45 protein-coding genes (1 of these 45 cut by a window edge) are annotated in these 57,671 nt (G+C 72.2%); 18 read left to right on the forward strand and 27 right to left on the reverse strand.

The annotated features are described in order from the left end of the window. Window positions 1–68: 68 nt before the first annotated feature. The 5 genes from IG02_RS0112300 to IG02_RS0112320 all read right to left on the reverse strand — a co-directional run bounded on the left by IG02_RS0112300 (window position 69) and on the right by IG02_RS0112320 (window position 5,271). Window positions 69–779, reverse strand: a complete 711-nt coding sequence (locus IG02_RS0112300; RefSeq protein WP_030745347.1) for a ribonuclease HII — start codon at window positions 777–779, stop codon at window positions 69–71. Window positions 780–959: 180 nt separating this feature from the next. After that, window positions 960–2,693 (reverse strand): DUF4153 domain-containing protein, encoded by a 1,734-nt coding sequence (locus IG02_RS0112305; RefSeq protein WP_078854410.1) that lies wholly within the window; start codon window positions 2,691–2,693, stop codon window positions 960–962. Window positions 2,694–2,934: 241 nt separating this feature from the next. Then, the gene (locus tag IG02_RS0112310) at window positions 2,935–3,927 is read right to left on the reverse strand and encodes an ADP-ribosylglycohydrolase family protein (RefSeq protein ID WP_078854411.1); all 993 of its coding nucleotides are present in this window, start codon (window positions 3,925–3,927) and stop codon (window positions 2,935–2,937) included. A 12-nt stretch (window positions 3,928–3,939) separates the two neighbouring features. Next, complete coding sequence (locus tag IG02_RS0112315; RefSeq protein WP_030745350.1) at window positions 3,940–4,599, reverse strand: histidine phosphatase family protein; 660 nt, start codon at window positions 4,597–4,599, stop codon at window positions 3,940–3,942. Window positions 4,600–4,665: 66 nt separating this feature from the next. Further along, a complete protein-coding gene (locus IG02_RS0112320) occupies window positions 4,666–5,271 on the reverse strand; it encodes a YdbC family protein (protein WP_030745352.1) in 606 nt (201 codons plus the stop codon). Window positions 5,272–5,506: 235 nt separating this feature from the next. Between IG02_RS0112320 and IG02_RS0112325 the strand changes: the two genes are divergently transcribed. Next, a complete protein-coding gene (locus IG02_RS0112325; RefSeq protein ID WP_030745354.1) occupies window positions 5,507–6,034 on the forward strand; it encodes a TerD family protein in 528 nt (175 codons plus the stop codon). A gap of 140 nt (window positions 6,035–6,174) precedes the next feature. Here IG02_RS0112325 and IG02_RS0112330 read toward each other — a convergent pair whose 3' ends face one another. Next, a complete protein-coding gene (locus tag IG02_RS0112330) occupies window positions 6,175–9,057 on the reverse strand; it encodes a vitamin B12-dependent ribonucleotide reductase (protein WP_030745357.1) in 2,883 nt (960 codons plus the stop codon). A 143-nt stretch (window positions 9,058–9,200) separates the two neighbouring features. After that, window positions 9,201–9,710 carry a transcriptional regulator NrdR gene (nrdR, locus tag IG02_RS0112335; protein WP_030745360.1) on the reverse strand — a complete coding sequence of 170 codons (510 nt, stop codon included), beginning with the start codon at window positions 9,708–9,710 and terminating at the stop codon, window positions 9,201–9,203. 522 nt (window positions 9,711–10,232) lie between these two features. Here nrdR and lexA point away from each other — a divergent pair. Next, a complete protein-coding gene (gene lexA / locus IG02_RS0112340; protein WP_030745363.1) occupies window positions 10,233–11,018 on the forward strand; it encodes a transcriptional repressor LexA in 786 nt (261 codons plus the stop codon). A gap of 273 nt (window positions 11,019–11,291) precedes the next feature. Here lexA and IG02_RS0112345 read toward each other — a convergent pair whose 3' ends face one another. From IG02_RS0112345 to IG02_RS0112365, 5 genes are all read right to left on the reverse strand, one after another. Next, entirely contained in the window at window positions 11,292–13,262 is a 1,971-nt protein-coding gene (locus IG02_RS0112345; protein ID WP_030745366.1) for an ATP-dependent DNA helicase, read from the reverse strand. Between the two features lie 38 nt (window positions 13,263–13,300). After that, a complete protein-coding gene (locus tag IG02_RS0112350) occupies window positions 13,301–15,181 on the reverse strand; it encodes an IucA/IucC family protein (RefSeq protein WP_051764910.1) in 1,881 nt (626 codons plus the stop codon). 335 nt (window positions 15,182–15,516) lie between these two features. Beyond that, entirely contained in the window at window positions 15,517–16,335 is an 819-nt protein-coding gene (locus tag IG02_RS0112355; RefSeq protein ID WP_234314713.1) for a GNAT family N-acetyltransferase, read from the reverse strand. A 115-nt stretch (window positions 16,336–16,450) separates the two neighbouring features. Beyond that, window positions 16,451–18,529, reverse strand: a complete 2,079-nt coding sequence (locus IG02_RS0112360) for an IucA/IucC family protein (RefSeq protein ID WP_030745375.1) — start codon at window positions 18,527–18,529, stop codon at window positions 16,451–16,453. 49 nt (window positions 18,530–18,578) lie between these two features. Next, window positions 18,579–19,970, reverse strand: coding sequence for a diaminobutyrate--2-oxoglutarate transaminase family protein (locus tag IG02_RS0112365; protein WP_051764884.1), 1,392 nt, complete (start codon window positions 19,968–19,970; stop codon window positions 18,579–18,581). A 389-nt stretch (window positions 19,971–20,359) separates the two neighbouring features. Here IG02_RS0112365 and IG02_RS0112370 point away from each other — a divergent pair, with 389 nt between their 5' ends. Further along, window positions 20,360–21,604, forward strand: a complete 1,245-nt coding sequence (locus tag IG02_RS0112370; protein ID WP_030745381.1) for a trypsin-like serine peptidase — start codon at window positions 20,360–20,362, stop codon at window positions 21,602–21,604. Between the two features lie 142 nt (window positions 21,605–21,746). Here the strand turns inward: IG02_RS0112370 and hflX are convergent, their stop codons facing one another. The 6 genes from hflX to miaA all read right to left on the reverse strand — a co-directional run bounded on the left by hflX (window position 21,747) and on the right by miaA (window position 30,201). Continuing rightward, window positions 21,747–23,249 carry a GTPase HflX gene (gene hflX / locus IG02_RS0112375; protein ID WP_030745384.1) on the reverse strand — a complete coding sequence of 501 codons (1,503 nt, stop codon included), beginning with the start codon at window positions 23,247–23,249 and terminating at the stop codon, window positions 21,747–21,749. A 167-nt stretch (window positions 23,250–23,416) separates the two neighbouring features. Continuing rightward, window positions 23,417–25,039 (reverse strand): M1 family aminopeptidase, encoded by a 1,623-nt coding sequence (locus IG02_RS0112380; RefSeq protein ID WP_078854412.1) that lies wholly within the window; start codon window positions 25,037–25,039, stop codon window positions 23,417–23,419. Window positions 25,040–25,241: 202 nt separating this feature from the next. Further along, window positions 25,242–27,353: a RelA/SpoT family protein gene (locus tag IG02_RS0112385; protein WP_030745390.1), complete on the reverse strand. Its 2,112-nt coding sequence runs from the start codon at window positions 27,351–27,353 to the stop codon at window positions 25,242–25,244. Window positions 27,354–27,654: 301 nt separating this feature from the next. Continuing rightward, entirely contained in the window at window positions 27,655–28,590 is a 936-nt protein-coding gene (gene dapF / locus IG02_RS0112390) for a diaminopimelate epimerase (protein ID WP_051764885.1), read from the reverse strand. Between the two features lie 81 nt (window positions 28,591–28,671). Next, window positions 28,672–29,136: a hypothetical protein gene (locus IG02_RS41530; RefSeq protein ID WP_030745396.1), complete on the reverse strand. Its 465-nt coding sequence runs from the start codon at window positions 29,134–29,136 to the stop codon at window positions 28,672–28,674. Between the two features lie 126 nt (window positions 29,137–29,262). Next, complete coding sequence (gene miaA / locus IG02_RS0112400; RefSeq protein WP_030745398.1) at window positions 29,263–30,201, reverse strand: tRNA (adenosine(37)-N6)-dimethylallyltransferase MiaA; 939 nt, start codon at window positions 30,199–30,201, stop codon at window positions 29,263–29,265. Between the two features lie 189 nt (window positions 30,202–30,390). On the opposite strand from miaA, the gene IG02_RS0112405 reads away from it, so the two are divergent. Beyond that, the gene (locus tag IG02_RS0112405; RefSeq protein ID WP_234314714.1) at window positions 30,391–30,735 is read left to right on the forward strand and encodes an antitoxin; all 345 of its coding nucleotides are present in this window, start codon (window positions 30,391–30,393) and stop codon (window positions 30,733–30,735) included. A 53-nt stretch (window positions 30,736–30,788) separates the two neighbouring features. On the opposite strand, the gene IG02_RS0112410 is transcribed toward IG02_RS0112405, so the two are convergent. From IG02_RS0112410 to IG02_RS0112425, 4 genes are all read right to left on the reverse strand, one after another. Beyond that, on the reverse strand, window positions 30,789–31,541 hold the full coding sequence (locus IG02_RS0112410) for a class III extradiol dioxygenase subunit B-like domain-containing protein (protein WP_030745404.1): 753 nt from the start codon (window positions 31,539–31,541) through the stop codon (window positions 30,789–30,791). A gap of 106 nt (window positions 31,542–31,647) precedes the next feature. Next, window positions 31,648–33,177 carry a tRNA (N6-isopentenyl adenosine(37)-C2)-methylthiotransferase MiaB gene (gene miaB / locus IG02_RS0112415; protein WP_030745406.1) on the reverse strand — a complete coding sequence of 510 codons (1,530 nt, stop codon included), beginning with the start codon at window positions 33,175–33,177 and terminating at the stop codon, window positions 31,648–31,650. Window positions 33,178–33,323: 146 nt separating this feature from the next. After that, window positions 33,324–34,079: a carbonic anhydrase gene (locus tag IG02_RS0112420; protein WP_030745409.1), complete on the reverse strand. Its 756-nt coding sequence runs from the start codon at window positions 34,077–34,079 to the stop codon at window positions 33,324–33,326. Between the two features lie 176 nt (window positions 34,080–34,255). Then, window positions 34,256–37,120, reverse strand: coding sequence for a glycosyl hydrolase family 95 catalytic domain-containing protein (locus tag IG02_RS0112425; protein WP_030745412.1), 2,865 nt, complete (start codon window positions 37,118–37,120; stop codon window positions 34,256–34,258). 187 nt (window positions 37,121–37,307) lie between these two features. Between IG02_RS0112425 and IG02_RS0112430 the strand changes: the two genes are divergently transcribed. Further along, window positions 37,308–39,308, forward strand: coding sequence for a glycoside hydrolase family 97 protein (locus tag IG02_RS0112430; protein WP_030745415.1), 2,001 nt, complete (start codon window positions 37,308–37,310; stop codon window positions 39,306–39,308). A 282-nt stretch (window positions 39,309–39,590) separates the two neighbouring features. Further along, the gene (locus tag IG02_RS0112435) at window positions 39,591–40,592 is read left to right on the forward strand and encodes a TAXI family TRAP transporter solute-binding subunit (protein ID WP_030745419.1); all 1,002 of its coding nucleotides are present in this window, start codon (window positions 39,591–39,593) and stop codon (window positions 40,590–40,592) included. 58 nt (window positions 40,593–40,650) lie between these two features. Here IG02_RS0112435 and IG02_RS0112440 read toward each other — a convergent pair whose 3' ends face one another. After that, entirely contained in the window at window positions 40,651–42,042 is a 1,392-nt protein-coding gene (locus tag IG02_RS0112440; protein WP_030745423.1) for a sensor histidine kinase, read from the reverse strand. 6 nt (window positions 42,043–42,048) lie between these two features. Next, the gene (locus tag IG02_RS0112445; protein WP_030745426.1) at window positions 42,049–42,759 is read right to left on the reverse strand and encodes a response regulator transcription factor; all 711 of its coding nucleotides are present in this window, start codon (window positions 42,757–42,759) and stop codon (window positions 42,049–42,051) included. A gap of 376 nt (window positions 42,760–43,135) precedes the next feature. On the opposite strand from IG02_RS0112445, the gene IG02_RS0112450 reads away from it, so the two are divergent. From IG02_RS0112450 to IG02_RS0112480, 8 genes are all read left to right on the forward strand, one after another. Then, window positions 43,136–43,921 (forward strand): amino acid ABC transporter ATP-binding protein, encoded by a 786-nt coding sequence (locus tag IG02_RS0112450; RefSeq protein WP_030745429.1) that lies wholly within the window; start codon window positions 43,136–43,138, stop codon window positions 43,919–43,921. A 297-nt stretch (window positions 43,922–44,218) separates the two neighbouring features. Further along, window positions 44,219–45,046, forward strand: coding sequence for a glutamate ABC transporter substrate-binding protein (locus IG02_RS0112455; protein WP_030745433.1), 828 nt, complete (start codon window positions 44,219–44,221; stop codon window positions 45,044–45,046). Between the two features lie 90 nt (window positions 45,047–45,136). After that, on the forward strand, window positions 45,137–45,811 hold the full coding sequence (locus tag IG02_RS0112460) for an amino acid ABC transporter permease (protein ID WP_030745436.1): 675 nt from the start codon (window positions 45,137–45,139) through the stop codon (window positions 45,809–45,811). Next, on the forward strand, window positions 45,808–46,698 hold the full coding sequence (locus tag IG02_RS0112465) for an amino acid ABC transporter permease (RefSeq protein ID WP_030745439.1): 891 nt from the start codon (window positions 45,808–45,810) through the stop codon (window positions 46,696–46,698). The genes IG02_RS0112460 and IG02_RS0112465 overlap by 4 nt, the downstream gene beginning before the upstream one ends. 205 nt (window positions 46,699–46,903) lie before the next feature. After that, window positions 46,904–48,511 (forward strand): FAD-dependent monooxygenase, encoded by a 1,608-nt coding sequence (locus tag IG02_RS0112470; RefSeq protein ID WP_030745442.1) that lies wholly within the window; start codon window positions 46,904–46,906, stop codon window positions 48,509–48,511. A gap of 47 nt (window positions 48,512–48,558) precedes the next feature. After that, on the forward strand, window positions 48,559–48,630 hold the full coding sequence (locus IG02_RS43610) for a putative leader peptide (RefSeq protein ID WP_310851512.1): 72 nt from the start codon (window positions 48,559–48,561) through the stop codon (window positions 48,628–48,630). A 77-nt stretch (window positions 48,631–48,707) separates the two neighbouring features. Further along, complete coding sequence (locus IG02_RS0112475) at window positions 48,708–49,328, forward strand: cysteine dioxygenase (RefSeq protein ID WP_063756768.1); 621 nt, start codon at window positions 48,708–48,710, stop codon at window positions 49,326–49,328. Beyond that, a complete protein-coding gene (locus IG02_RS0112480) occupies window positions 49,325–49,735 on the forward strand; it encodes a rhodanese-like domain-containing protein (protein WP_030745448.1) in 411 nt (136 codons plus the stop codon). Before IG02_RS0112475 ends, IG02_RS0112480 begins: the two co-directional genes overlap by 4 nt. Before the next feature lie 75 nt (window positions 49,736–49,810). Here IG02_RS0112480 and recX read toward each other — a convergent pair whose 3' ends face one another. Together recX and recA are read right to left on the reverse strand one after the other, a co-directional pair. Continuing rightward, window positions 49,811–50,407, reverse strand: coding sequence for a recombination regulator RecX (gene recX, locus IG02_RS0112485; RefSeq protein WP_030745451.1), 597 nt, complete (start codon window positions 50,405–50,407; stop codon window positions 49,811–49,813). Between the two features lie 8 nt (window positions 50,408–50,415). Further along, the gene (recA, locus tag IG02_RS0112490; RefSeq protein ID WP_030745454.1) at window positions 50,416–51,540 is read right to left on the reverse strand and encodes a recombinase RecA; all 1,125 of its coding nucleotides are present in this window, start codon (window positions 51,538–51,540) and stop codon (window positions 50,416–50,418) included. Window positions 51,541–52,006: 466 nt separating this feature from the next. Here recA and IG02_RS43445 point away from each other — a divergent pair, with 466 nt between their 5' ends. Next, window positions 52,007–53,806 (forward strand): FG-GAP-like repeat-containing protein, encoded by a 1,800-nt coding sequence (locus IG02_RS43445; RefSeq protein WP_051764886.1) that lies wholly within the window; start codon window positions 52,007–52,009, stop codon window positions 53,804–53,806. A gap of 144 nt (window positions 53,807–53,950) precedes the next feature. Here the strand turns inward: IG02_RS43445 and IG02_RS0112500 are convergent, their stop codons facing one another. Continuing rightward, window positions 53,951–54,703 (reverse strand): SDR family NAD(P)-dependent oxidoreductase, encoded by a 753-nt coding sequence (locus tag IG02_RS0112500; protein ID WP_030745460.1) that lies wholly within the window; start codon window positions 54,701–54,703, stop codon window positions 53,951–53,953. A gap of 306 nt (window positions 54,704–55,009) precedes the next feature. On the opposite strand from IG02_RS0112500, the gene IG02_RS0112505 reads away from it, so the two are divergent. The 3 genes from IG02_RS0112505 to IG02_RS0112515 all read left to right on the forward strand — a co-directional run. Continuing rightward, complete coding sequence (locus tag IG02_RS0112505) at window positions 55,010–56,179, forward strand: sensor histidine kinase (RefSeq protein ID WP_199814005.1); 1,170 nt, start codon at window positions 55,010–55,012, stop codon at window positions 56,177–56,179. A gap of 35 nt (window positions 56,180–56,214) precedes the next feature. After that, complete coding sequence (locus IG02_RS0112510) at window positions 56,215–56,880, forward strand: response regulator (RefSeq protein ID WP_030745465.1); 666 nt, start codon at window positions 56,215–56,217, stop codon at window positions 56,878–56,880. 187 nt (window positions 56,881–57,067) lie between these two features. Then, window positions 57,068–57,671 carry the 5' end (the start) of a cytochrome ubiquinol oxidase subunit I gene (locus tag IG02_RS0112515; protein WP_234314715.1) on the forward strand. It continues 755 nt past the right edge of the window, so the window shows 604 of its 1,359 coding nt (coding positions 1–604); its start codon is at window positions 57,068–57,070; its stop codon lies off the right edge, out of view.

Genomic DNA, 57,671 nt, shown 5'->3' on the forward strand with positions numbered 1-57,671 from the left:
ACCGGAAAGGCACGCAGGCCGTACGTTTCACCGGCGCCCCCCGTATGGAGGCCGCCGCGCTCGAAGGGTCAGAAATCGAAGCCGAGTTGGCCCCCGCTTTCCAGCTCGGCGGCCTCGTCGGAGATCCGGACCTTCTTCAGGTGCCGCCACTGGGGCAGCGCGTCCATGTAAGCCCACGACAGCCGGTGGTGCGCCGTAGGGCCCCACTCCCTCAAGGCCGCCTTGTGCACCGGCGAGGGATAGCCGGCATTGGCCTCGAAGGCGAAGGGGACGTAGGCGGCGGCTCCCGCGCCCAGTTCGGCCATCATCGCGTCCCTGCGCACCTTGGCGAGCACCGAGGCGGCCGCCACCGAGACACAGGACTGGTCGCCCTTGATGACCGTACGCACCCGCCAGGGCCCTCCGAGATAGTCGTACTTGCCGTCCAGGATCACCGCGTCGGGCCGTACCGGCAGCGCCTCGAGGGCACGTACGGCGGCCAGCCTGAGCGCCGCGGTCATCCCGAAGTCGTCGATCTCCTCCGGGGAGGCGTGCCCGAAGGCGTGGGAGGTGACCCATCCCGCCAGCTCACCGGCCAGCTCCGTGCGGCGCTTTACGGTGAGCAGTTTGGAGTCGGTGAGACCGACCGGAGGTCTGCGCAGTCCGGTGACGGCCGCGCACACCGTGACCGGCCCCGCCCACGCTCCCCGTCCGACTTCGTCGACGCCGGCGATGATTCTGGCATCCGTCGTGGCGCGGAGCGAGCGCTCAACAGTGTGCGTGGGTGGTTCGTACGGCATGGCACCAGCAAGATTACGCCGCCCGAACCCGGCGCGACAGACCGGGTACCGCACGCGGCTCGGGAACGTGGTTCGGTGACGGGATATCGGCGTCTTACGCGCGCGAAGCCCGGTTCCGGACCGCCCTCGGTCCGGGCGCGCACCCCGTCGGCCGGCCGAGGCCCGCCGACGGGGTGCCGGTCAGCCGGTCGGGCCGGGTTCGCCCTCGTACGGCATGCTCCTGCCCCGTTCGGCGCAGGACGCCGTGACATCGGGTTCGCGCAGCGCGAGTATCTCCCGTGCCCGGTGCTCGGCCCAGCTCGTCGCGTACCACGGCTCGTCCTCGCCGCCCAGGTTCCGCTCGATGCCGAGCAGGGCGCACGAGCGCAGCGGCTCGGGCAGCCGGTCCAGCGCGGGCACCGCGTCGGCGGACAGCTGCTGGAAGTAACCGACGTCGATCTTCCGCTGCTGTTCGTAGAGCCGGACGTTGCGCTCCGCGACGAGCGCGTCGGGCGAGAGCAGCCCGTACACGAGAACGGAGGCGGCGGCGCTCGCCGCGACGGCACGCGGCAGCCACCGTCCGCCGACGGCCCCGGCGACCATCACCAGGACGATCACCACGCCGAGCCAGAGCTCCACCGCCGCCACCGAGATCCGCAGCCGGGTCAGCCCGTAGGCGTCGACGTACAGATCCATGCGGCGCAGTGCGGAGGCGACCACGACGAGCGCCAGCGCGCACAGGACGCCCAGCACGGTACGGACCAGGGTGCGGTCGCGCCGACCGCCGCGCGGCGCCCAGCGCCCGGCGAGAGCGATGACGACGAGAACGAGGAACGTGACCCACAGCAACTGCCAGAAACCCTGGCGCGCGTACTCGGCGCGGCTGAGACCGGTCCGGGCCAGGACCTCGTCGTACCCGCCCAGGAGCACGGCGAGCTGCACGGCGATGAAGGCGGCGAAGAGAAGGTTGAGGACGATCAGCGGCAGCGCCCACTCCACTCTCCCGCGCGCCCGTCCCGGCGCCAGGGCGAGACGGTCCCAGCGCAGGGGGGCCGCCGCCGTGCGCGCGGCGGCGAGTGCGCCGCCGAGCCCGACCGCGAACATCAGGAAGCGCCAGGGCCCCTCCACGACCGGGACAACGGGGGTCAGGGCGCCGAGCAGATCGGCGAACGCGGCGTCGGCCGCCGAGAAGAGCGCGCCGAAGACGATCAGCAGGACCGCGGCGACGGCGACCGTACGCAGAACGGGCATCCAGCGGCCCCGCGATCCCTCCATGCGGGCGCGCAGACCGTGCCAGCCCCAGGCGACGCCCGGGCCGACCGCCCCGATCAGGCCCAACGGGGCGAACACGAGCCCCGCCCAGGTGCGGCTGCCGTGCAGGGCCAGCGCTCCGAGCGCGAGGGCGGAGACGACCGCGAGGAAGGTGGGCAGTCCGCCGTCCCGCAGGGCGGGCACCGCGAGGAGGGCCGGTCCGCCCACGGCCCACACCAGGGTCCAGGGGCGCGGTCGGCGGCCGGCCGCGCGGGCCGCGAAGCAGGCGGCGAGGGCGGCCGGGGCCGCCACGATCAGCAGGTTCAGCCCCGCGCCGTCGGTCAGGAGCAGGGCACCGAGCAGGGCGGTCGCCAGGACCGACCAGAGCGTGGCGGGGCGGATCCGGGCCGGGGCGGCGGCGCCGACCGTGACGGCCCAGGCGGGGGGTCCGGGCGACGCGGGCTGCCACTGCCGCCAGTCGGGCGCCGCGGTGGGCCCCCGGCGGGCCGGAGGCGCCCCGCCGGGGGACGGCCCGGGTGAGGGCTCCGGCCCCGGTTCCGGCCTCGCCTGCGAACCCGGTCCGGGTTCCGGCCTCGGCTCCGGCTCCGGGCCCGGGTCCGGTTTCCTCTCCTGCGCCGGTTCCGGCTCCGGTCCCGGCGCGGGCTCGGTCGGTCTGCCTGTCATGGGTCCCCTCCCCGGCCCGGTCCCGTACGGCGGCGACGCGGCACGCCGGGACCGGACATCTCGGTGACACATGCCCGTCAAGATCATCAGGGCGTGGGCCGAAAGGCTAACCGGGGGGATCCGGACATCAGTTCGCCCGCCAGGGAGTGTGGCAGGACCGTGACATCCCGCCGCGCCGTCTCGCGGCGCGGCGGGCCGGCAGAAATCCCGCGACACGCCGGTAGGCGTGCCAGCAGCCGTGTCAGGGGGACGGCACGGTGGGCACCCAGTCCGGCGGCTCTTCCGTTCGTTCCCGCCAGAGCGCCGGAGGCGCCCCGGCGTCCGCCGCCGCGAGCACTCCCCCGACGATCGCGCAGGTGGTGTCCACGTCACCGCCCACCTGGGCCGTCGTCCAGAAAGCACGCTCGAAGTCGCCTAGCGCACGCGCCGCGGACCAGAGCGCGAAGGGAACGGTGTCGTGCGCCGTGGTGCGCCGCCCGCAGCCGAGGACGGCCGCCACGGTGGCCGCGTCGTCGTAGTCCAGCATGTCCCGCGCCCGGCGCAGTCCCGCGCCGACGGCGGTGCGCGGCAGCAGTGCCACCACCGCGTCCAGCAGTGCCTCGGCCCCGCCGACCGGGTCCGTCGGCCCCGGCGTGTCCGGTCCGGCCGCCACCAGCGCCGCGGCCGCCGCCACGGCCATGGCGCCCGCCACGGCCTCGGGGTGCTGGTGCGTGGTGTACGCGGAGATCTCGGCCTGGTGCGCGGCCTGCTCCGGTTCGCCCGCGTACCAGGCGCCGAGCGGGGCGATCCGCATCGCGGCCCCGTTGCCCCAGGAGCCCTGCCCGTTGAAGAGTCCGGCGGCCAGTTCCCGCCAGTCACCGCCTTCCCGGACCAGTCGGAGCATCCGGTTCACGGCGGGCCCGTAACCACGGTCGAAGTCGTGGCGCTCGGCGAAGGACCGCGCCAGCGCGTCCTGGTCGATCCGGCCGTGCGTGGCCAGGACCGCCACGACCGAGGCGGCCATCTCGGTGTCGTCGGTCCACTGCCAGGGCCCGGGCGGGAGCTCCCGCCGCTTGAGGTACGGAAGGTTCGACGGGACGAAGAACTGGGAGCCCAGGGCGTCTCCGACGGAGAGCCCCCGCAGACTGGCCAGGGCCCGGCCCAGGCGCCGGCCGGGCACGCCCGCCGTATCGGTGGGGGCGGAGGCGGGGAGGTCTTCCCGCGGGTTCCGGTCAGGTGTGTGGTCAACGGTCATCGCGATGTCACCCTATCCAGTGGGACCGTACGGTTCGGGAACGCGCCAGCGCTCGAACGGCCTGTCCAAGGTGTACCTGTCGTCCGGGCCGAGCTCCAGGACCCGGGTCTCCCCGTTGCCGGGGTTGGACAGCGACTCGAACTCCGCCACCGTCCAGTGGAACCACCGCATACAGAACAGCCGCATGGTCAGGCCGTGCGTCACCAGGAGGACGTTCTCGGGTGCGCCGGGCTCCCCGAAGCTCCGGTGGAGGGACTCCAGGAAGGCGCTGACCCGGTCGTACACGTCGGCGCCCGACTCCCCTTGGGCGAAGCGGTAGAAGAAGTGCCCGTAGGCGTCGCGGTACGCCTTCTGGAGCCGTACGTCCTCCCGGTCCTGCCAGTTCCCCCAGTCCTGTTCCCGGAGCCGCGGCTCCTCCCGCACCCGTACGAGTTCCGGATCGAGGGCGAACGCCCGCAGCGTCTCGTGGGCGCGGCGGTAGGGGGACACGTACACGCTCACGCGCTCCCGTCCGAACAGCTCCCGCAGCCGCGTACCGGTCCGCTCCGCCTGCCGGCGGCCCGTCTCGGTCAGTCTCAGGGCATGGTCGGGCTCGCGTTCGTACACCGAGTCGTCTGCGTTGCCCTCCGACTCGCCGTGCCGGACGAGAACGATGCGTCGCGGTCGTGCCATGCCTCAGACCCTAGGCCAACCCCGGGCCCTGTCCCTCCCGGCACCGGGACAGCCGGGTGACACGCGTCAGACCGTCCAGGACGACTCAAGATCGACGATGTCACCCGCCAGGGCCGCCACGTCCGCGGCCGTCTGCGCGCGCAGCGTCAGCCGTTCCACCCGTTCGACCCGGTACTTCCCGTGCTCGGCCGCCGACTGCCACATGGACAGCACGATGAACTCGTGGCCGGGCGCCTCTCCGAACAGTCCGCGCACCATCCCCGGCGAGCCGGCCATCGCGGGGTTCCAGACCTTCTCCTGCATCAGGGCGAAGTGCTCCACCCGGTCCTCGTGCACCTTGCAGTGCGCGACCCGGACCACGTCCGCGTCGGTGAACCGCGGCTCGAAGCCGGTCTTCACGTCGAAGCGGTGGTCGAACAGCCTGGCCTGCGTGTCCTTGTGCGTGCCGGACTGCGCCGCGGCGAGGCGGTCGTGCGAGCGCGCCATGAAGGAGTCGTAGAACGCGCGGCTCTCCCAGAAGGAGAAGACGTGCGCGACATCCGGCCGGGTCCTGCTCCAGCCCCCGCTCTGCCCCCGGAACCCCGGCTCACCGAGCAACCCCGCCCATTTCCGCTGCCCGCGCTCGAACCCTCGTCGGTCGATCACGGTGCAGCGAATCCACTTGACCAGCACCGCGCCATCGTACGGGGCGCGAGGTGGCGTCCGTCACGCTCGTGCGCCGGCGTGCGTCACGCGCGTACGGCCGGCGTCCGTCACACTCGTACGTCCGGATCGCCGCCCCCGACCGGACGGGTGTCCGGCCGTCCCCGGCCAACCGCCCCGGCCGGCAAGCGCGTTGTCGGTGGAGCCGTCTAGCCTTGCGTACGAGGCTCGGGGATCCGGCCCCGGTTCCGAGGAGGGAAAAGTCGTGAGCAACCTCAACAGAGGAGTGGCCAAGGTCGAGGTCACGCTCAAGTGGGATCCCAGTCCGCTGGGCGCGGCCCCGCACGACCTGGATCTGGTCGCCGCGACCTACACGTCGGAGGGCGCGGGCGCCGCTCCGGACTACCTGGTGCACTTCGACAGTCGTTCGCCGGACGGGACGATCACCCTCGACCGGCAGAGCCGGACGGGGCAGGGCTTCGGCTCCGACGAGGAGATGACGCTGGAGCTGGAGCGGCTCGCGCCCAGGTACACCCGCGTGGTGGTGGGCGTGGTCATCCAGCAGCGCGACGGGCGGCGGACGTTCGCCGACATAACCGGTCCGGCGGTCCGCGTGCTGGAGGGCTACACGGAGCTGGCGGAGCACGACTTCTCCGCCGTCGCCGGTGCCACGGCCGCGACCTTCGCCGAGTTCACCCGCGACGCCTCGGGCGCCTGGCGGTTCCGCACGGTCATGCGCGGCTTCGACACCGACCCGCAGTCCTTCGGTTCCGTGATGGGCGACCTCGCCTGACCGGGGCCGCCCGGCCCCCGTACCACCCGGCCCTTCGGGCGGTACGCCCCGAGGGGCGGCGAGCCCACCGGCTCACCGCCCCTCGGACAGCGTCCCTCACCACCGGGCCCCACCGGGCGCACCGGCGGCGGGCGGGACGGTCAGCTGCAGCCGCTCGTGGACCCGCAGCCCTCGCAGATGTAGCAGGAGCCGGCGCGCTGCATCTTCGTACCGCAGGAGAAGCAGAGCGGGGCGTCGGCGCTGATACCGAGCTGCATCTCGACCAGTTCGGCCGAGGTGTGGGCCTCCTTGGGTGCCGGGACCGTGGCCGCGGCCGCCGGGGCGGACGCCTCGGGGCGCAGGTTGACGGGCCGGGCCGGCGCCTCGTCGGCCGGGTCCTCCAGGTCCTCCTCGACCGGTTCGTACGAGCCGGTGTCCAGGTGGCGCTGGCGCTCCTCCGCGGAGTGGATACCCAGGGCGGAGCGGGTCTCGAAGGGCAGGAAGTCCAGCGCGAGACGGCGGAAGATGTAGTCGACGATGGACTGGGCCATCCGCACGTCCGGGTCGTCCGTCATGCCGGCCGGCTCGAAGCGCATGTTGGTGAACTTGGAGACGTAGGTCTCCAGCGGCACGCCGTACTGGAGGCCGACGGAGACGGCGATGGAGAAGGCGTCCATCATGCCCGCCAGGGTGGAGCCCTGCTTGGACATCTTGAGGAACACCTCGCCGAGGCCGTCGTCCGGGTAGGAGTTGGCGGTCATGTAGCCCTCGGCGCCACCCACCGTGAAGGAGGTGGTCAGCCCGGGACGGCCCTTGGGGAGGCGCTTGCGGACGGGCCGGTACTCGATGACCTTCTCGACGGCCTCGCGCAGTACTTCCTCGGCCTTCTCGGCGACCTTCTCCTCCTCCTTCTTCTTGGCGGAGAGGGGCTGGCCGACCTTGCAGTTGTCGCGGTAGATGGCGAGCGCCTTGACGCCCATCTTCCACGCCTCGAAGTAGACCTCCTCGACGTCCTCGACGGTGGCGCTCTCGGGGAGGTTCACCGTCTTGGACAGCGCACCGCTGATCCAGGGCTGGATGGCCGCCATCATGCGGACGTGACCCATGGCGGAGATGGACCGCTCGCCCATCGCGCAGTCGAAGACCTCGTAGTGCTCGGCCTTCAGGCCGGGGGCGTCGATCACGTTGCCGTGCTCGGCGATGTGGGCGACGATCGCCTCGACCTGCTCGGACTGGTAGCCGAGGCGGCGCAGCGCCTGCGGGACCGTGCCGTTGACGATCTGCATCGAGCCGCCGCCGACCAGCTTCTTGAACTTGACCAGGGCGAGGTCGGGCTCCAGGCCGGTGGTGTCGCAGGACATCGCGAGGCCGATCGTGCCGGTGGGCGCGATGACCGACGCCTGCGCGTTGCGGAATCCGTTCTTCTCGCCGAGGCGGAGCACGTCCTGCCAGGCTTCCGTGGCGGCGGCCCAGACAGGGGTGTCCAGGTCGTCCACGCGGACGGCGGCGGCGTTGGCGTCGGCGTGCTGCTTCATGACGCGCTTGTGCGGCGTGGCGTTGCGGGCGTAGCCGTCGTACGCGCCGACGACCGCGGCCAGCTCGGCGGAGCGGCGGTAGGAGGTGCCCGTCATCAGGGAGGTGATGGCGCCGGCGAGGCTGCGGCCGCCGTCGGAGTCGTACGCGTGACCCGTGGCCATCAGCAGGGCGCCGAGGTTGGCGTAGCCGATGCCGAGCTGGCGGTAGGCGCGGGTGTTCTCCCCGATCTTCCGCGTGGGGAAGTCCGCGAAGCAGATGGAGATGTCCATCGCCGTGATGACCAGCTCCACCACCTTGGCGAAGCGCTCGGCCTCGAAGGCCTGGTTGCCCTGCCCGTCGTCCTTCAGGAACTTCATCAGGTTCAACGAGGCCAGGTTGCACGAGGTGTTGTCCAGGTGCATGTACTCGCTGCACGGGTTCGAGCCGTTGATCCGGCCCGACTCGGGGCAGGTGTGCCAGTGGTTGATCGTGTCGTCGTACTGGATGCCGGGGTCGGCGCAGGCCCACGCGGCCTCGGCCATCTTGCGGAAGAGCGCCTTGGCCTCGACCTCTTCGATGACCTCGCCGGTCATCCGGGCGCGCAGGCCGAACGTGCCGCCGTTCTCGACGGCCCGCATGAACTCGTCGTTCACCCGGACCGAGTTGTTGGCGTTCTGGTACTGGACGGACGTGATGTCGTCGCCGCCCAGGTCCATGTCGAAGCCCGCGTCGCGCAGGGCGCGGATCTTCTCCTCCTCCTTGACCTTGGTCTCGATGAAGTCCTCGATGTCGGGGTGGTCGACGTCCAGGATGACCATCTTGGCCGCCCGGCGGGTGGCGCCGCCGGACTTGATCGTTCCCGCGGACGCGTCCGCGCCGCGCATGAAGGAGACCGGGCCCGAGGCGTTGCCGCCGGAGGAGAGGAGTTCCTTGGAGGAACGGATGCGGGAGAGGTTCAGGCCGGCGCCGGAGCCGCCCTTGAAGATCATCCCCTCTTCCTTGTACCAGTCGAGGATCGAGTCCATGGAGTCCTCGACGGACAGGATGAAGCAGGCCGAGACCTGCTGCGGCTGCGGCGTGCCGACGTTGAACCACACCGGCGAGTTGAAGCTGAAGATCTGGTGCAGCAGGGCGTAGGCCAGCTCGTGCTCGAAGATCTCGGCCTCGGCGGGGGAGGCGAAGTAGTGGTAGTCCTCGCCGGCCTTCCGGTACGTCTTCACGATCCGGTCGATGAGCTGCTTGAGGCCGGTCTCGCGCTGCGGGGTGCCGACGGCCCCGCGGAAGTACTTGCTGGTGACGATGTTGACCGCGTTCATCGACCAGAAGTCGGGGAACTCGACGCCACGCTGCTCGAAGTTGACCGAGCCGTCGCGCCAGTTGGTCATGACGACGTCACGGCTCTCCCACGACACCTCGTCGTACGGGTGCACGCCGGGTGTGGTGTGGATCCGCTCGACACGCAGCCCCTTGGCAGCCTTCGCCCCCTTGGCTCGGGAACTCCGTGCCGGACCACTCGCCGTCTCTGTCATGCCGCCTCCCATATACGTACAAAAACGCCCTGCCGTGCCGTCTTCTTCCCATGGCACGGGGGATGTGTGTGATGCCCGGGGCGCGTGAGCACACCCGTGACAGGTCTTGATCGCCGCGAAGCGGCCGGGCCCGGCCCGGCCGGTCAGTCCGCGGCGGTGACGGACGCGGGGACCTCCCGGTCGCCGGCGGCGCCGCCTTCTTCCGACGGAGGCCGCTCGCGGAGTTCCGCGATGGCGGCCTCGAAATCTTCGAGCGAGTCGAACGCCCGGTACACGGACGCGAAACGCAGGTACGCGACGAGGTCGAGTTCCCGCAGCGGACCGAGTATGGCCAGCCCCACGTCGTGGGTGGTCAGCTCGGCACTCCCGGTGGCGCGCACCGCCTCCTCGACCCGCTGGCCGAGCTGGGCGAGGGCGTCCTCGGTGACGGGCCGCCCCTGGCACGCCTTGCGGACGCCGGAGATGACCTTGGTGCGGCTGAAGGGCTCGGTCACGCCGCTGCGCTTGATCACCATCAGTGACGCCGTCTCGACCGTCGTGAAGCGACGGGAGCAGTCGGGGCACTGGCGACGGCGGCGGATCGACGTCCCGTCGTCGGTGGTGCGACTGTCGACCACACGGCTGTCGGGGTGCCTGCAGAAGGGACAGTGCATGGCTCCCAATCCCTCCTTCACAGCGCGACGAAACAGCCCCGTCGAGACCCGCGAAGAGCCCCTCGAAGCGATCCCCAGCATAGGCGATCGCCTCCGCGTTCAACGACGGGGGACCACAACTTCTGGGCGGCGGCGAAAATCCAACCACTAGATCTGGGGGTTTGCCGCACCGTGCCCGTATGCGTGTCGGACGGGCGGGCGGCGTCTCCCCGGGCGTTTCCCGGGCGCGCGGACCGGCGTCGAGCGTACGGGAGGGGCACGCCTGGCGGACGTCCGGGGGGCCACCGACGGCAGACCGCGCGGCCACCGGGAGCCGGCCGGGAGCGGCCCACGCGCGGCGCCGTACGGCTTCGCACCGCCCCGCCACGAGGCCCTCACCTCGAGGCCCGATACGGCCTATACACCCGGGAGGTCCCTTACGGCGGTTACTCTGCGATTTTTCACTCGAACGTGTGTTTGGCGCAACCTTTCGAAAGCTACTACCGTTGTCGAGCTAGGGAGAACACATCGAGAGGGGCCGACGTGACCACCACCGCAGACAGTGCCACCATCACCGCGCAGGACCGCTCCCCGAGCCGACTCGAGCCGGTACACACTATGAATGACGCCGCCACGACCCCGGAGGGGCCCAAGCCCGGCCGTTCGCTGCCCGGCCGGCCCCCAGGCATCAGGGCCGACAGCTCCGGGCTCACGGACCGGCAGCGGAGGGTCATCGAGGTCATCCGCGACTCCGTCCAGCGCCGCGGCTACCCGCCGTCGATGCGGGAGATCGGCCAGGCCGTGGGGCTGTCCAGCACCTCGTCGGTCGCCCATCAGCTGATGGCCCTGGAGCGCAAGGGCTTCCTCCGCCGTGACCCGCACCGGCCGCGGGCATACGAGGTCCGGGGCTCCGACCAGCCGAGCACACAGGCGACGGACACGACCGGCAAGCCCGCCGCCTCGTACGTCCCGCTGGTCGGCCGGATCGCCGCCGGCGGTCCGATCCTCGCGGAGGAGTCCGTCGAGGACGTCTTCCCGCTCCCCCGCCAGCTGGTGGGCGACGGCGAGCTGTTCGTCCTGAAGGTCGTCGGCGACTCGATGATCGAGGCCGCGATCTGCGACGGTGACTGGGTGACGGTCCGCCGCCAGCCCGTCGCGGAGAACGGGGACATCGTGGCCGCGATGCTGGACGGCGAGGCGACCGTCAAGCGCTTCCGGCGCGAGGACGGGCACGTATGGCTCCTCCCCCACAATGCGGCCTACCAGCCGATCCCCGGTGACGAGGCGACGATCCTCGGCAAGGTGGTGGCGGTCCTCCGCCGCGTCTGACCGCGCTGAGAGCACGCGGACGCGGACGGTCTCCGGCCGTGGGCCGGTTTCCCTGGCGAAGTCGAACTGTTGCGGTACTCACCGGATGACGGTGGGTACCGCAATGTCGTGTTCGCGGCCCTGCCGTGTCGGCCGCATCCCGTTACACGCCGTGTCCCGGCGTATGCGGACACATTCGGACCGTGCTCGGCGCCCCCGGCCCGACACGGCACGCGGCCGGACCGGGCACGGACACAGGCATAGGCGCAGGCACAAGCATAGGCGCGGGTCGGACTACGTACCGGCCGCGCGGGCGGCCTCGTCGATCGCGGCCAGGGACCGGCGGACCTGGTTGCGGTCCGTCGTGTACCAGAACTCGGGCAGCGACGCCCGCAGGAAGCTGCCGTAGCGCGCGGTGGCGAGCCTCGGGTCCAGGACGGCCACGACCCCCCGGTCGTCGCTCGCCCGCACCAGGCGGCCCGCCCCCTGGGCCATCAGCAGCGCCGCGTGCGTCGCGGCCACCGACATGAAGCCATTGCCGCCGGCCTCCTCCACCGCCTTCTGCCGCGCGCTCATCAAGGGATCGTCCGGGCGGGGGAACGGGATGCGGTCCATCACCACCAGCTGGGAGCTGGACCCCGGCACATCGACGCCCTGCCACAGCGAGAGCGTGCCGAACAGACAGGTCTTCGGGTCGGCGGCGAAGGTTTTGATCAGCTCGCCGAGTGTGTCCTCGCCCTGGAGGAGGACCGGCAGATCCAGCCGGCCGCGCAGCTCCTCCGCCGCGGCCTGGGCGGCCCGCATCGAGGAGAAGAGGCCGAGCGTGCGGCCACCGGCCGCCTCCACCAGCTCCGCCAGCTCGTCCATCATGTCGCCGCGCGAGCCCTCCCGGCCCGGGGTGTTCAGATGGCGGGCCACGTACAGGATGCCCTGCTTGCGGTAGTCGAAGGGGGAACCGACGTCGATGCCCTTCCACTGGGGCAGGTCGTCGCCCTCCGTGCCCTCCGGCGCCAGCCCGAGCGAGGCGCCCACTCCGTTGAAGTCGCCGCCCAGCTTGAGGGTGGCGGAGGTGAGCACGACCGAGCGGTCCGCGAAGAGCTTCTCCCGCAGCAACCCCGAGACGGACAGCGGGGCGACCCGCAGGGACGCGCCGAAGCGGTCGTGCCGCTCGAACCAGACCACGTCGTACTCGGAACCGGACACGATCCGCTCCGCGACGCCGTGGACGGACTCGACGGAGCCGAGGGCCTGCTTCCGTACGACGTCCTCGTCCTGCATGGACGCGTCGCGCGTCGAGCCCAGCGCCGAGATGACCGTACGGGAGGCGTCCCGCAGCGCCGTCAAGGCGTATCCCAGGTCCTCGGGGACCTCCTCCAGCCGCCCGGGCAGAGCCAGCTCCATGACGCGCTCGAAGCCCTCGGCCGCCGTCTGGAGCGCGTCCGCCACCTTCTCGTCGACCAGCTTCGCCGCCCGCCGGACGGCTCGCTGGACCTGGCCGGGCGTGAGCTCGCCCGTGGCCACGCCGGTGACCCGGGAGACCAGCTCGTGCGCCTCGTCCACGATCAGCACCTCGTGCTGCGGGAGGACCGGGGCCCCCTCGATCGCGTCGATCGCCAGCAGCGCGTGATTGGTGACGACGACATCGGCGAGCTTGGCGCGCTCCCGGGCCATCTCCGCGAAGCACTCGGCTCCGTAGGCGCACTTCGACGCGCCGAGGCACTCCCGGGAGGTGACGGAGACCTGGGACCAGGCGCGGTCGGACACGCCGGGCGTGAGGTCGTCGCGGTCACCGGTCTCCGTGTCGTCCGCCCAGTCCCGCATCCGCAGCAGGTCCTGGCCCAGTTTGCTGCTGGGCGCGGCCGCCTCGAACTGGTCGAAAAGCCCTTCGTCCTCGTCCTGCGGCATGCCTTCGTGCAGGCGGTGCAGACAGAGGTAGTTCGACCGGCCCTTGAGCATGGCGAACTCCGGGCGCCGGCGCAGCAGCGGGTGCAGCGCGTCGACCGTGCGCGGCAGGTCCCGCTCCACGAGCTGGCGCTGCAGCGCCAGGGTCGCGGTGGCCACCACGACCCGCTCTCCGTGCGCCAGGGCCGGCACCAGGTAGCCCAGGGACTTTCCGGTGCCGGTCCCGGCCTGGACGAGCAGGTGGGACGGGGCGTCGATGGCCTCGGCGACGGCCTCGGCCATGGCGACCTGGCCTGGCCTTTCCATGCCGCCGACCGAGGTGACGGCGGCATGGAGGAGCTCGGGGAGTGATGGCTTCGTCATAGCCCGACCAGACTACGGGGCGCCACCGACAACGGGCGTCACTCGTTCGAGGGCAACCGCGCGGCCGGGGCACCGTGCGCCACGGCGGCCAGCGGATTGGGGACCGTGCCGTGCACGGCGGCGTGCGGCCGCTCCGACCGGTCCCGGTAACCGTCCAGGTGGAGCCGGTTCCGGTTCAGACAGAGCCGCTCGATCCGGGGCGTGAGCAGGTCGAACAGCTCGAAGCGCTCCTTCAGCTCCGGGAAACCGGCCTGGTAGCGCAGTATCTCGGCCCGCACGAGTGCCCAGAACTCCGCCTCGGGAACGCCCAGTTGCTCCTCGCACAGCGGGGCCAGATAGCGGAACACCCCCACGAAGAGCCCGGAATGGATGAACTGGGTGAGGAAGCCGGGCTCCTCCGTGAGGAGGACGTCCTTCACGTCCGCGGGCATCGACTCGTGCTCCGGCAGCGGCCGGGCGCTGACGTTGACGTCGTCGACGAAGTCCTTGACCGCCAGCCGCACGGGCACGTCCCGCTCGTCGAAGACGACGATGGCGTTCTCGCCGTGCGGGGAGAAGACCGTCCCGTAGCGGTAGAGGAAGTGCAGCAGGGGCGGCAGCATCGCCGCGAAGAGCCGCTGGAGCCAGTCGGCGGCGGCCAGCCCGGAGCGCTCGACCAGTTCCGCGGTGAACGCGCGCCCCCGCGGATCCGTATGGATGAGCGACGCGAGCGTCCGGGCGCGCTCGCCGGGAGCCAGCCGGGTCTGGAGGGGCTCGCGCCAGATGGCTCCGAGCAGTTCCTTGTACTGGTACGGGACTTCGGGGAGGTGGTCGTACAGCGGGTGCTCGACGGTGACGGAGGCGACCTCGCCCAGCAGGATGACCCGGCAGCGCTCGCGCAGGAACGGATCGGCGTCCCGCAGGGAGTGGACCCACGCGGTGACGGCGGGCGCCGCCAGCGTGCGCTCGGTGGGCAGTCCGCGCCAGACCAGGGTGTTGAGGATCGACAGGGGCAGCTTGACCGTGTGCCGCTCGGGCCGGCTCACGTTCAGGAAGGTACGGATGGACTGCTGCGGCAGGCGGAGGTCGCCGTCGGCGGGGAGCGGGACGATCGCCCCCTCGGCCAGGGCCGGCGCGTACAGGTGCACCAGCACGTCGTCCCACTGCCATGGGTGGACGGGGAGGTAGAGGTACGCGGCGGGGTCGAGCCCCCGGTCACGCAGGACGGCGTCGAAGCGCTCGCGCGTCCCGGCGTCGAGTTCCCCCTCGTACAGCCGTTCGGGGGTGGCCAGCGCCTCGACGCCCCGGTAGGCGGCGAGCGAGGTGCTGACCGCGATCCAGGGCAGCCTGGCGGGCGTGCGGCTCTCGGGTGCCCAGCGGGCGGTGTCGGTGGCGGAGAAGCCGACCCGGCCCTTGTTGAGGACGATCCAGGGGTGCCCGGTCTGGTGGCCTTCCAGTTCGGCGTAGCCGAGGTCGGCGAGGCGCGCGGCCGGGAGGGCGGTGTGGTCGAGCCGGGCGTCGGCGGCGAGCGTCGTGGTGAGTTCCCGTACGAGGTGGCCCAGGGTCTCGCCGTCGAGACCCAGCTGCCGACGGGAGAGGACGAGGAAGCGCAGCGGGTCGGTGAGGGGTCGGCCGTCGCAGAGGAGCGAGTCGGGGTCGACCCGCCAGCTGTCGTACGAGCCCCGGGCGGCCCGGAAGGTGAGCGTCTCGCCCGCGTCGAGCAGGAGGGTGTAGCGGGAGTACGCGGCGGTCCCCGGGGCGGCGTCCGGGCGGTCGGCGGCGTCGTCGGCGGGGCCCGGGACCGGCCGGACGATCTCCTCGTACGCGAACTCCGCGAGGAGCTTGGCGAGGAGGCGGCTGCCGGCCCGGCGCCAGGCGAGGGGGTTCAACTCGGGCGGGGAGAACAGGACGGTGGGATCGTCCGACGGTACGCCCGGCACGCCCGAAGCATCCGGCACGTCCGGCACGTCCGGCGCGGGTGAGCCGGGTTCGGTTGTGGCCCCGGCACCGGCTATGGATTCGGTGACGGACTCGGCGACGGGCCCGGCTATGGACTCCGTGGTGGAGTCGGGCGCGGGGGCGGACTTCGGAACGTGCTTCGGCACGAGGGACTCCTCGGGGAGGGAACCGATGACGATCGAGCGGTTGGGTTGATCCGGGTGGCGGGATTGACGCGGTGTCGCGGTGGAGGCGGGGTCGCGGTGGCGTGGTGGACGCGGGGTGAGCACGAGGGAATCGACGGTCGCGGTGGGCGGGGACGGACTGAACGGGCCGCTCAGAGGAGTTCGCGGTACGCACGGTCGCGGACCATCAGAGCGGCCCGTTTGTCGGGCAGGTCGATCTCGGCGCCGAAGCGGAACCCGGCGCCGAGGAACGCGGACACGGACGGTGTGTTGCGCAGGTCGGGTTCCGCGACGACGCGCCCGCACCGGGGGCGGTGGTCGAGGATCAGGTCGGCCACGGCCCGCAGGAGCGTGGTGCCCACACCGCGGCCCCTGTTGGCGCCGCCTCCGACCAAGAGGTGTATCCCGGTGTCGTGGGGCCGGGCTGGATAGTGGCGCGCGAGCGGGTCCAGGTCCGCCCGGTAGATCTCCCAGTAACTCATCGGGGTGCCGTCCAGCACCCCCAGGCAAGGGACGCTGCGCCCGTCGCCGTCGAGCTGGGGGCGCAGATGGCCGGCGGTGACGTCGTCCGGCCCGGCGAGGTTCCAGAAGGCGGCCACCGCGGGGTCGTTCATCCAGCGGCCGATCCGTGCCAGATCGCGTTCCAGCACGACGGGGACGAGCCGGAACACGCCCACGGGGGTGGTGGCCGCGCCCCAGCCGGGAAGGGCGTCGAGCAGATCACCGGCCGGTCGCTCGGCCACCGGTCGCCCGGCCGCCGGTCGCTCACCGGTCGCCTCCTCGCCGCTCCTCACATCCCCGGCCGTCCTGCTGCCGGCCGTCCACCTGTCGGGCATCCCGTCCCGGGTCGACTCGGCTCCGGGTGTGCCGCCTCCGGACGTCTCGTCGCCGGACGTCTCGTCGCCGGGCGTCTCGTCCCCGGGCGCCCTCGCGTCGGCCGGTTCCTTGCCCATCGCTGCGGACACGGTCATCGGTCCGTCCTCCCCCGGAGTCGCGTCGAAATCCGATCCTGGCCCCACCTTGCCCGCCCGGCCCCACCCGGCCCCGCCCGTCCCGGGCCGGTCCGCCGGTGCGGGGCCCGGGAGTTCAGGCGTGGAGGGGGTTGGCGATGGTCACGTACACGGACTGGGTGTCGACGGGGCCGACCAGCTCGTCCAGACCGTGCAGTCGCGTGAGCAGGTTGCCCTTGCAGCGCAGGGTGGGGGTCGCCAGGAGCTGTTCGGGCAGCGGCGAGCCGAGCCCGGTGGCCCCGGCGAGGAACCGGCGGAAGGCCGCGATCAGCAGCCGCTCGTCGGCCAGCCCCTGCGACCCGAACGCCCCGATCAGGCCGAGCACGTTGTTGATCCCGAGGTAGTAGGCGAAGCGCTCGTCGGTGACCTCGTCGGAGACGAAGGTGTCACTGACCGAACCGATCCCGGGCAGCCGCCGGTCCAGCGCGGCCCGGTGGGACTCACGGAAGTAGTACCCCTGGTTGTCCCGGTACCGGCCGCCGGCCGGCCAGCCGTCGGAGTCCAGCAGCACCAGCGTGTTCTGCTGGTGCGCCTCCAGCGCGATGCCGGCCGCGCCGTCCAGCCAGAGCACGGGGCGTACGACCTGGTCGAGGTAGCGCAGGAACCACTCGGCCGACACGGCGCCCGTGGCCCGGCCGGTGCGGGCGGCCAGGTCCGAGACGATCGCGGCCAGCCGTGAGTACATGCCGATACGTCCGGGGTACGGGCGCGGCGCGGTGAGCCCGGCGATGCAGACGGCGTCGTCGTCGGCCCGGAAGGGGTTGTGGCGCACCATCACGTCCAGTCCGGCGACGGGTTCGCCCGCCGGCGTGTCGACGGCGAGCCAGGCCGGGTCGCGGACGATGTCGAAGCCGGGGTGCGCTGCCTGCCACTCCCGGGTGAGACCGCTGCGCAGCAGGCGCTGGACCTCCACGCCCCGGTGCAGTTCCTTGCGCAGGTTCTCCCGGCGGGAGTTGGTGATCCGTACGCCGAGCGAGAGCTTGAGCATGGCGGGGGCGCCGGGCCGGTGGACGGTACGGATCGAGGACGTGGGGTGCCAGGGGGCGCCGTGCGGCCCGAGGTCGTGCAGCAGCCCGGCGTCGAGGAGCGCCGCGACGGCGGGACGGTGGAGCACGTCACGCGCCTGCCAGGGGTGCAGGGGCAGCGCGACGGTGCCGTCGGGCAGTGACACGTCGCCCAGGAGGCGGGCCGTGAGCCGTTCGGCCGGGACGACGCGGCCCTGCTCGGTCCAGGCCGAGTCGCTCGCGAGGACGGACCGGTCGACGGCCATCCAGTGCAGCGGGAAGGAACCGCGCACCTCCGGTGAGTACCGCCGGGCCTCCGCCTCGGACAGGCCCTCCCTGCTCTTGGGCGTGGGGTGCAGCGGGTGGCCGAGCAGCAGCGACTGCTCGGCGGTGAGGAACGGGTCGGCGCCGGCGGCGGCTTCGGGACGTGCCCGCCGGTCGGTGATGAAAGCGGCCGTGTGGGCGAGGGAGCCGACGACGCGGCCGACCAGATCGGCGCCCTGGTAGCGGCCCGACTCGCGGCCGAGGAGGGCCGCGACCGTGACGGCGTCGGCGGCGGGCGCGTCCTGCGGGGCGCTCTCCAGGAACGGCATGCCGAAGCGGTGCCAGCCGGTGGCCGACCAGTACCGGACGGGCACGAGGAGGGCGGTGCCGCTGGCGGCGAGCGGGATCCGCAGCAGGTCGCCGTCCGGGCGGGGCAGGTCGGTCTCCCGGACCCAGCAGCGCAGCAGGTTCTCGGTGGCGGCCGCGTCGGCGGCCTTCTCCGGGTCCGGGTGGTCGAGGTGGTCGGGGTGGCCGAGCCGGTCCGGGTCGCCGAAGTGGCCCGGCCGTCCGACGAGTTCGTGTCCGACGCGCTCGGCACGCTCACCGGAAACCACGCGCTCGACGCCGGTCGCCTCGGCCCGCTCGGCGCTGTCGCCCGGCCCGGCCGTGTCGGCCGCGCCGGCCGCCGGAGCAGGGGTGCCTGCCGTGGCCGGTGAGGGCGCGTGGCCGCCCGTCGCCTGGCGCGGCACGGTCAGCGGTACCGCCGCCTGCGGTGCGTGGCCGTTCCCCGACGCGTCCCGTCGGCCGCTTCCGGCGTCGCGCGTCGGCGCGTTCGCGGTGGGGCGGCCGTCGGCCTCGGGAACATCGGGTGAAGGAGTGGGATTCACGAGGGCTTCCTTGGGAGAGCGTCCGGGGCGGTTGCGACAGGGCCGTCCGTCATCGGTACGGCCGGTCGGTTTCCTTCCCGTACGGCGGGCTGGTTTCTCCGTGCCGGAGCGCGGCGCGCTCGGCGGCGGCCAGGGCGTCGGCGAACCGGTCGAGGACGGCGACGGCCTGTTCGTCGGTGATGGTCAGCGGCGGGAGCAGTCGCACGACGGACGCGTGGCGCCCGCCCAGTTCGACGATCAGGCCGCGGCTCAGGCACTCGCGCCGGACGGCGGCGGCGAGTTCCGGTGCGGGCGGCGGCGGATCGCCGGCGGCCTGGGCGACAAGTTCCACACCGATCATGAGACCACGTCCGCGCACATCGCCGACGCAGGGGTGGTTCGCGGCCAGTCCCTCCAACTGCCCGAGCATGCGCGCGCCGAGCACCGCCGCGCGCTCGGCGAGCCCGTTCTCCCGGACGTACGCGAGGGTCGCCGCACCGGCCGCCATCGCGAGCTGGTTCCCCCGGAAGGTGCCCGCGTGGGCGCCGGGGCGCCAGCAGTCGAGGTCCTCGTGGTAGACGATCACGGCGAGCGGCAGCGAACCGCCGATCGCCTTGGAGAGCACCATCACGTCCGGTGTGATCCCGCTGTGCTCCACGGCCCAGAACGTACCCGTCCGCCCCACTCCTGTCTGCACCTCGTCGGCGATGAGCGGGACGGACCGGTCGGCCGTGATCCGGCGCATGGCACGCAGCCAGTCGTCCGGGGCGGGGATCACCCCGCCCTCGCCCTGGATCGGTTCGACGATCATCCCGGCGGGAGCGGGCGCGCCGCCCTTGGCGTCGTCCAGCAGGTTCTCCGTCCAGCGCGCGGCCAGTTCGGCGCCGCGCGCGCCGCCGGTGCCGAACGGGCAGCGGTAGTCGTACGGGTACGGCAGCCGGGTCACCCGTACGTCCGGGGCGCCGCCGGAGACGGCGAGGGCCCCTTCCGTCATGCCGTGGTACGCCCCGGTGAAGGCGAGGAGACCACCGCGGCCGGTGGCGGTACGGACCAGCTTCAGGGCGGCCTCGACCGCGTCCGTCCCGGCGGGGCCGCAGAACTGCACCCGGGCCGTCCGCGCGAACCGCGGCGGCAGCGTCGCGAACAGCTCCGTGGTGAAGGCGTCCTTGACGGGCGTGGCGAGGTCGAGCACGTGCAGCGGGGCCCCGGAGTCGAGGACCTTCCTGATCGCTTCCAGGACCACGGGGTGGTTGTGGCCGAGGGCCAGCGTGCCCGCGCCCGACAGGCAGTCCAGATAGCGCCGTCCGTCCGCCCCTTCGATCGTCAGCCCCCGGGCGCGGACGGGCACGATCGGCAGTGAGCGCGCGTACGTACGGGCGGCGGACTCGCGCAGGGACTGGCGCCGGAGGATGCCTTCGTGCGCGACGGTCGGCGCCGCCGGTGCTTTCTCGGTCACGGCCACGGCTTGTCGTCCTCCCGTTGTCACGGTTCGGTCCCATGTCAGTACGGTCCCGGGGCGCCGATCGTTCGACAGTGGACGCCGGTCCGGTCCCCCCGCGCGCACGCCCTCCTACAGAGCAACGACGCGAGTGGCCCGGGATCACGGGCAGTTGGCAAGATCGTCGCGGGCGTCCGCGGCGGGCCGGAACCGTGCCCCTGCCGCACACCGTCCCCTTCGGCACCGGGCATAGTGGGGGGCCGCACTCCGGTCCCGCACTGCGACCGGGTTGCCGCTATTGACGTCCATTACCCCGACTCCATCACCTTTGTCCCGATTCCACAGCCCGTTGTCCCGGCTCCGCGCCGGATGTCGAACGGCGCACCGCTGCCACATCCCAGGGGGATCACGCCATGCGACCTATTCGCCCCACTCTCGCCGCCCGCCGGGGAAGGAGCGCGCGGCGCAGACTTTCCCCCGTCCTCGCGGCGGCCTCCATAGCCACGGCCCTCGCGCTGACGGCCACCGCCTGCGGTCCCGACGACGGTGACGCCGCCGCGCGGGCGAGCGAGTCGGCGGACATCGGCGGCTCCGGCGGCGCGGGGTCGGACGGGAAGATCGTCATTCCCGACGAGCTGAAGGACAAGCTCAAGGAGCGCGGGTTCGACCTGGACAAGTGGCGGGGCGGTGAGTGGAAGAACTGGGACCGGGACAAGTGGCTGCGTGAGGCGAAGGACTTCGTCAACCCGGTCATCGAGGGCCTGTGGGACCAGGACCGCATGCGCGACGCCGAGGAGCCGCCGGAGAAGCCCGTCGACGACGAGCAGAACTGGGACGACGCGGGTGTCAGCGACCCGACCCCGGCCCCGGTCGAGGCGCAGGCGGTGAAGACCCCGTACGGCGACAACGCTCCCACGTCGGGCAAGTTGTTCTTCGACGGGCCCGAGGGCTCGATGGTCTGCTCCGCGACCGTGGTCCAGGACCCCGCCCACCCCGGCAAGTCCAACATGGTCTGGACGGCCGGTCACTGTGTGCACGCGGGCAAGAAGGGCGGCTGGTACCGGAACCTCGCCTTCGTCCCCTCCTACAACAACGAGGGCCTGTCGACGGCCGGGCTGGAGACCGCCGCCAAGGAGCAGGTCGCCCCGCACGGCGTGTGGTGGGCTGACTGGGGCCAGACCTCGCAGCAGTGGATCAGCCAGGGGGCCTCGACCGGCGGACAGGGCGCCCCGTACGACTTCGCGGTCATCCACGTCACCCCGGAGAAGGGCGGTGACGGCACGTCGCTGGAGGAGACGGTCGGCGGGGCACTGCCGGTGGAGTTCAACGCCCCGGAGACCCCGAGGATCGCGAGCATGACGGCGACCGGTTACCCGGCGGCGCCGCCGTTCGACGGGCAGAAGATGTACCAGTGCCAGGACAAGCCCGGCAGGCTCTCGGTGAAGGCCGACGACCCGTCGATGTACCGGGTGGGCTGCACCATGACCGGCGGTTCGTCCGGGGGCGGCTGGGTGGCCACCGGACAGGACGGCGAGCCCGCCCTGGTGTCCAACACCTCCATCGGTCCGGTGAAGGCCGGCTGGCTGGCCGGACCGCGACTCGGCGAGGTGGCCAAGGACGTCTACGACGGCGTCAGCAAGAAGTTCGCGAACAAGTAGACATGTAGGACTGGTCAGTCGCCTGGCCGACCCGTGTCCGGCGGTGCCCCGCCGGACACGCGGTGGGACGGGAGGCGGTACGGCAGACAGGAGGCCCGCCACCCTCGTCGCGAGGGCGGCGGGCCTCCTGTTCGTCACCGCGTCAGCGGGCCACCGGTACGTACGGGGCGAGCGCCGCCGCCAGCTCCTCGTGGACGCGGGCCTTGAGCACCGTGCCCTCCGGGGTGTGCTCCTCGGAGATCACCTCGCCCTCGGCGTGCGTCCGCGAGACCAGCGCGCCCTGCGTGTACGGCACGAGGACCTCGACCTCGACCTCGGGACGGGGCAGCTCGGCGTCGATCAGCTCCAGCAGTTCCGCGATGCCGGCGCCCGTACGGGCCGAGACGGCGACCGCGTCCCGCTCGGCGCGCAGCAGCCGCTGGAGGACCAGGGGGTCCGCCGCGTCGGCCTTGTTGATCACCACGATCTCGCGCACGTCCCCGCCCACCTCGCGGATCACCTCGCGCACGGCGGCCAACTGCTCGTCGGGCGCCGGGTGCGAGCCGTCCACCACGTGCAGGATCAGGTCGGAGTCGCCGACCTCCTCCATCGTGGAGCGGAACGCCTCGACCAGGTGGTGGGGCAGGTGCCGGACGAATCCGACCGTGTCGGCCAGGGTGTACAGCCTGCCGCCCGGGGTCTCGGCCCGGCGTACGGTCGGGTCGAGGGTGGCGAACAGCGCGTTCTCCACCAGGACGCCCGCCCCCGTGAGCCGGTTGAGCAGCGACGACTTGCCCGCGTTGGTGTAGCCGGCGATCGCGACCGACGGCACCTTGCGCCGTCGCCGCTCCTGGCGCTTGATCTCGCGGCCGGTCTTCATCTCCGCGATCTCCCGGCGCATCTTCGCCATCTTCTCGCGGATCCGCCGCCGGTCCGTCTCGATCTTGGTCTCACCGGGGCCCCGGGTGGCCATGCCGCCACCGCCGCCGCCACCCATCTGCCGGGACAGCGACTGGCCCCAGCCGCGCAGCCTCGGCAGCATGTACTGCATCTGCGCGAGCGCGACCTGCGCCTTGCCCTCCCGGGACTTGGCGTGCTGGGCGAAGATGTCCAGGATCAGTGCCGTACGGTCGACGACCTTGACCTTGACGACGTCCTCCAGGTGGATCAGCTGGCCGGGGCTGAGCTCACCGTCGCAGACGACGGTGTCGGCGCCGCTGTCCAGGACGATGTCGCGCAGCTCCGCGGCCTTGCCGGAGCCGATGTACGTGGCGGGGTCGGGCTTGTCGCGTCGCTGGATCACCCCGTCGAGCACGAGCGCGCCCGCCGTCTCGGCCAGGGCGGCCAGCTCGGCCAGCGAATTCTCCGCGTCGTACACGGTGCCCGTGGTCCATACGCCGACCAGCACGACGCGCTCCAGGCGCAGCTGCCGGTACTCGACCTCGGTGACGTCCTCGAGCTCGGTGGAGAGGCCCGCCACCCGTCGCAGGGCAGCGCGGTCGGAGCGGTCGAACTGGTCCCCGTCCCGCTCTCCGTCGATCTCGTGGCTCCAGGCGACGTCCTCTTCCATCAGGGCATCGGCCCGGAGGCTCTCGGTGCGGGGATCCGCCGTACGGGGATCAGCGAGATTCTGTGCGGCCTGGGAAAAGGAAGAAGAGGAGGTCATTGGATCCTTACGTCGAAGACTCCGGTGGGATTGCGTCACGGGTGCTCGCCGGGAGTCCCGTCACGACTGTCACAACGCGTGCTGAGCGGGAAAGATTCCCGGTCGGCCGCGCCGACCCCTCGATGGTGGCACGGTTCGGCGCGGCCGTCACTCCGGTTTAGGGGGCCTTACAGACCGCCGACCGACCGGTGGTTACGCGGCGGGCTGCCGGCCTTGCCGCCGTTCGCCGGCTTGACGGGCTTGACGGGCTTCAGCTGCGGAACGGGCCTGGTGGCGGGCTTGGCGGGCTTGACCTGCGGGGAGGGCTTCGCCTGCCCGGCGGGCCGCGGCGTCTTCGGCGGCTTCGCCGCGCCGGCCGCCGTGCCGCTGCTCCAGTTCGCGTGACCGGGCATCGGCGGGGTCTTCTTCGCGTACAGCCACGCCTGGAAGAAGGCGGACAGATCACGCCCCGCCGTCTTCGACGCCAGCTCGACGAAGTCCGCCGTGCTCGCCGTGGCGTCCCGGTGGTCGCGCACCCATGACCGCTCCAGCCGCTCGAAGGCGTCCTTCCCGATCTCCTGCCGCAGCGCGTACAGCACCAGCGCGCTGCCGTCGTAGACCACCGGCCGGAACAGGCTGATCTGCTCACCGGGTGCCGGTGGCTCCGGCGCCGCCGGGGGCCCGCCCGCCGCGCGCCACTCGTCGGAGTGCCGGTACGCCTCACGCATCCGCGTCTCCAGCGACTTCTTGGCGTGGTCCTGCGCGTAGAGGGCCTCGTACCAGGTGGCGTGCCCCTCGTTGAGCCAGAGGTCGGACCACCGGTGCGGCGTGACGCTGTCGCCGAACCACTGGTGGGCCAGTTCGTGCACCATCACGGAGTCCACGTACCACTCCGGGAACTCCGCGCGGGTGAACAGCCGTCGCTCGAAGAGCGAGAGCGTCTGCGTCTCCAGCTCGAAACCCGTCTCGGCACCGGCGATCAGCACACCGTAGGTCTCCAGGGGGTACGGGCCCACGTGCCGTTCCATCCAGCGGATCTGGTCGGGTGTCTTCTTCAGCCAGGGCTCCAGCTTCGTGCGGTCGGCGGCGGGCACGACGTCCCGCAGCGGCAGCCCGCCGGGCCCCTGGCGGTGCACCACGGCCGAGTCGCCGATGGAGACCTGGGCCAGCTCCGTGGCCATGGGATGGCGGGTGCGGTACGTCCACCGCGCGATGTCCCCGGCGCGGGACTTCGCCACCCGCGTCCCGTTGGCGACGACCGTCAGCCGGGCCGGAGCCGTGACGCGGAAGGTGAAGTACGCCTTGTCCGCCGGGTGGTCGTTGCCCGGGAAGACACGGTGGCCGGCGTCCGCCTGGTTGGCCATCGCCAGCCCGTCGGCGGTGCGCAGCCAGCCGCCGCCGGTACCGCTGGGGTCGCTGGTGTGGTGGACGGTGATCCGCGTCCGGGCGCCTTCCGCGACCGGGACGGCCGGGGTGACGACCAGGTCCTCGCCGGCCGTCGCGAACCGCGCGGGGCGCCCGTCCACGGCGACCGAGGCGACCTTGCCGTGCGTGAAGTCGAGGTTGATCCGGTCCAGCCGCTGGGTCGCCCTCGCGTCGATCGTGGTGACGGCGTCCAGCGGCTTGCTGTTGTCGCCTCCGTAGGTGAAGTCGAGGTCGTAGGAGAGGACGTCGTAACCGGGGTTGCCCAGGTGGGGGAAGAGCGGGTCGCCGATCCCGAGGGGCTGGGGCGCGGGCAGGGTGGCGGCGACGAGCGTGGCCGAGGCGGCGGCGAGCAGGGCGGCACGCAGTCGGCGGGAAGTGAGGCGCATGGACCACGGCTATCAGCGCCCAGGCGGCGCGAAGCGACGGCGCGCTCCGCGCCCACCCGAAAGGGGCAGGTCAGGGCATGGGAGCCCGCCGGATGCCGCGCGTCGCCGGGTTGACGCACGGCCCTCGTACGCGACACCCGTCCCGGCCCCGCGCGGCCGGTGCCGGGGCCGGGGCCGCTGAGCGATCCCGGCCGGACAGGGCCTACGCGCGGCTGACGTCGTACACGCCCGGTACCTCGCGCATGGCGCGCATCAGGCCGGGCAGCCCGTCCGCCCCGGGGAGTTCCAGCGTGTATGTGTGCCGCACGCGCTGCTCGCTCGGCGGTTCCACGGTGGCCGAGACGATCGCGGCGCCCGCCGTGGCGATGGCGTCCGTCAGCTCGGCCAGCAGCCGGGGGCGGCCGAAGGACTCCGCGCGCAGGGTGACCCGGCACCCGGGGACCCGGCTCCAGCCGACCCCGACCGGGACCCGGCCGAGCGCGCGCATCCTGGCCACGGCGGGGCATGCCTCGCGGTGGACCGTGACGACACCGCCGCGCACGGCGAACCCGGTGACCGGGTCGGGTGCCTCGGGCGTACAGCAGCCCGCCAGCCGTACGGTCGCGCCGGGCGGATCCACCACGACGTCACTGGCCTCGGCTCGCTCCGCGGGGGCCGTCAGAGGCGCGCGGGGCGCGTCGTCGGGCGGCCCCGCGGGGTCCGGGTGGGCCGCCAGCCAGCCCTCGATCGCGATCCGGGCGGCGGGGGTACGGGCGTGTTCCAGCCACTCGGGCGAGGGGCCCGTCGCCCCGTCGTGGGCCAGCAGGAGCTGCACGGTGTCCCCGTCGCTCAGGACCGTGCTCAGCGTCGCCAGGCGGCCGTTGACCCGGGCCCCGAGGCAGGCGTGCGCGGCTTGACCGTACTGCGCGTAGGCCGCGTCCACGCAGGTCGCACCGGCCGGCAGGCCGAGCATGCCGCCCTCGGCGCGGAAGACGGTGATCTCCCGGTCCTGGGCGAGGTCGGCGCGGAGCGTCGTCCAGAACGTGTCGGGGTCGGGGGCGGACCGCTGCCATTCCAGGAGCCGGGAGAGCCAGCCGGGCCGGGTCGGGTCGGCCCGCTCGCCGTCCTGCGGTTCGGCGGCTCCGTCCCGCCCTGCCACGGCGGCCGGTTCCGGCTGCGTGCCGTAGGGCGGTCCCACGCTGTGGGCGTACGGATTGCCGAGCGCGACGACCCCTGCCTCGGCGACCTTGTGCATCCGGTGCGTCCGGATGAGGACCTCGGCGACCGCGCCGTCCGGACCGGCCACCGCCGTGTGCAGCGACTGGTACAGGTTGAACTTGGGCGCCGCGATGAAGTCCTTGAACTCGGAGATCACAGGCGTGAAGCAGGTGTGCAGCTCGCCGAGGACGGCGTAGCAGTCGGCGTCCTCGCCCACGAGGACGAGCAGCCTGCCGAAGTCCGTGCCGCGCAGCTCGCCGCGTTTGAGCCGGGAGCGGTGGACCGAGACGAAGTGCCGGGGCCGTACCAGGACTTCGGCCGCGATGCCCGCCTCGCGCAGCACGCGTCTGACGTCCTCGGAGATGGCGGCCAGCGCGTCCCCCGCGGTGGCGTTGTCGGCGATCAGGGCGCGGGTGTACGCGTAGTCGTCGGGGTGCAGGATCGCGAAGACCAGGTCCTCCAGCTCGGTCTTGAGCGCCTGGACGCCCAGCCGTTCGGCGAGCGGGATGAGGACGTCCCGGGTGACCTTGGCGATGCGGACCTGCTTCTCCGGCCGCATCACGCCGAGCGTGCGCATGTTGTGCAGCCGGTCCGCCAGCTTGATCGACATCACCCGTACGTCGTTGCCGGTGGCGACGAGCATCTTCCGGAACGTCTCCGGCTCGGCGGCGGCGCCGTAGTCGACCTTCTCCAGCTTGGTCACGCCGTCGACCAGGTAGCGGACCTCCGCGCCGAACTCGGCCCCCACCTGTTCGAGGGTCACGTCCGTGTCCTCGACGGTGTCGTGGAGGAGCGAGGCGGTCAACGTGGTCGTCTCGGCGCCGAGTTCGGCGAGGATCAGGGTGACGGCCAGCGGGTGGGTGATGTACGGCTCGCCACTCTTGCGGAACTGGCCGCGGTGCGAACTCTCCGCGAGCACATACGCCTTGCGCAGGACGGCGAGGTCCGCGTCGGGGTGGTGCGCGCGGTGCGCGTCCGCGACGTGCGCCATGGCGTCGGGCAGCCGGTGCCGTGAGGCGGGTCCCAGTAAGGCAGCCCGGCCGAGCCTGCGCAGGTCGATCCTGGGAATTCCGCGTCTGCGGCTGTGGGCACCTGGGTTGGTGGCCTCTGCGCTCATGGGCACCTCCGGCATCTTCGACCGGCGGCGGACGAGCGGGAGCGCCCTCCGGGCCGGTGCTTGATGCTATCCACCCGGTCGCGGCGAGCGGCCCCGGTATCGTCCGGCGTGAAACGGATCACCCATTCGAGCGATCGGCCACGGCGCGCGCCGTGCGGGATCCGCGTGCCCGCGGCGTCCGCCGGGCCGCGTGGTCACCGCCTGTGGGCGGACGGCGCTACTTTCGAAACACGCCTAGTGCCGCCCGGATGCCGTGCCGGGACGCCTCGCCGCCGGGCAACCTTGGCCGACGCGGCACTTGTCACCGGGCCGCGGCGAGCCAGGCCGGGTCGATGTGCCCCTCCGCGACGATCACGGCGGGGCCCGTCATCTCGACTCCGCCGTCGGGCCGCTCGGTGATCAGCAGCCGCCCACCGGGAAGGTCCACCGTGTACGTGACGGGCAGGCCGGTGCGGGCGGGATCCTGCCCGTCGCGGCGGGCCGTGGCGACGGCCACGGCGCAGGCGCCCGTACCGCAGGACCGGGTCTCTCCGGAGCCGCGCTCGTGGACGCGCATGGCGACGTGGCGCGGTCCCCGGTCGACGACGAACTCCACGTTCACCCCGTCCGGGTAGACGGACGCGGGGGCGACCGGCGGAGCGGAGAGCAGGTCGCCCGCCTGCGCGAGGTCGTCGACGAAGGTGACCGCGTGCGGGTTGCCCATGCTGACGTGCCGTGCGGGCCTGTCCCGGCCGTCGACGGTGACCGTCACCTCGTCGTCGGGGAGCGCGGCGCGGCCCATGTGGACCGTGATGTCACCGTCCTCGGTGGCCGCGCCCTCGGGGCCGGTGCCCTTGGCGAGGTGCACCCGCTTCACCCCGGCCCGGGTGGCCACGGCCAGGTCACCGGCCTCCACGTGACCGGCGCGCTGGAGGTAGCGGGCGAAGACGCGGACCCCGTTGCCGCACATCTCGGCGACCGATCCGTCACTGTTGCGGTAATCCATGAACCACTCGGCCTCGCCGGCCATGGCCCGGGCCTCGGGGTGCGCCGCCGACCGTACGACGCGCAGCAGCCCGTCGCCGCCGATGCCGGCCCGGCGGTCGCACAGGGCGGCGACGGCCCGAGCGGGCAGGTCGAGGTCGTTGTCCGGGTCGGGGACGATCACGAAGTCGTTCTCCGTCCCGTGGCCCTTGAGAAAGGCGATCGGGGCGTTCGGGGTGTGCCGCATGGTCCGGTCGGTGCTCACGGGATCCATCGTACGAGCAGCCGCCGACAACGCCCGTCGGCGGTCTGCGTCCGCCTCCGCCGGGACTCGTCACCCGGTCGGTCGCGCGCGTCAGCGCAGCCGGGCGACCCGCCAGATCGCCAGGGCCACGACGGCGACGGCCACGACCGCGTACAGCGCGACGACCCGCCAGTCCTGGCGCTCGCCGGAGGCCCGGCCGGCCAGGCCCGGCCAGGTGTGGCCGACCCGGCGGGCGGCCATCATGCCCCAGCCGGCCGCGCAGGAGCTGAGGAGCAGACCCAGCATCGCCACGACCGCGCCGCCCTCTGCCGTGCCGAAGGCCAGGGGGAACGCGAACATCAGGGAGCCCACGGCCGCCAGGATCACGATCGGGGCCAGCTGCCAGATCCGCAGCCGGCGCGGCGGACGCAGCTCCACCTCCACCTCCGGAGTCGCGGTCTGCTCCTCCGGCCCGTCGGGGCTCAGCCCGGGGGGGTCCGCCTGGAGATCTTCCGACAGCTCTGCCCGGGTGTCCGGGGCCGCTGTCGGTTCTCTGTCGCGAGGGCCGGCCTCCATCGCCACGCGCCCTCCCCATTTGGACTCCACTGGACCGGCCCGCGCCCTACGGTCGGCCGATGCTCGATGATGGCACGCCCATGAGGAGCGGATTGACGGACGGAGCGTCCCGATGCCATCACGTGATCAGGCTGTGACCGCTCGTTCGACCAACGAGAGCGCCCGGTGCGGAAGTTCCGCCCGCTGCTCGACACCGCCGGGCAGCCAGTGCACGCGCGCGTCGCGGCGGAACCATGAGTCCTGCCGGCGGGCGAAGCGTTTCGTGGCGCGTACGGTCTCGGCGCGGGCCTCGTCGTCGGTGCACTCCCCCGCGAGCGCCGCCAGGACCTGCTGGTACCCCAGGGCGCGGGAGGCGGTCCGGCCCTCGCGCAGGCCTTTCGCCTCCAGGCCGCGCACCTCGGCCACCAGCCCCTCCTCCCACATGCGGTCCACGCGCCGCGCGATCCGGGCGTCCAGTTCGGGGCGGGCGACGTCCACGCCGATCTGGACGGTGTCGTAGACCGAGTCGTGGCCGGGCAGATGGGCGGTGAACGGCTTGCCGGTGATCTCGATCACTTCCAGGGCACGGACGATCCGGCGGCCGTTGCTGGGCAGGATCGCGCGGCCCGCCCGCGGGTCGGCCGCGGAGAGCCGGGCGTGCAGCGCGCCGGACCCGCGCAGGGTGAGTTCGGCCTCCAGCCGGGCCCGCACCTCGGGGTCCGTACCGGGGAAGTCGAGGGCGTCGATGGCGCCCCGTACGTACAGGCCGGAGCCGCCCACCAGGACGGGCGTGCGCCCGGCGGCCAGGAGGCGGTCGATCTCCGCCCTCGCGAGCCTCTGGTACTCGGCCACACTGGCGGCCTCGGTGACCTCCCAGATGTCCAGCAGGTGGTGGGGGACCCCGGCGCGCTCCTCGGCCGTCAACTTCGCGGTGCCGATGTCCATCCCCCGGTAGAGCTGCATGGAGTCGGCGTTGACGACCTCACCGTCCAGTTCCCGGGCGAGGTGCACGCCCAGATCGGACTTGCCGGCCGCGGTGGGCCCGACGACGGCGATGACTCGCGGTGGGGTAGCTGCGCTTCTCACGGCCCCAGTCTCGCAAACGCGGACCGCCTCCCCGAACGAGTTACGTGACGACCCTACCGACGGTTTCGCCACCCGTGCGCCGGCCCCCGGTCCACCGGTGCGGACGGCCGGGTGCGCGCGGCGCTCGGCAGCGCGGAACGCCGCCCCCACGAGTACGCTATGGAGAAGACATGGGTGTTTTTTCGCTGTTTGGGCATAAAGCAGCGGCTGTCCCCCGAGGGCGCGGTGGACGGCGAGACCAAGAACAGCGCCTGCGCACAGGCTGTTGTTCCGTCCGAGGGAAGGTGGCCCATGGGGTTCCTGGATTCGTTGAAGGCCAAGATCGGTCCGGCCAAGGAGAAGGTCTCGGACTTCGCGCAGCAGCACGGGGGCAAGATCGAGCAGGGGCTGGACAAGGCCGCCCGGACGGTCGACGAGAAGACCAAGGGCAAGTACAGCGACAAGATCGGCAGCGGCACGGGCAAGGCCAAGGACGCCTTGGGCAAGCTGACCCACAAGGACGACGGCACTCCCCCGCCGCCGGCCTCTTCCTGAGTCCCTGAACCCTTGAGCCTCGCTCCCGGATCGGCGCGGTGCGCGGGACGGGGTCAGGTCCAGGCCGCCACGAGGTAGCCGACGCCGTAGGGCGCGTTCTCGTGAAGCAGCTGCCCGTCCAGGCCCGCGCCCTCGGCGGCACCCGCCAGCACCTGCCAGGGCGCCCGGCCGGCCGCCTTGAGTTCGGCGGCCCGCCGCACGTCCAGCGACTTCAGGGCCGCCACGTCGGCCGCGCCCAGTGCGCGGGCCACCGTCGCGTCGAACGGAGCCGCGCGCTCGTCCAGGTATCCGGGCGCCTTCACCGAGCGGCACGCGCTCGCGTCCCCCATCACCAGCAGGGCCACCCGCTCGGGCCCGGTCGCCAGCCGGGCCCCGGCCCGTACGCAGTCCTCGGTGCCGAGCGACGTACCCACGCCGAGCCCGCTCACCGGGGCGGCGGACCAGTGGACGCGCTCCAGCAGCCATGCAGCGACGGCCAGCGAGTCGGGCAGCGGGCGCCCGGCGGGCCGCGCCTCCCCCGTGGCGCCGTCCTGGCCGTCCGGGCCACCCGGGCCGCCCAGGACAACGTCGACCGGTACTCCGAAGCCCCGGAAGGACCCGCGTGTTCCCTCGGGGTACGGTTCCGGGCCCGGGCCCCCCTGCTCGGCCGGGCCGACCGCGATCAGCCGGTCGGGGCGCGCCGCGGCCAGCACCCCCAGCGCGCCGTCGCAGGCCGTGCGGGCGGCGTCGAGCTCCGGCGCGGCGCCGGCGGCCACGGCGGGCACCAGCAGCGGAGGACAGGGGCAGACGGCAGCGGCGACAAGCATGCCCAGCAGCCTAGTGCCCCTCCCGCGGCACTAAATGAGCACGCCCGAAGCCCGGTCGGTCCCCCTGTCCCGTCTCCCGCTCTCCCCGTCTCCCGGCGGCGATCGCTCAGTCGACGGCGCAGCCGCCCGTCATCGCCGGCAGCGGCGCGGGCACGCCGACCGTGGGCAGGCCCAGCATCACACCCGCGGGCTTCGCCGCCCCGGCCGCGTTCCGCCGCTCCCAGGCGTCCCCCGCGCGGGTCCTGCGGACGGCACGGGCCGGGCCCTCGGCGAGCAGGTGGTGCGGGGCGGCGTAGGTGATCTCGACGGTCACCACGTCGCCCGGCCGCACCTCCTGCTCCGGCTTGGCGAAGTGGACGAGGCGGTTGTCGGGGGCGCGGCCCGAGAGGCGGTGGGTGGCACCGTCCTTGCGGCCCTCGCCCTCGGCGACCATCACCTCCAGGGTGCGGCCGACCTGCCTCTTGTTCTCCTCCCAGGAGATCTCCTCCTGAAGGGCGGTCAGCCGCAGGTAGCGGTCCTGCACGACCTCCTTGGGGATCTGCCCGGGCATCTCGGCGGCGGGCGTCCCGGGGCGCTTGGAATACTGGAAGGTGAAGGCCTGCGCGAAGCGCGCCTCGCGCACCACCTTCAGGGTCTGCTCGAAGTCCTCCTCGGTCTCGCCCGGGAAGCCCACGATGATGTCGGTGGAGATGGCCGCGTGCGGGATGGCCGCGCGCACCTTCTCGATGATGCCGAGGTAACGGTCCTGCCGGTACGAGCGGCGCATCGCCTTCAGGACCGGGTCCGAACCGGACTGGAGCGGCATGTGCAGCTGGGGCATCACGTTCGGCGTCTCGGCCATGGCCGCGATCACGTCGTCGGTGAAGTCGCGCGGGTGCGGCGAGGTGAAGCGGACGCGCTCCAGGCCCTCGACGGCCCCGCAGGCCCGCAGCAGCTTGGAGAACGCCTCGCGGTCGCCGATGTCGGAGCCGTACGCGTTCACGTTCTGGCCGAGCAGGGTGATCTCGGAGACGCCCTCGGCGACCAGGGCCTCGATCTCGGCCAGGATGTCGCCGGGGCGGCGGTCCTTCTCCTTGCCCCGCAGCGCGGGGACGATGCAGAAGGTGCAGGTGTTGTTGCAGCCGACCGAGATCGAGACCCAGGCGGCGTAGGCGGACTCGCGGCGCGTCGGCAGCGTGGAGGGAAACGCCTCCAGCGATTCGGCGATCTCGACCTGGGCCTCCTCCTGGACGCGGGCGCGTTCGAGGAGGACCGGGAGCTTGCCGATGTTGTGCGTGCCGAATACGACGTCGACCCAGGGGGCCCGGTCGACGATGGTCGAACGGTCCTTCTGGGCCAGGCAGCCGCCGACCGCGATCTGCATGCCCGGCCGGCGGGCCTTGACCGGGGCGAGCCGGCCCAGGTTGCCGTACAGCTTGTTGTCGGCGTTCTCCCGGACCGCGCAGGTGTTGAAGACGACGACGTCGGCGTCCCCGTCGGAGCCCTCCGGGGCCCGGACGTATCCGGCGTCCTCCAGCAGGCCCGACAGCCGTTCGGAGTCATGGACGTTCATCTGGCACCCGTAGGTGCGGATCTCGTAGCTTCGAGTTACGCCCACGTCGTCCACTGCTCCGGTCCGGTCACTGCTGCTGGTCATCCCTCAAGGGTAAGGGGGTGCCGGGAGGTGGTCGGACGTGTCCCGCGGCGTGCGCCGGCCGACCGGCGGCGGGGCCGGTCGGCCGGTGCGTCATCCGTACGCCGGCGGTGTGCGTCGCCGAGTGCGGTCGGTCGCGGTCTCCCGGGTCAGCCGACCCCGTGAACGAGGTGCGTGGTCAGCTCGTAACGAGCGCCGACTATGGCCAGCCTGCCCTCGGCCACCTTGGCGGCCAGGTCGGGTTCGCCGGCCAGCCGGCCGCGGACACGGTCGACATGGGCGCCGACCGTGGCGTCCACGCGCGCGTCGCCCTCCTTGGTGTGATCGATCGCCGGGCGGATCTGGTCGGCCAGGTACTGGATGTGGTCCGGGAGCCGCTCGCCGGTCTCCTCCGCGTGGACGGCCGCCGCGACCGCTCCGCAGGACTGGTGTCCCAGCACCATCACCAGCGGAATGTTCAGCTCCAGGACGCCGTAGGCGATGGAGCCGAGGACGGCCTCGTCCAGGACCTCGCCCGCCGACCGGACGGTCATGAGGTCGCCGAGGCCCTGGTCGAAGACAAGCTCCGGGGGGACCCGGGAGTCGATGCAGCCGAGGATGAGGGCGAAGGGGTGCTGCCCCGACACCAGGGCCTCGCGGACGGTGCGGGTCTCGTGGGGATGCTGTTCGCGGTAGGTGCGCCAGCGCCGGTTGCCCGCGGCGAGTTCTCTGAGAGCCTCGTCGGGGGTGGCCGGGCGCGGACGCTCCTGGGCGCGGACGCCGGCCGCTCGCGCGGTGGGGGCGGACGGGACCGTGAGGGCCACTCCTGCCGTGGCGGCGGCCCCCGCGACCGCCGCTCGCAGCAGGTTACGGCGCGGAGCGCCACTGGCGTTGGCACGTGTATTCGCATGTCTGGTCGAAATCACGGCCGGAGACTATCCAGGTAAATTCGGCCATTACCCGAGCCAGAGACAATGTTGACTCACTCTTGAACCAATCGCCCCTCGTACACGTGAAGTTGACGTCTACACCACCTGCCGTTCCGTACCACCCGCCGTTCGGCCCGTCTCCCCCGGTGCCCCGGACCTGGTGCCCCGAGGCGCTACCCCAGGGACTTCTCCAAGGACAGAGCGAAGATGTGCGCCCTGGCCGTGCCCGTCGGGGCCGCCAGCGTGACCTCGGACAACTCCCGCTCCGCGTCCAGCGCCACCTTCTGGTGGAAGATCGCGGCCTTCGTCCCGAGCGGTCCACCGCGGGTGTGGATCTGGCTGGTTCGCACGGCCTCGCTCTCGCCGTGCTTCGGGGTCGACAGCCAGGCCGTCAGGCGGATGTCGAGCCGCGCGGTCGAGCCGTCCGCGTAGGTGACGACGGCGGGCACGGTCACGTCGCCCGTGTCGCCCGAGCCGAGCACGTGCAGTCCGGCGTACGAGCCGCGCGGGACGGCGATCCTCTGGCCGGCCGCGATCACGTTGTTGTCCCCGCCCTCGCTCCCGTTGGTGAAGGAGAAGGTGATGCCCTCGTCCTCGACCTGTCCGGCCTGCGGCAACTGGGCCATCGGGTAGGTGCGCCCGGTGCCGTCGAAATCCCCGTCGCCGAAGTACATCTCGGTGGTGATGGCGTCGTTGTCGAAGGTCCCGGTGAGGTCGACGCGGGTGACCGTCCCCGTCTCCGGCAGCGGCGGCAGCCCCCACGCCTCGGCCGGTTCGGTGACCGGCACCGGCGCGATCCGGAAATCGGGCCGCGCGCCCGCCGGGTACACGACCGCCTCCTCGTCCCGGTCCAGGTCCAGCTCGATCACCCCGTCACCCAGGTCGCGCCAGGCGGGCGCGGGCCCGCCGACCCCGGCGACCGTGACGCGCCCCTTGATCGAGTGCCGTACGCGGCAGGGCTCACCCGCCAGGCTCCGCAGGCGTACCCAGCGCGTCCTGCCGCCCTCGCGCACCCCGCTCACCAGGAAGGCGCCCTGCGTGCGGAAATCGTGCAGGGTGACGTCCGGCCACCGCGCCGGCACCGCGGGGAAGAAGCGGACGGTCCCGCCCCAGCTCTGGCAGAGCATGTCGTGCACGGACTGCGCGCCCGACAAAGGGGTTTCGATGACCGGCCCCGCCTCGTAGTACATGGTGTTGGGCTGGATGAACCGGGCCACCAGTTCGCGCAGGTACGTCAGCGCGTCGTCGCCGCGCCCCATCTGGGCCGAGATGGAGGCCGCTCCCGTGAAGCTGTAGCCCCGCAGGGCGCCCTCGAATCCGATCCAGTGCTCCAGGGAGCGCGTGATCAGGTCGCGGTGTTCCGGCTGGTCCCAGTTGACGAGGTAGAGGGGGTAGACGGAGAGCATGTGGGAGTAGTGCCGGTGGGACTTGGCGAACGGCACACCGGCGCCGACCATGAATCCGTTCTCGTCGACCGGGTAGTCGACCAGCTTGTCCAGCACCTCCTGCCACTTGGGCGCCAGCGCGTCGTCCTCGCCGAGGAGGTCGACGGTTTCCAGGAGCGTCCGGCAGCTCCAGCGCAGCAGCGCGAGGTCGTAGTTGCAGTCCGGCGCGGAGCCGTACTCGGGGGAGAAGGTGCGCGGCAGGTGCAGCCTGCCGTCCTCCCCCTCGTAGAGGAAGTGCAGGTAGTAGTTGGTCGTCCGGCGCAGCAGCGGGTGGAGCACGTCCTTCAGCAGGCCGCGGTCCATGGTGTGCCGATAGGTCAGCCAGACGTTGTGCAGCGCCCAGGGCAGGTTGCCGACCTCCGCGTCACCGACGCCCGGGACGGCGACCGAGCCGTTGTCGTCGCACTGCGCGTCCGTCGAGCGGCGCACTCCCGCCGAGTCGGCGCGGTACGCGGGCTTGAGCCCGTTGATCAGGATGTCGGTGTTCTCGGCGAGGGTGCGGGGAATGGCGTCCAGTTCGAGGTGGTTGGAGCCGTGGACCGGCCAGTACTCGAGCTGGACGTTGAGGTTCCACCACACGGCGGGCCAGGGCGTGGGCTCCACCCAGGGGCCGGTGGTGGCCATCACCGGGGCGTGCTCACGGGTCGCGCAGGCCAGCTTGTGGAGCTGGATCCAGTAGAAGCTCTGGAGCATGGCGTCCGGGATCGAGATGAAGCTCTTGCGGTAGAACCGGTGCCACCAGTCGCGATGGGTCCGCAGCAGGCTGGAGACGGGCAGCGCGGCCGCCTTGCGGACGGTGGTGCGCGCCCGGCCCTCGGCGTCCGTGCCGGGGAAGGAGTGGGCGACGCAGAGGTAGTACGTGCGGTCGCGACCCTGGCCGCGCTCCGTGTACACGGTCGCCGTCTGTCCGCCCGCCGCCAACTGCTGCACGGTGCTGCCCAGTCCGTCCTCGGTCCGGGTGACGGGGGCCGGGTTGGGGGTGAGGCCGCTCGGCGGGTCCTCTCGGACGATGCGCGGGCTGACGGCCGGTGACGGGCGGAACTCCCAGCGGTATCCGGCCTCGCCCGCGCTCGCCTCGACGGTGGCGACCAGCGTCGTACGGTCGTTGTGCACGAGCGCGCGCAGCTCGAGCGTCCCGCGGTCGGTGGTGACCGTGCCGCGCACCTCGGCGTTCCACAGGTCCTGGCGCAGTTCGACGCCGGTGATGGTGCCCACCGGGTGCAGCAGGAGGTTGCCGACCGGGAGCCGGGCCACGCCCCAGTCGCTGCCGAACTGCGGCCGGTGGTCCTGCACTTCGCTGTGGTGCACGGTGAAGCGCAGGGCGTTCTCGCCCGGCTCCTGGTAGACGAGCGAGCCGAGCAGGCCGTTGCCGAGGAACGGGCCCTCGTACCAGGTGCGCGGCATGCGCTTGAAGATCAGGTCCTGCCCGGCCAGGAAGCGCCCCCACTCCCGGTCGGTGGTCATTCCCCGCAGGGCCACCGCCCGCTGCGCGGCCTCCGCCTGTCCGGGGACCGCGAGACCTCCGGCGGTCGTTCCCGCGACCGCCGCTCCGGCCGCGACCCGGCCCAGGAATCCTCGTCTGCTGACTGGCATCTTCGATCATCTCCGTCCCAGAGACGTACAGATTGATCCGATGACTTGGCTAGACGGGAGCGTAGAAACGGGCCGATGATGCGTCAAGGCACCTGATAGGTCTGATGTATTCCCTCGGCAGGGGGTGGGAGGGCCCCATCGCTCCTCGTGAACCGACTCCGCGATCCGACTCCACCAGGAGGCATCGATGCGCGTCGTACGATCCAGAGTCACCCGGGCCGCGGCGACCTTCGCCTGCGTGGCCGCCGTCCTCGTACCGCTACGGGGCGAGCTGGGCACCCCGGCGGCGCACACCGCCGAGCGCCCCGCGCCGCACAGCACCGGACAACAGAACGCCGGGCAGGGAACCGACGCGGGACGGACCGGCGGACGGCCCGTCGACGAAGGGAATTCCGCCGCGCGGGCGGGCACGCGGGCGGCGCCGGGGGCCCCGGGCGCCGGCCGCACCTGGCGGCTGGGCGGGCCGGGCGAGGTCGGCGGCGAGCTGACGCTGACCCGCGACGGCGGGCTGACGCTCAGCGCCCGGCACGGCCGTACCACCGTCCTCCGGCCGTCCGCGCTCGGCATCCGCACCGCCGGCACCGACTTCGGCTCCGGGCTGCGCTACGAGTCACGCGCCGACCGGCGCGTGACCGACACGTACACGACCACCACCGGCCGCCGTACCCGGCACACCGTCGACGCGACGGAGTCCACCTTCACCTTCTCCCGGCAGGGCCGGACGCTGAAGCTCGTGGTGCGGGTCTCCGACGACGGTCTCGCCTACCGCTACCGGCTGCCCGGCAACGGCACGGTGACGGTCCTCGGCGAGAGCACCGAGTACGCCGTCCCGCCGGCCGCCGAATCCTTCCTCCTGCCCTACGACAACGGGCGGCAGGACTACGAGTCGGCCCACCGGCGGGGCACGGTGGCCGAGGCTCCGGCGGGTGACTACGGCTATCCGTCGCTGTTCCGCGTGGGCGACAGCTGGCTGCTCGTGGAGGAGTCGGATCTGGACAGTTCGTACGGCGGCTCCCGGCTCACCCTGGACGCCACGACGGACCGCTTCCGGCTGACGCTCCCGGATCCCGCTGAGGTCAGTTCCCCGGGCCTGGCCACGCCGTGGCGCACGATGGTCGTCGGCGACCTCGCCACCGTCACCGAGAGCGATCTGCCCACCGGCCTCGCCGCCCCCTCCAAGGTCGCGGACACCTCGTGGATCAAGCCGGGCAAGGCGGCCTGGTCCTGGTGGTCGGACGGGCAGAGCCCGACGAGCCTGGCGGAGCAGAAGAAGTTCGTCGACTTCGCGGCCCGCGAGGGCTGGGAGTACGTGCTGGTCGACTCGGGGTGGAGCAACGACTGGATGCCCGAGCTGACGGCGTACGCCAAGGACAAGGGCGTCGGCGTCTGGCTGTGGGTGCGGTGGCAGACGATCGACGCGCGGAGCGAGATCGACCGGCTGATGCCGCTGTGGCGGTCCTGGGGCGCGGTCGGTCTGAAGATCGACTTCCTGGAGTCCGACGGGCAGGACCGGATGCGCTGGTACGACCAGGTCTTCGAGGCAAGCGCGCGCCACCACCTGATGCTGAACTTCCACGGCGCGACGATTCCGCGCGGCCAGGAGCGCACCTGGCCACAGCTGATGAGCGTGGAGGCGGTGAAGGGCGCGGAGGGCACACGCCCCAAGCCGGGGCGCCAACCGTTCCCGGCCGAGCACTACACCACGCTCCCGTTCACCCGGAACCTGATCGGCCCGATGGACTTCACGCCCGTCACCTTCACCGGCGTACGCCCCACCAGTGACGCCGCCGAACTGGCGCTGTCGGTGGTCTACGAGTCCGGGGTGCAGCACTTCGCGGACAGCGTCGAGTCGTACGACAGCCGTCCCCTGGCCCGGCGGTTCCTGCGCGACGTGCCGACGGCCTGGGACGAGACGAAGCTGGTCGACGGGGCACCGGGCGACCGCGCGGTGTTCGCCCGGGCGTCGGGACGCGACTGGTACCTGGGCGCGGTGACCTCCGGCGCGGCCCGGACGCTCCGGGAGCCGCTGGGCTTCCTGGGCGACGGGACGTGGCGCGCCGAGCTGTACCGCGACGGCCCGGACGGTGCGATCGCGCTGGAGACGCGCGAGGTGACGGCGGAGTCGACGCTGGCGGTCGAGGTCCCGAGGAACGGAGGCTTCGCGGTGCGGTTCACCCCGGCGGGGTAGGGGGCGCGGGACCTGTCCTCGGGGGCGCGGCACCTGCCCTCGGGGGCGCGCGGCCCGCCACGGGCCCGGCCCCGCGCCCCCGAGCCCGGGCTCAGGGCCGGCTCGACGGGCGGGGCCCCGAGCGTGCCCCGGAGCGGCGCTCCCGGGCATGCGGCCGGGGCGAACCGAGGGGCGCCCGCCCCGGCCGTGCGTGGGCCCGGCCGCACCGGACCCGCACCGGACCCGCACGTGGACCCGCACCGGGCCTGGCTGTCGCCGGGGCGACCTGGCAGGATCGCGGGCATGGTCCCCCTTCCGTACCGCGTCAGCCGTCGCCGCGCGCTGCAAGGCTCCGCCGCCCTGCTGCTGGTGTTCGGGGTGCTGGTGTGGTGGCTGATGTCCATGCGGCCGTCGTCTCCGAGCGGTTCGATCATCTTCAGCACGGGCGTGAAGAACGGCGTCTACCAGCGCTACGGCGCGCTGCTCAAGGAGGACCTCGCGCGTGGCATGCCGAACGTGTCGATACGCCTGAGGACCAGCGAGGGTTCGCAGGAGAACATCACGCGGGTGGCCACCGGCGACGCCGACTTCACCGTCGCCACCGCCGACGCCGTCGCCAAGTACATCCAGGACGGCCGGCCGGGCGCGGACCGGCTGCGTGGCTGCGCGCGGCTGTACGACGACTACGTCCAGCTGATCACGCCGAAGACCTCGGGCATCCGGTCCACCGCCGACCTGAAGGGCAAGAGGGTGGGCGTGGGCCAGGAGAGGTCGGGCGTGCGGCTGATAGCGGACCGGATCCTGACGGCCGCCGGGATCGATCCGCAGACCGGGATCACCCCGGTCCCCGCGGGTATCGACACCGTGCCGAGCCTGCTCGAACGGGACGAACTCGACGCGTTCTTCTGGTCCGGCGGGCTGCCCACGGAGGCGATCCGGCAGCTGTCCGAGCGCTTCGCCGTCCGGCTGGTGCCGCTGGACGCCGCGCTGATCACCGCGCTGCACTCCTCGGACGAGACGGCGTTGCGGTACTACCGCTCGGCCGAGATGCCCGCCGACGCCTACCCGGCCGCGCAGGAGGGCACGGCCGTACCCACGTTCGCCGTGGCGAACCTGCTGATCACCACCGACGAGACGGGCGCGGCGCTGACGGAGGGCTTCACCCGCCGGGTGATCGACAGCCGGGACGGCATCGGCAAGCAGGTGCATCCCGCGCAGCTGGTGGACCTGCGGACGGCGATCTACACCGATCCGCTGCCGCTGCACGAGGGGGCCAAGCACTACTACCGGTCGGTCAAACCGTAGGACCCGGCCCAGCACGGCCCGGCACGGCCCGACACCGGCCGCCCGGACCGGACGGGCCTCATGCCGTCGGCGACGTCCTCGGCACGCTGAGCGTGGCACGCAGCCCGTGCGGCTCGCTGTGCGCGTACGTGAGGGAGCCGCCGCCGGCCGCCAGCAGGGCCCGGGTGATGGAGAGCCCGAGCCCGGAGCCCTTGATGTTCTGGTGCCGGTTGCTGCGCCAGAACCGGTCGCCGATCCGGGCGAGCTCCTCGTCGTCGAGGCCCGGTCCGCCGTCGTCCACGACGATGGTGGAGGTGTCGCCGCCGCTGCTGACCGAGACGGTGACCTCCTCCCCCTCCGGGGTGAACTTGAGCGCGTTGTCGATGACGGCGTCGAGCGCGCTGGAGAGGGCTGTCGGGTCCGCCCAGGCGGTGACCGCCGCCCGGTGTCCGGTCAGCCGTACGCCCTTCTCCTCGGCCACGGCACGCCACGCGGCGACCCGCTCGGCGGCGAGCTCCCCGATATCGGTGAGCCGCAGGTCGGGTGCCGTGTGCTCGGCCAGCGCGAGGTCCAGCAGATCGTCCAGGACCTGCGCGAGGCGCCTGCCCTCGGTCCGTACGGACGCGATCTCCGCGTTGCCCTCGGGCAGTTCGAGGGCGAGCAGCTCGATCCGCAGGAGCAGCGCGGCCAGCGGGTTGCGCAGCTGGTGGGAGGCGTCGGCGACGAAGGCGCGCTGCTGTTCCAGCACGTCCTCGACGTTGTCGGCCATCTCGTTGAACGAGCTGGCCAGCCGGCGTAGTTCGGGGGGGCCGCCCGCCGCCGCGACCCGGGACTTCATCCGCCCGGTGGCGATGTCGTGCGTCGCCGCGTCCAGCACCCGCACCGGACGCAGCACCCAGCCGGTGAGCCGGATCGCGGCGCCCACGGCCAGCAGCATGGCCGCCGCCTCGCCCGCCGCGATCACCAGCCAGCCCTTGAGGATGCGCAGGCGCATCTGCTCGGTGGGCGAGTCCGTCACCACGACCGCGACGACGTCTCCGTCCCGTACCACCGGGGAGTCCACGATGAGCCGGCCGTCCTGCCAGGGCCATACCTGCTCGGGGTCGTCGCTGCGGCGCCCGAGCAGCGCCTCGTCGAAGGCCTGGCGGCCCGCGCCGGTCAGGGGCACGCCCCAGTCCTCGGGCGCGCGGGCCATGGCTTTCCCGTCCCGGTCGAAGACACCCGCCTTGATCCCGTACACGTCGTGGTAGCGCCTGAGCTCGTCCTCCAGCGCGCGCCGCCGTTCCGTCCCGCCGGCCCGGCCGTCCGTGACGAACTGGGCGAGGGCCGCGACCCGCGCAGCGTCGTCGATGCGGTCCACGACGACGCGCTGCTGCTCGGCGGACGCCTGGAGGGCGGCGAGCGGGAAGCCGAGCGCCACCAGTACGCCCGCCATCAGGACGATCAGCAGCGGAAGGAGTCGAGAGGTCACCGGGCGTTACGGCCCCTGGTGCGCGGCCGGGACGACCAGCTTGTAGCCGACCCCCCGGACCGTCTCGATCAGGGCGGGCAGTCCGAGCTTGCCCCGCAGGGACGCGACATGGACCTCGAGCGTGCGGCCGGTCCCTTCCCAACTGGTGCGCCAGACCTCGCTGATGATCTGCTCCCGGCCGAAGACGACCCCGGGCCGCTGGGCCAGCAGCGCCAGCAGGTCGAACTCCTTGCGGGTCAGCTGGACCGCCGTACCGTCCACGCTGACGCGGCGGGTGGGCAGTTCCAGGGTGAGGCGCCCGAGCCGCTGGGCCGGTTCGGCGGCCGGTGACTGCTCGTCGCCGGTGGAGCGCCGGCTGACCGCGTGGATGCGGGCGAGCAGTTCGCCGGTGTCGTACGGCTTGACCACGTAGTCGTCGGCACCCAGGTTGAGGCCGTGGATCCGGGAGCGGACGTCGGCGCGCGCGGTCACCATGATCACCGGAGTCGAGGTGATTCTCCGGATCTTGCCGCAGACCTGGTAGCCGTCCTGGTCCGGCAGCCCGAGATCGAGGAGGACCACCGAGAACGGCTCCTTCCCCTTGTTGACGGCCGGCAGCAGCGCGTGGAGCGCCTCCTCGCCGCTGCGGGCGTGGACGACCTCGACGCCGTGTTTGGCCAGCACGGCGGACAGGGCGGCGGCGACATGGTCGTCGTCCTCTACGAGCAGCAGTCTCACGGGCCCCCTCTATCGGTCGTGTCCGTCGGTCATGTCCGTCACGTCGTGTCCGTCGACCGCGTCCGTCGGTCGCGTCCAACCGTTGCGTCGATCGGTCGCGTCCGGCCGGTCCCGACTGGTCGGGGCCGCGATCCGGCACGGCGGGGACGGCGGTACGTACCAAGGCATCCACGCCCATGGCGCCGTGCCAGTCAAGAGTCTTCTCATTACACCCGGGTTTCCGTTACCCACCCGGTACTCCCCCCACCGTCCGTCTTCACGGGGAGTGTCCGGTTGCGGCCGGATCGTTATGCTCAATTTCCGCTCAGATGTAATGACGCTGATCGCAGCGCGTGACTAGGGTCCTTCCAATCGAGGAGGACGGAGCAAAAAGCCGATGAGCGGAGTGTCAGTGACCAAGGGCACCGAGGACGCCGGGCCGGCGACTGGCGACCTGGTCGTACTGAGCAACGTCAACAAGCACTTCGGCGCGCTGCATGTGCTCCAGGACATCGACCTGACTATCGCCCGCGGCGAGGTCGTGGTCGTCATCGGACCCTCCGGGTCCGGCAAGTCCACACTGTGCCGCACCATCAACCGCCTGGAGACGATCGACTCGGGTTCGATCACGATCGACGGCAAGCCGCTGCCGGACGAGGGCAGGGAACTGGCCCGGCTCCGCTCGGACGTCGGGATGGTCTTCCAGTCGTTCAATCTCTTCGCGCACAAGACGGTGCTGGAGAACGTCATGCTGGGCCAGCTCAAGGTCCGCAAGACGGAGAAGGCGGCGGCCGAGGAGAAGGCGCGGGCGCTGCTGGACCGGGTGGGCGTCGGTACGCAGGCCGACAAGTACCCGGCGCAGCTCTCCGGCGGCCAGCAGCAGCGCGTCGCCATCGCCCGGGCGCTGGCCATGGGCCCGAAGGTCATGCTCTTCGACGAGCCGACCTCCGCGCTCGACCCGGAGATGATCAACGAAGTCCTGGAAGTCATGCAGCAGTTGGCGCGGGACGGCATGACCATGGTCGTCGTCACGCACGAGATGGGCTTCGCACGCTCCGCGGCGAACCGGGTCGTCTTCATGGCGGACGGCCGGATCGTCGAAGAGGCCGGGCCCGACGAGTTCTTCAGCAATCCCCGCAGCGACCGCGCCAAGGACTTCCTGTCGAAGATCCTGCATCACTGACCCCCGGCGGGGTCACCGCCCCCGGCGGGCTCCCGCGTCACCGACCGCGCCGGGCCCGCACCGGGTCCGCGCCACCGGTCCCACGCCACCGATCCCGCGTCACCCGCACTCCACCGCACCGGGCCCGCGGCCCGGTTCGGCCCGGCTTTTCACGGCTTTACGGTTCCGACGGCTCCACGACCCCCGGTTCCACGGCTACGCGGCCCCCGCGGCTGCGAACAGCTCCTGCTCCTGGTGCGTCCGGGGCCGGCGGCACCTGTTTCTCCGTTCACGTCTCACCCGAGGGAAGTTCACGCAATGAAGCTTCGCAAGGCAAGCGCGGCCGCCGCCGCCGCTCTCGTTCTCTCCCTGACCGCGACCGCCTGCGGCGGGGGCAGCGGCAGCGACGGCGACGACGGCAAGATCACCATCGGCATCAAGTTCGACCAGCCGGGCCTCGGGCTGAAGAAGCCGGACGGCACCTTCGCGGGCTTCGACGTCGACGTGGCAACGTACGTGGCCAAGGAACTGGGCTACGAGGCCAAGGACATCGAGTGGAAGCAGACGCCCAGCGCCGAGCGCGAGAACATGATCGCCAACGGTGACGTGAAGTTCGTCGTCGCCAGCTACTCGATCAACGACGAGCGCAAGCAGAAGGTCGACTTCGCCGGCCCGTACTTCGTCGCCCACCAGGACCTGCTGGTCCGCGCGGACGACAGCTCCATCACCAAGGCCGAGGACCTGAACTCGAAGAAGCTGTGTTCGGTCACGGGTTCCACCCCGGCGCAGAACGTCAAGGAGAAGCTCGCCCCGAAGGCCGACCTCCAGGAGTTCGGCGGCTACTCCGAGTGCCTGACCGGCCTGGAGAACAAGGCCGTGGACGCCATCACCACGGACGACTCCATCCTCGCCGGCTACGCCTCGCAGAAGGAGCACCAGGGCAAGTTCAAGCTCACCGGCCTCAAGCTGAGCGACGAGAACTACGGCATCGGCCTGAAGAAGGGCGACACCGACCTCCAGTCCAAGATCAACAAGGCGCTGGAGAAGATGGAGTCGGACGGCTCCTGGGAGAAGGCCGTGAAGGCCAACTTCGGTCCGGCCAACTACAAGAACGACCCTGCCCCGAAGATCACCGAAGGCAGCTGACCGCAGTCGAGTCCACGGTGACGTGCCGCGGCCGGTCCGTCCGGCGGCGGCACGTCCCCACCAGCCAACCAGGGGAGAGCGCGGGGCATCGTGTTCGACTTTCTTGATTCCGGGCGGTATGACCTGCTCGGCGCCTTCTGGGTGACGGTGCAGCTCACCCTCTACTCAGCGATCGGGTCCCTGATATGGGGCACGCTGCTGGCCGGCATGCGCGTCGGTCCCGTCCCGGTGATGCGCGCCTTCGGCACCGCGTACGTCAACGTGGTCCGTAACACCCCGCTGACGGTGGTCATCGTCGGCTGTTCGGTGGGGCTCGGCCAGACCCTCCAGATCACCCTCGGCGGCGAGGACTTCAAGACCATGGGCTTCCGGCTCGCGGTCCTGGGCTTCATCGCCTACACCAGCACCTTCGTCTGCGAGGCGCTGCGCTCCGGCATCAACACCGTGCCCGTCGGGCAGGCGGAGGCGGCCCGAGCCCTGGGGCTGAGCTTCGTCCAGGTGCTCACGCTGGTGGTACTGCCCCAGGCGTTCCGTGCCGTCGTCGCGCCCCTCGCCAACGTGCTGATCGCACTGACCAAGAACACCACCGTGGCGGCGGCGATCGGTGTCGCCGAGGCGTCACTGCTGATGAAGGAAATGATCGAGAACGAAACCAGCGCGCTCTTCGCGGTCTTCGCGCTGTTCGCCTTCGGATTCATCGTTCTCACCCTCCCGATGGGCCTGATCCTCGGCTGGGTCAGCAAGCGAGTGGCGGTGAAGCGATGAGTTCCACGTCCGTTCTCTACGACGCCCCCGGTGTCCGCGCCAAGCGGCGCAACATCATCTACACGGCCCTCTTCGTGGTCGCCTTCGTGCTGGCCGCCTGGTGGATCCTGTCCGTGATGGCCGACAAGGATCAGCTGGCGGCCAACAAGTGGAATCCGTTCGTCACGGACGCGGAGGTGTGGACCACCTATCTGCTGCCCGGGCTCGGAGTGACGCTCCAGGCAGCGGCCCTGTCCATCGTGATCGCCCTGCCGCTGGGCGCGCTGCTGGGCATCGGCCGGCTCTCCGACCACGCCTGGGTACGGGTCCCGGTCGGCGCAGTGGTGGAGTTCTTCCGTGCCATCCCGGTCCTGCTGATGATGGTCTTCGCCGCTCAGTTGTACGTGCAGTTCAGCACCGTCTCCTCGGACCTGCGCCCGATGTACGCCGTGGTGACCGGTCTCGTGCTCTACAACGCCTCGGTGATGGCCGAGATCGTACGGGCCGGTATCCTCTCGCTGCCGCGCGGCCAGACCGACGCCGCGAAGGCGATCGGCATGCGCAAGGGCCAGACCATGGTCTACGTGCTGGTCCCGCAGGCGGTCACGGCGATGCTGCCGGCCCTGGTCAGCCAGCTCGTGGTGATCGTGAAGGACACCGCGCTGGGCGGCGCCCTGCTCGGCCTGAACGAACTGCTCTACCAGCTGCGCCCGATCACGGCGAACTACGGCGCGAACACCATCGCGACCCTCGTCGTCATCGGTCTCATCTTCATCGGGCTGAACTCCCTGCTCACCAGCTTCGCCGGCTGGCTGGAGAAGCGGCTGCGGCAGGGCAAGAAGAGCTCGGGCGCGGTGCTCAGCGCCGATGACGTACAACAGGCCAACGCCCCGGGCGGAAAGGCCTGACCCGAGCGGTTCCCGGGACGCGTGCGACGGGGGTGCCCGCGCAGGTGAGACCCGCTGCCCCCAGTGGGCAGGGGCCTCGCTTGACGCGAGCACCCCCAGTCGGTTGCATACGTTCTGTGATCACACACCGGGCGGCCGACGCCGCCGACCGTTCGACCGCACGGACCGCGGAGGCCGCAGGAACAGGAGCCGCTGGAGCCGCGCCGTGGACCCGGTGATCGTTGTCGGCGCGGGCCCGGTCGGGCTCGCGCTCTCGCTGGCCCTCGCCGCGCAGAAGGTCCCCTCCGTGGTCCTGGACGAGGGATCGGGGGCCGAGGAGCCGCGCCCGGCGCGCACGGCCGTCCTGCGGCCCGACACCGCCGCCCTGGTGGCCGCGCTCGGCTGCACGACCCTCCGCGAGGAGGGCGCCCGCTGGACCGGCTGGCGTTCGATGCGGCGCAAACAGCTGATGCGGCAGATCCCGCTGGGCGGTGCCGACCGCTCCTCGCCCACGCACCTCCCGCAGCACGAGCTGGCCCGCGGGCTGCGCGCGGCCATCGCCGGCCAGGACCTGGTGCGAATGGTCCCCGGCTGCCGGCTCGACTCGCTGGAGCAGGACGCGCGCGGGGTGACCGTCCACACCAAGGGCACCGAGACCACCTGGTGGCGCGGCAGTCACCTGGTGGGCTGCGACGGCGCCAGGTCCACGGTCCGCAAGCTGCTCGACATCCGTTTCCCGGGGCGTACGGCCGTGGAGCGCCACGCGGTCGCCGCGCTCCGCGCCGAGCTGCCCTGGCCCGGCGAGGCGATGCTGCACCGGTCCCCGCCGTGGCGCGGCGGGGGCGCCGAGGTCTCCGCCCGGCCGCTGCGGCACGGGGCCTGGCGGCTCGACTGGCTGCTGCCCGCGCGCGGCGAGTTGGTCACGCCCGACGCCCTCGTGGCGCGGTTACGGGACACCCTGGCCGGCTGGTGCGGCGACACCCCGCCCTACGACCTGCTGGACACGGGCGTCTACACCCTGCACCACCGGCTGGCCAGGCGGTGGCGGGTGGGACGGGCCTTCCTCGCGGGGGACGCCGCGCACCTGCTGGGCGCGGTGGGCACCCAGGGGCTGGACGAGGGCCTGCGGGACGTCGGCAACCTGGCCTGGAAGCTGGCCGAGGACTGGCATCACGGGGCGTCGGAGACGCTGCTGGACAGCTACCAGGCGGAACGGCGCACGGCCGTCGCCGCCCGGCTGCGCGCCGCCGACCAGTCGCTGGCGGTCGTACGGGGCGGTGGCGGGCTGCGCACGTACATGCCGGGGTCCGCGCGCGGCCAGGACGCGCTGCTCGCCGACGGGCACCTGGGGCACGGGGCATTGGGAGCACCGCCGTCCTATCCGCGCTCCCCCCTCGCGCCTCCGCGCGCCGAGGGGCAGACGTCGGTGGGCACGCCCTCGGGCGCGCAGGCCGCGGACGTGTGGCTGACGGCGCCCGACGGCACGACCGGTCACCTGCGGGAACGGCTCGGACAGGGCCGGCTGCTGGTGGTCCTGGTCGCGCCCGGCACCGGCGTGTGGGACCGGCGGCACTGGATGACGGCGGGGGTGATGCCCCGGCTGGCGGCCGCCGTGAAGGGGCTGCCCCTGCGGGCGGAGCTGCTGGTCACGGAGGCGTATCCGGGCGCGTCGGCCCATACGGTGCTGCTGGTGCGGCCGGACGGGCACCTGGTCACGGCCTTCGCCGGGGTGCGCCCGGCGGAGCTGTACGCGGCGGCGGACGCGGTGCGCGGCGGCCCTCGCACGCAAACATCCGAACAGACGTCCGACGACCATACTGTGAACATCAATTGACCGTCGCAGGCGTGCGTGGTGTACTCCGGATCGTGACCGACACCGATGTGCGCCTGTGGCGGAGGGTCCATATGGACCTGCTCCGCTATGCGGGCTGCGTGTGTCGCCCGTCCTGCTGATTCGCCTCGATGTCCCGCGCTCCCCGTGCTCCGCCACGGCGGCGCTTCCTCGCGATCACCTCAGGACGGCTCCCACCATGTCTGTTCCCGTCACGACGTCGCTGCCCGCCGCCGGTGCCGGTTCCGCCTCGGGCCCGGTTCCACCGGCCGCTTCCGAGACCGTGCCCCCGGCAGCGGCCGCGTCCTCGCCCCCGAGCACGGACACCGGGCCCAGCCCCGCCGAACTACTCGGCTTCGTCCGCTCGGTGGCCTCCGACGCCGAGCTGATCTCGTCGCTTCCGCTCGACCCCGAAGGCCGTACCTGGCTGCGGCTCGACGGGCCCGGAGGCAGTGAGGCATGGCTGATCGGCTGGCCGCCCGGTACGGGCACCGGCTGGCACGACCACGGCGGCTCGCACGGCGCGTTCGCCACCGCCTCGGGCACGTTGAAGGAGGACTCCCTGGCGGCCCGGCTGCCCACCGAGGGCTGGAAGACGCTGGAGCTGGCCGAGGGCGTCGACCGCGAACGGCAGCTGGCCGCGGGCGAGGGCCGCGCGTTCGGCAGGCACCATGTGCACGAGGTACGCAACGACTCCGAGGACGGGCACGCCGTCTCGGTCCACGCCTACTACCCGCCGCTGCCGCTGATGCGCCGCTACAGCCGCACGGGCGCGGTACTCCGGCTGGAGCAGGTGGAGCGTCCGGAGGAGTGGGAATGAGCACCGGCGCGCAGCGGCCCGGTCCGGGGCCGACGGGGATAGACGAGCTGCTGGACCGGGTCCGCGCGGACCTGGACCGGATCGGCCCGCGCGAGGCGTTCGAGGCCGCCCGGGACGGCACGCTGCTGGTCGACATCCGCTACGCGGCACTGCGCGACCGTGACGGCCTGATCCCCGGGGCTCTGGTGATCGAGCGCAACGAACTGGAATGGCGGCTCGACCCCCAGGGCAGCCACCGTGCCCCCGAGGCCACGGACCACGATCTGCGCATCGTGGTGATCTGCAACGAGGGATACGCGTCGAGCCTGGCGGCGGTCTCCCTGCGTCACCTGGGCCTGCGCCGGGCGACCGACCTCATCGGCGGCTTCCAGGCGTGGAAGGCCGAGGGACTGCCTGTCACCCGGTGAGGGCTCGCGGGACAACGGGACGGGCGGCCAGGCTCCGGCCAGACCCGTCCGGCCGGTCTCCGTGGCCGGACGGGCCTACGCGAAGCCCTCGTCCAGACCCTCCGTGTCCTCGTCCTCTTCCTCCAGCGCCTGTCTGACCACTCGCAGCGCCAAGCCCTCCGCGTAGCCCTTGCGGGCCAGCATGCCCGCGAGGCGGCGCAGCCTTCTGTCCCGGTCCAGGCCACGGGTGGACGTGAGTTTCCGGGCCACCAGCTCGCGCGCGGTCGCCTCCTCCTGGTCGGAGTCCAGCTGTCCGACCGCCTCGTCGATCACGGCCGCGTCCACCCCCTTCGTCCGCAGCTCGCGCGCCAGGGCCCGGCGGGCGAGGCCCCGGCCGTGGTGGCGGGATTCCACCCAGGCGTCCGCGAACGCCGCGTCATTGATCAGCCCCACGTCCTCGAAGCGGGCGAGCACCTCCTCCGCGATCTCGTCCGGAATCTCCCGCTCGGCCAGCGCGTCCGCCAGCTGTCGCCGGGTGCGGGGTGTGCCGGTGAGCAGGCGCAGACAGATCGCCCGCGCCCGCTCCGCCGGGTCCTGGGGTGCGGGCTCCCGCTCGGCCCTCGACGACCGGGAACCCGCACCCTGCTCTCGCCCCGCCCGCTGCCACGTGTCCTTCGCCTGCGCGTCAGGCACGGCACGCACTAGCTCTTGGCCGTGGCCGCCTTGGCCGCCTTGGCCTTGGAGGCGGCGGCGCCGGCGGGCTTCACCGGATCATCGGCGGGCGGCGTCCCGGCCGCGGCCGCGGCGGGCTCGCCCTTGGCGGCGTCCGGCCTGACCCCGACCCCCAGCTTCTCCAGGATCTTCTTCTCGATCTCGTTGGCGAGATCGGGGTTGTCCTTGAGGAAGTTGCGCGCGTTCTCCTTGCCCTGGCCGAGCTGGTCGCCCTCGTACGTGTACCAGGCGCCGGCCTTCCGGACGAAGCCGTGCTCCACGCCCATGTCGATCAACCCGCCCTCGCGGCTGATGCCCTGGCCATAGAGGATGTCGAACTCGGCCTGCTTGAACGGGGGCGAGACCTTGTTCTTGACGACCTTGACACGCGTCCGGTTACCGACCGCTTCCGTGCCGTCCTTCAGCGTCTCGATGCGGCGGATGTCGAGCCGGACCGACGCGTAGAACTTGAGCGCCCGGCCACCGGTCGTGGTCTCCGGCGAGCCGAACATCACACCGATCTTCTCGCGGAGCTGGTTGATGAAGATCGCGGTGGTCTTGGACTGGTTGAGCGCGCTGGTGATCTTCCGGAGCGCCTGGCTCATCAGCCGCGCCTGGAGACCGACATGTGAGTCGCCCATCTCGCCCTCGATCTCCGCGCGCGGCACCAGCGCGGCGACGGAGTCGATGACGATGAGGTCGAGCGCGCCGGAGCGGACCAGCATGTCCGTGATCTCGAGCGCCTGCTCGCCGTTGTCCGGCTGGGAGAGGATGAGGTTGTCGATGTCGACACCGAGCTTCTTCGCGTACTCGGGGTCGAGGGCGTGCTCGGCGTCCACGAAGGCCACGGCACCGCCGGCCTTCTGCGCGTTCGCCACGGCGTGCAGCGTCAGGGTCGTCTTACCGGAGGACTCCGGCCCGTACACCTCCACCACGCGGCCACGCGGCAGGCCGCCGACGCCGAGGGCGACGTCGAGCGCGGTCGAGCCGGTGGGGATGACCTCGACGGGCTCGTTCGGCCGCTCGCCCAGGCGCATCACCGCGCCCTTGCCGAATTGCCGTTCAATCTGTGCGAGCGCGGCGTCCAGCGCCTTCTCGCGGTCGGTTCCTGCCATGGGTTCCACCCGATTTGCTTGAGTCGTTCTCTTCACGTCAAAGACGCTATCCCCTGCCACTGACAACGCGCCCCGACGTCCTCCCGGCCTGTGGACAACTCCGCCGAAATCCCTGCCGCCGCCCGGGCGGCCCGCCCCCGGGAGCATCGGCCACCCACCCATAAGAATAGACGTTCGATTTTGGTGTCAAGCGGACCACGCGGGCGGAGCGCACGGAACAGCGACCGGCCCACCCGCCCGACCGGCGCACGCCACACCCCACCCCGCCCCACCCCGTTCCACCCCGCCACGTCGCCCGACCAAATCTCCACCGGAGCTTCATAACTGACTTGCCATCAGAAGGCGGGGCCGGATACACCTACCTGCACCTCGACAATTCTCGAACGCACGTACCCCTTGTGGTTCCGAACGCGCTCGGGATTCCCCGATGTGCCCGGTTCCTCACAACCCACCCGTTGGAGGCAGCATGTCCATGCTCACAAGACCCGGGGCCGGATGGCCCCGCACGATCGCCCGCTCCGCCGCGCTCGGCTGCGCCGGACTGCTGGTGAGCGGCTCCCTCATGGTCACCACGGCCACGGCGGCCGACGGGCCGGGCAGTGGCCCGCTCGGCAACGGGGCGCCCGGCGCCGTGGCCCTCACCGCCCCGCCGGCCCCCGAGCGGCCCGTCTTCGACATCCCGGGAAGGGACGCCCCCGCCCAGGGCGCCCACGGTGCGCGCGCCCCCCGGGCCGCGGCCGGCACCGCCGCCGCCCGGGCCGACCTGGACGGCGACGGCCTGGGCGACTTCATGTACCGCGGCCTCTACGGCGACGTCTGGGCCGACTGGGGCAGCGACGGCGCGGAGGTGATCTCGCCGGACGACTCCGAGGTCAAGGACCTGATGCTGCCCGGCGACCTCACCGGCGACGGCAAGGCCGACGCCCTCACGCTGTCGCCGACCGGCGCCCTGCGGCTGCACAGTGGCGTGGACGCCACGGTTCCGGGCGGCATGACCTCGTACACCACGCTCAGCACCGGCTGGCAGACGTACGACAAGCTGGTCGTCCCCGGGGACCTCACCGGCGACGGCGCCCCCGATCTGCTGGCCCGCGACTCACGGGGGCTGTTCCTCTTCCCCGGCACCGGTAAGAACTTCGGCACCGGCATCCAGGTGGGCGGCGCGGGCTGGGGCCAGTTCGACCAGCTGGTCGGGGCGGACGACCTCAACGGCGACGGCCTCGCCGACCTCATCGCCCGCAACGACGCGGGGCTGTACGTCTACCCGGGCAACGGCAGCGCCACGGGGTACCCGTTCAAGGAGCGGGTCCAGATCGGCGGTACCGGCTGGCTCCAGTACAACCAGCTGATCGGGGGCACGGACTACGACGGCAACGGCACCGCGGACCTCGTCACCCGCTCGTACGACGGCACCCTCTACTTCTACCGGGGCAACGGCGACGGCACGCTCGACGCCCGGGTGGAGGTCGGCACGAACTGGAACGGGATCACCCAGTTCGCCGGCGCCGGCAGCCGGCCGTTCTTCGGCAAACACGGCATCTACACCCGCACCCCCGGCGGGACCCTCTACTACTACGACGGCACCGGCACGGGCCGTCTCTCGGAGAAGTACCTGATCGGCGACGGCTGGGACCGGTCGGCGGTGCGGCTGATCCACACCGTGTCCCTGCGGGCGAACGGCGACTCCGACCTGCTCGGGCACAACACCTACGACGGCCACCTCTACAACTTCATGCTCTACGCCGAGGCCGATCCCGAACTCGCGGGCGGTTCGACCTCGTACAACCTGGTCGTGGGCCCCGGCGACCTCGACGGCGACGGCAAGAGCGACCTGCTGGCCCGTAACTCCGACACCCTCTACTTCTACGGCGGCAACGGCGACGGCCTGTCGGTGAAGGGCCGGGTCGCGGTCGGCGGCAGCGGCTGGATGCAGTTCAACACCCTCGTGGGCGCCGGCGACCTCACCGGCGACGGCCGCGCCGACCTGATCGCCCGCAGCTCCGAGGGCCTGTTCCTGTACGCGGGCACCGGCAAGGCGGCCACCCCCTTCGCCGCGAAGGCACAGGTCGGCGGGGCGGGCTGGGGCCAGTACACGCAGCTGGCCGCACCCGGCGACATCAACGGTGACGGCACCGCCGACCTGCTGGCCGCCAATTCCGCGGGTGAGCTGTACTTCTACGCGGGCACCGGAAAGGCGGCCACGCCCTTCAAGGAGCGCGTGAAGATCGGTTCGGGCGGCTGGAGCCAGTACGCCGACCTGCTCTGAAACCGGGGAACGATCCCGGCCCGGTCCTCGCACGCCTCGCGGCGAGGACCGGGCCGGGCATGGCGCCGCCCGTCTCCTGGGCCCCACCACGGGCCACGAGGGGTCCGTACTACAGGGACGACCGCCCGTCGTACCGCGGCGTCATCACGCCAGATAGCCACCGTCTATGACGTGCGTGCTGCCCGTGATGAACCCCGCGGAGTCGCCGGAGAGGAAGTGGATCAACTCGGCTATCTCCTCGGGCCGTCCGAGTCGCTTCACGGCCTGGGCACCGATGACCGCCTGCTCCCAGCCGTCCGGGCCCGACCGGAGAGCCGGGGTGTCCACACCGTTCGGTGCGACGGCCACCACGCGGATGCCCGCCTCGCCGTACTCCAGGGCCGCGACCCTGGTCAGCCCGATGATGCCGTGCTTGGTCGCGGTGTGCGCGGCCAGGGCCGGGGCACCCTTCAGGCCCGACGTGGACGTGAGGTTGACGATCACGCCTCCCCCTAAGGTGAGCATGGCCCGTATCTCGGCCCTCATACAGGCGAAGACCCCCACCAGGTTGACGTCCAGGACGCGGCGGAACTCCTCCGTCGACAACTCGGCCAGAGGCGCGAACCTGTTGATGATCCCCGCGTTGTTGACGGCGACATGCAGCGCCCCGTACCGCTCCATGACCGACTCGACGAGCGCGTCGACGGCCTCGGGATCGGACACGTCCACCCGCGTGGGCCACGCCGTGCCACCCGCCGCCTGAATCGTCCCGGCGACGCCGGCGGCCGACTCCGCGTCGATGTCCGCCACGACGACCGTCGCGCCGGCCGCTCCGAACCGGGCGGCGGTCGCGGCACCGATGCCCGACCCCGCCCCGGTGACCAGCACGACCTTGTCCCTGAAATCCTGCTCCGACACTGCGCCTCCCGCACACGCGCCTCAAAGACGGTCTCCCGCCACATTTCCGCGAGCAACCTGCCCATCGCCCCCGCGCCGTACACGCCGCTCCGGCACCCGGCGGACGGCCCCGCCGCCCGCCGGCGCAGACCTCCCCGCCGTCGCTCGCGCGCGGCCGCGCTTATCCTCGCTCGCATGGTGCTCCCACTCGCCGGGCGCGGCGGCCTTCCCGGGCGCGACGGCCTCCCAGGACACGGTGGTCTTCCCGGGCGTGACGGCCTCCCCGGGGGCGTCCCGCGGCCGACCGGGCGCGGGACGGACATCGCCGTGACGCTCGCCGTCACCGCCCTCGTCGTGACCTGGACTCTGCTCCTCGCACGCTCCGGCCATGAGCCACCGGCCCGCGCGGCGGGCGGCTGGGCGCTGGTCGCCGTCGGCTGCGGGGCCCTGCACTTCCGTCGGGTGCGGCCGCTGCCCGTGGCCGTGATCACCCTGCTGGCCAGCGGGCTCTACTACCCGCTGAGCGTGTCCGACGGACCACTGATCCTCACGTTCGCGCTCGCGCTCTACACGCTGGCCGCCGAGGGCCACTTCACGGCCTCGGCCGCCCTGGCCGCCGTCACCCTGCTCGCCGTCGGCTTCGGAGAGCTCCGTCAGGGGTCGGGCCGACGCCAGATCGACGACACCTCGCTCGTCATGCTCGCCGGCTGGCTGATCAGCCTGGTCGCCGTCGGCCGCGCCCAGCGCACTCGGCTCGCCTACCTCCACGAGGTCGAACAGCGGGCCCTGGCCGCCGAGCGCGAACAGGAGGCCAGGGCGCGGCAGAGCGCCACCGAGGAGCGGCTGCGCATCGCCCGCGACCTGCACGACGTACTCGGGCACAGCATCTCGCTGATCAATGTCCAGAGCGGCGCGGCGCTGCACCGGCTGGGCAAGCGGCCGGAGCCGCCGGTCGCCCTCGGCATCGCCGAGGAGGCGCTGCGCACGGTCAAGTCGACCAGCAAGGAGGCCCTGCGTGAGCTGCGCGGTGCCCTCGGTGTGCTGCGTCAGGCGGACGAGGCGGCACCGACCGCCCCCGCTCCCGGCCTCGACCGGCTGGGGGCGCTGATCGAGGGCGCCCGGTCCACAGGTCTTGAGGTACGTCTCCGTACCGAGGGCTCGAGACGGTCCCTGCCGCCGCCCGTCGACCTCGCCGCGTACCGGATCGTGCAGGAGTCGCTCACGAACGTGACACGGCACGCGGGCGCTCGTACCGCGCTGGTGACCGTCGTCTACGGCGACACCGACCTACGGGTACGGATCGACGACGACGGACGCGCCACCGACGAGGGCCGACGGCAGGGCGAGGGCCCGGACACCGGGCCGACGGGGAGCGGAACGGGCAGCGGAATACGAGGCATGGCCGAACGGGCACAGGCGCTCGGCGGGAAGCTGACCGCGCACCATGTCCGGGACGGCTTCCGGGTCGACGCCCGGCTGCCCCTGAACCGTTTCTGACGACGGAAAAGAACGAAAAGAAAAGGGGGGACACCATGATCCGTGTGCTGCTCGCAGACGACCAGACGCTCGTACGCGCCGGCTTCCGCTCCATCCTCTCCGACGAGGACGACATCGAGGTCGTCGGCGAGGCGGCCGACGGCGAACAGGCCGTCGCCCTGGCCCGCGAGCTGCGGCCCGACGTGGTCCTGATGGACATCCGGATGCCCGGCACCGACGGCTTGGAGGCCGGCCGCCGTATCCTCGGCGATCCCCGCCTGGACGGAGTGCGCGTCGTCATCCTCACCACCTTCGACATCGACGACTACGTCTACGGGGCGCTGCGCGCCGGCGCCTCCGGCTTCCTGGTCAAGGACACCGAACCGATGGAACTGCTGCACGCCGTACGGGTCGTGGCGCGCGGCGACGCGCTGATCGCCCCGGCCGTCACCCGTCGGCTCATCGCCGAGTTCGCCGGGCGCGGCAGGCGGCCGGACCCCGGTCCCCGGCTCAACGCGCTGACCGAGCGGGAGCGTGACGTGCTGGGCCTGGTGGGAGCGGGGCTGTCCAACCAGGAGATCGCGCAGCGGCTGGTGCTCTCCCCGGCCACCGCGAAGACCCATGTCAGCCGGATCATGACCAAGCTGGACGTCCGGGACCGGGCGCAACTGGTGATCCTCGCGTACGAATCGGGAATGATCACCCCGGGCTGGCTGGGCTGAGTACCGTCCCCGACGCCCCTGCTCACCACCGCGACCGGCGCCCACGGCCGCGACTTCCGTGGTAGACGTACACCCGCGACCGCAACTTCCGTGGTAGGCGAAGGCCCGCGACCGCAACCCCGGGCGTACGCCGGGTGTCATCCGAGGGCCGACGCGGCGCCCCGTACCGTACGCCCAGGCTGTCGGCGTGCCAGATTTCCTCACCGCCGCGAGCGGTCCCGTGGACGCGGAGACGCTCGACCTCGCGCGGCTGCAGTTCGCCCTCACCGCGGGCGGTCATTTCCTGTTCGTCACGCTGACGCTGGGGCTGGCGACGATCGTCGCCTGCGTCCAGACGTACGCGACGATCAGTGGAAAGCCTGCGCACGCACGGATGGTGCGCTTCTGGGGACAGCTGTACATCATCAACTACGCCGTCGGAATCGTCACCGGCATCGTGATGGAGTTCCAGTTCGGACTGAGCTGGAAGGGGCTCACCCATGACGCGGGCAATGTCCTCGGGGCCACGCTCGCCGTGGAGACGATCACCGCGTTCTTCGTGGAGTCCACCTTCCTGGGGCTGTGGATCTTCGGCTGGCATCGGTTCGGACCACGCGTCCATCTTGCGCTGATCTGGGTCGTCACGCTCACGGCGTATCTGTCGGCCTACTGGATCCTCGTCTCCAACGGCTTCCTCAACCACCCGGTGGGGCACCGCACCGTCGGTGGCCAGGTCGTCCTGGACGATGTCGGCGCGCTCCTGACCAATCCCACCGCCCTGCTCGCCTTCGGGCACATCGTGGCCGGTTCGC

It is taken from the genome of Streptomyces sp. NRRL F-5135 (assembly GCF_000719775.1).
GTDB classification, from domain to species: domain Bacteria; phylum Actinomycetota; class Actinomycetes; order Streptomycetales; family Streptomycetaceae; genus Streptomyces; species Streptomyces hebeiensis.

Bases quoted from the DNA above. Each gene is read 5' to 3' on its own strand.
- IG02_RS0112300 (WP_030745347.1), bottom strand. From the start codon at position 779: ATGCCGTACGAACCACCCACGCACACTGTTGAGCGCTCGCTCCGCGCC.
- IG02_RS0112305 (WP_078854410.1), bottom strand. From the start codon at position 2,693: ATGACAGGCAGACCGACCGAGCCCGCGCCGGGACCGGAGCCGGAACCG.
- IG02_RS0112310 (WP_078854411.1), bottom strand. From the start codon at position 3,927: ATGACCGTTGACCACACACCTGACCGGAACCCGCGGGAAGACCTCCCC.
- IG02_RS0112315 (WP_030745350.1), bottom strand. From the start codon at position 4,599: ATGGCACGACCGCGACGCATCGTTCTCGTCCGGCACGGCGAGTCGGAG.
- IG02_RS0112330 (WP_030745357.1), bottom strand. From the start codon at position 9,057: ATGACAGAGACGGCGAGTGGTCCGGCACGGAGTTCCCGAGCCAAGGGG.
- nrdR (WP_030745360.1), bottom strand. From the start codon at position 9,710: ATGCACTGTCCCTTCTGCAGGCACCCCGACAGCCGTGTGGTCGACAGT.
- IG02_RS0112345 (WP_030745366.1), bottom strand. From the start codon at position 13,262: ATGACGAAGCCATCACTCCCCGAGCTCCTCCATGCCGCCGTCACCTCG.
- IG02_RS0112355 (WP_234314713.1), bottom strand. From the start codon at position 16,335: ATGACCGTGTCCGCAGCGATGGGCAAGGAACCGGCCGACGCGAGGGCG.
- IG02_RS0112370 (WP_030745381.1), top strand. From the start codon at position 20,360: ATGCGACCTATTCGCCCCACTCTCGCCGCCCGCCGGGGAAGGAGCGCG.
- hflX (WP_030745384.1), bottom strand. From the start codon at position 23,249: ATGACCTCCTCTTCTTCCTTTTCCCAGGCCGCACAGAATCTCGCTGAT.
- IG02_RS0112380 (WP_078854412.1), bottom strand. From the start codon at position 25,039: ATGCGCCTCACTTCCCGCCGACTGCGTGCCGCCCTGCTCGCCGCCGCC.
- IG02_RS0112385 (WP_030745390.1), bottom strand. From the start codon at position 27,353: ATGAGCGCAGAGGCCACCAACCCAGGTGCCCACAGCCGCAGACGCGGA.
- dapF (WP_051764885.1), bottom strand. From the start codon at position 28,590: ATGGATCCCGTGAGCACCGACCGGACCATGCGGCACACCCCGAACGCC.
- IG02_RS41530 (WP_030745396.1), bottom strand. From the start codon at position 29,136: ATGGAGGCCGGCCCTCGCGACAGAGAACCGACAGCGGCCCCGGACACC.
- IG02_RS0112410 (WP_030745404.1), bottom strand. From the start codon at position 31,541: ATGCTTGTCGCCGCTGCCGTCTGCCCCTGTCCTCCGCTGCTGGTGCCC.
- miaB (WP_030745406.1), bottom strand. From the start codon at position 33,177: ATGACCAGCAGCAGTGACCGGACCGGAGCAGTGGACGACGTGGGCGTA.
- IG02_RS0112425 (WP_030745412.1), bottom strand. From the start codon at position 37,120: ATGCCAGTCAGCAGACGAGGATTCCTGGGCCGGGTCGCGGCCGGAGCG.
- IG02_RS0112430 (WP_030745415.1), top strand. From the start codon at position 37,308: ATGCGCGTCGTACGATCCAGAGTCACCCGGGCCGCGGCGACCTTCGCC.
- IG02_RS0112435 (WP_030745419.1), top strand. From the start codon at position 39,591: ATGGTCCCCCTTCCGTACCGCGTCAGCCGTCGCCGCGCGCTGCAAGGC.
- IG02_RS0112450 (WP_030745429.1), top strand. From the start codon at position 43,136: ATGAGCGGAGTGTCAGTGACCAAGGGCACCGAGGACGCCGGGCCGGCG.
- IG02_RS0112455 (WP_030745433.1), top strand. From the start codon at position 44,219: ATGAAGCTTCGCAAGGCAAGCGCGGCCGCCGCCGCCGCTCTCGTTCTC.
- IG02_RS0112465 (WP_030745439.1), top strand. From the start codon at position 45,808: ATGAGTTCCACGTCCGTTCTCTACGACGCCCCCGGTGTCCGCGCCAAG.
- IG02_RS0112475 (WP_063756768.1), top strand. From the start codon at position 48,708: ATGTCTGTTCCCGTCACGACGTCGCTGCCCGCCGCCGGTGCCGGTTCC.
- IG02_RS0112480 (WP_030745448.1), top strand. From the start codon at position 49,325: ATGAGCACCGGCGCGCAGCGGCCCGGTCCGGGGCCGACGGGGATAGAC.
- recA (WP_030745454.1), bottom strand. From the start codon at position 51,540: ATGGCAGGAACCGACCGCGAGAAGGCGCTGGACGCCGCGCTCGCACAG.
- IG02_RS43445 (WP_051764886.1), top strand. From the start codon at position 52,007: ATGTCCATGCTCACAAGACCCGGGGCCGGATGGCCCCGCACGATCGCC.
- IG02_RS0112510 (WP_030745465.1), top strand. From the start codon at position 56,215: ATGATCCGTGTGCTGCTCGCAGACGACCAGACGCTCGTACGCGCCGGC.